The 48,888-nt window shown below is 68.4% G+C and carries 46 protein-coding genes, 2 tRNA genes and 2 pseudogenes; 38 read left to right on the top strand and 12 right to left on the bottom strand.

Features of this window, described 5'->3' with window-relative positions:
- The 11 genes from AC1DU4_RS16075 to AC1DU4_RS16025 all read left to right on the top strand — a co-directional run.
- The coding region (locus tag AC1DU4_RS16075) for an aldehyde dehydrogenase family protein (RefSeq protein WP_477841409.1) at nucleotides 1–379 on the top strand (379 nt) is incomplete at its 5' end.
- Between the two features lie 97 nt (nucleotides 380–476).
- Nucleotides 477–1,415 (top strand): VOC family protein, encoded by a 939-nt coding sequence (locus tag AC1DU4_RS16070; protein WP_477841408.1) that lies wholly within the window; start codon nucleotides 477–479, stop codon nucleotides 1,413–1,415.
- A complete protein-coding gene (locus AC1DU4_RS16065) occupies nucleotides 1,412–2,218 on the top strand; it encodes an aspartate dehydrogenase domain-containing protein (protein ID WP_477841407.1) in 807 nt (268 codons plus the stop codon). The genes AC1DU4_RS16070 and AC1DU4_RS16065 overlap by 4 nt, the downstream gene beginning before the upstream one ends.
- 5 nt (nucleotides 2,219–2,223) lie before the next feature.
- Entirely contained in the window at nucleotides 2,224–3,009 is a 786-nt protein-coding gene (locus AC1DU4_RS16060; RefSeq protein ID WP_477841406.1) for an alpha/beta fold hydrolase, read from the top strand.
- A 25-nt stretch (nucleotides 3,010–3,034) separates the two neighbouring features.
- Nucleotides 3,035–3,577, top strand: coding sequence for a cupin domain-containing protein (locus tag AC1DU4_RS16055; protein ID WP_477841405.1), 543 nt, complete (start codon nucleotides 3,035–3,037; stop codon nucleotides 3,575–3,577).
- Nucleotides 3,577–4,341, top strand: coding sequence for a 3-oxoacyl-ACP reductase family protein (locus tag AC1DU4_RS16050; protein ID WP_477841404.1), 765 nt, complete (start codon nucleotides 3,577–3,579; stop codon nucleotides 4,339–4,341). Before AC1DU4_RS16055 ends, AC1DU4_RS16050 begins: the two co-directional genes overlap by 1 nt.
- A gap of 56 nt (nucleotides 4,342–4,397) precedes the next feature.
- Nucleotides 4,398–5,180: an SDR family oxidoreductase gene (locus tag AC1DU4_RS16045; RefSeq protein WP_477841403.1), complete on the top strand. Its 783-nt coding sequence runs from the start codon at nucleotides 4,398–4,400 to the stop codon at nucleotides 5,178–5,180.
- Between the two features lie 37 nt (nucleotides 5,181–5,217).
- Complete coding sequence (locus AC1DU4_RS16040; RefSeq protein ID WP_477841402.1) at nucleotides 5,218–6,867, top strand: thiamine pyrophosphate-binding protein; 1,650 nt, start codon at nucleotides 5,218–5,220, stop codon at nucleotides 6,865–6,867.
- Nucleotides 6,868–7,041: 174 nt separating this feature from the next.
- Nucleotides 7,042–8,004 carry a PDR/VanB family oxidoreductase gene (locus AC1DU4_RS16035; protein WP_477841401.1) on the top strand — a complete coding sequence of 321 codons (963 nt, stop codon included), beginning with the start codon at nucleotides 7,042–7,044 and terminating at the stop codon, nucleotides 8,002–8,004.
- 10 nt (nucleotides 8,005–8,014) lie between these two features.
- Nucleotides 8,015–8,233 carry a recombinase-like helix-turn-helix domain-containing protein gene (locus tag AC1DU4_RS16030; RefSeq protein ID WP_477841400.1) on the top strand — a complete coding sequence of 73 codons (219 nt, stop codon included), beginning with the start codon at nucleotides 8,015–8,017 and terminating at the stop codon, nucleotides 8,231–8,233.
- Nucleotides 8,233–9,279: a Rieske 2Fe-2S domain-containing protein gene (locus AC1DU4_RS16025; protein WP_477841399.1), complete on the top strand. Its 1,047-nt coding sequence runs from the start codon at nucleotides 8,233–8,235 to the stop codon at nucleotides 9,277–9,279. The genes AC1DU4_RS16030 and AC1DU4_RS16025 overlap by 1 nt, the downstream gene beginning before the upstream one ends.
- Before the next feature lie 84 nt (nucleotides 9,280–9,363).
- Here the strand turns inward: AC1DU4_RS16025 and AC1DU4_RS16020 are convergent, their stop codons facing one another.
- Both AC1DU4_RS16020 and AC1DU4_RS16015 read right to left on the bottom strand, forming a co-directional pair.
- A complete protein-coding gene (locus tag AC1DU4_RS16020) occupies nucleotides 9,364–9,906 on the bottom strand; it encodes a MarR family winged helix-turn-helix transcriptional regulator (RefSeq protein ID WP_477841398.1) in 543 nt (180 codons plus the stop codon).
- 71 nt (nucleotides 9,907–9,977) lie between these two features.
- Nucleotides 9,978–10,343 (bottom strand): RidA family protein, encoded by a 366-nt coding sequence (locus tag AC1DU4_RS16015; RefSeq protein WP_477841397.1) that lies wholly within the window; start codon nucleotides 10,341–10,343, stop codon nucleotides 9,978–9,980.
- A 390-nt stretch (nucleotides 10,344–10,733) separates the two neighbouring features.
- On the opposite strand from AC1DU4_RS16015, the gene AC1DU4_RS16010 reads away from it, so the two are divergent.
- Nucleotides 10,734–13,100 carry an ATP-binding protein gene (locus tag AC1DU4_RS16010; protein ID WP_477841396.1) on the top strand — a complete coding sequence of 789 codons (2,367 nt, stop codon included), beginning with the start codon at nucleotides 10,734–10,736 and terminating at the stop codon, nucleotides 13,098–13,100.
- Nucleotides 13,101–14,005: 905 nt separating this feature from the next.
- Here the strand turns inward: AC1DU4_RS16010 and AC1DU4_RS16005 are convergent.
- Complete coding sequence (locus tag AC1DU4_RS16005) at nucleotides 14,006–14,251, bottom strand: hypothetical protein (protein WP_477841414.1); 246 nt, start codon at nucleotides 14,249–14,251, stop codon at nucleotides 14,006–14,008.
- Nucleotides 14,252–14,444: 193 nt separating this feature from the next.
- A pseudogene (locus tag AC1DU4_RS16000) lies at nucleotides 14,445–14,690 on the bottom strand (TetR family transcriptional regulator); the annotation flags it as partial.
- Nucleotides 14,691–14,911: 221 nt separating this feature from the next.
- On the opposite strand from AC1DU4_RS16000, the gene AC1DU4_RS15995 reads away from it, so the two are divergent.
- Together AC1DU4_RS15995 and AC1DU4_RS15990 are read left to right on the top strand one after the other, a co-directional pair.
- Nucleotides 14,912–16,621, top strand: a complete 1,710-nt coding sequence (locus AC1DU4_RS15995; RefSeq protein WP_477841395.1) for an Ig-like domain-containing protein — start codon at nucleotides 14,912–14,914, stop codon at nucleotides 16,619–16,621.
- A 94-nt stretch (nucleotides 16,622–16,715) separates the two neighbouring features.
- Nucleotides 16,716–18,437 (top strand): Ig-like domain-containing protein, encoded by a 1,722-nt coding sequence (locus AC1DU4_RS15990; RefSeq protein ID WP_477841394.1) that lies wholly within the window; start codon nucleotides 16,716–16,718, stop codon nucleotides 18,435–18,437.
- A 913-nt stretch (nucleotides 18,438–19,350) separates the two neighbouring features.
- Here AC1DU4_RS15990 and AC1DU4_RS15985 read toward each other — a convergent pair.
- Nucleotides 19,351–19,557 (bottom strand): hypothetical protein, encoded by a 207-nt coding sequence (locus AC1DU4_RS15985; RefSeq protein WP_477841393.1) that lies wholly within the window; start codon nucleotides 19,555–19,557, stop codon nucleotides 19,351–19,353.
- Nucleotides 19,558–20,032: 475 nt separating this feature from the next.
- Between AC1DU4_RS15985 and AC1DU4_RS15980 the strand changes: the two genes are divergently transcribed.
- From AC1DU4_RS15980 to AC1DU4_RS15970, 3 genes are all read left to right on the top strand, one after another.
- Entirely contained in the window at nucleotides 20,033–20,335 is a 303-nt protein-coding gene (locus AC1DU4_RS15980; protein ID WP_477841392.1) for a hypothetical protein, read from the top strand.
- Between the two features lie 112 nt (nucleotides 20,336–20,447).
- Nucleotides 20,448–20,966 carry a GtrA family protein gene (locus AC1DU4_RS15975; protein WP_477841413.1) on the top strand — a complete coding sequence of 173 codons (519 nt, stop codon included), beginning with the start codon at nucleotides 20,448–20,450 and terminating at the stop codon, nucleotides 20,964–20,966.
- Nucleotides 20,967–21,051: 85 nt separating this feature from the next.
- Nucleotides 21,052–22,458: an outer membrane protein assembly factor BamB family protein gene (locus AC1DU4_RS15970; RefSeq protein ID WP_477841391.1), complete on the top strand. Its 1,407-nt coding sequence runs from the start codon at nucleotides 21,052–21,054 to the stop codon at nucleotides 22,456–22,458.
- A 30-nt stretch (nucleotides 22,459–22,488) separates the two neighbouring features.
- On the opposite strand, the gene AC1DU4_RS15965 is transcribed toward AC1DU4_RS15970, so the two are convergent.
- Complete coding sequence (locus AC1DU4_RS15965; RefSeq protein WP_477841390.1) at nucleotides 22,489–22,791, bottom strand: hypothetical protein; 303 nt, start codon at nucleotides 22,789–22,791, stop codon at nucleotides 22,489–22,491.
- A gap of 137 nt (nucleotides 22,792–22,928) precedes the next feature.
- Here AC1DU4_RS15965 and AC1DU4_RS15960 point away from each other — a divergent pair, with 137 nt between their 5' ends.
- A complete protein-coding gene (locus AC1DU4_RS15960) occupies nucleotides 22,929–23,291 on the top strand; it encodes a PadR family transcriptional regulator (protein ID WP_477841389.1) in 363 nt (120 codons plus the stop codon).
- A complete protein-coding gene (locus AC1DU4_RS15955) occupies nucleotides 23,288–23,956 on the top strand; it encodes a hypothetical protein (protein ID WP_477841388.1) in 669 nt (222 codons plus the stop codon). Before AC1DU4_RS15960 ends, AC1DU4_RS15955 begins: the two co-directional genes overlap by 4 nt.
- A gap of 332 nt (nucleotides 23,957–24,288) precedes the next feature.
- Here AC1DU4_RS15955 and AC1DU4_RS15950 read toward each other — a convergent pair.
- Nucleotides 24,289–24,362: transfer RNA gene (locus tag AC1DU4_RS15950), tRNA-Gly, on the bottom strand.
- 154 nt (nucleotides 24,363–24,516) lie between these two features.
- Between AC1DU4_RS15950 and AC1DU4_RS15945 the strand changes: the two genes are divergently transcribed.
- The 18 genes and pseudogenes from AC1DU4_RS15945 (at nucleotide 24,517) to AC1DU4_RS15860 (ending at nucleotide 42,432) form a co-directional block, all read left to right on the top strand.
- Nucleotides 24,517–24,593: transfer RNA gene (locus tag AC1DU4_RS15945), tRNA-Pro, on the top strand.
- 79 nt (nucleotides 24,594–24,672) lie between these two features.
- Nucleotides 24,673–26,037 carry a trigger factor gene (tig, locus tag AC1DU4_RS15940; protein ID WP_169888308.1) on the top strand — a complete coding sequence of 455 codons (1,365 nt, stop codon included), beginning with the start codon at nucleotides 24,673–24,675 and terminating at the stop codon, nucleotides 26,035–26,037.
- A 147-nt stretch (nucleotides 26,038–26,184) separates the two neighbouring features.
- The gene (locus tag AC1DU4_RS15935; RefSeq protein ID WP_072844931.1) at nucleotides 26,185–26,772 is read left to right on the top strand and encodes an ATP-dependent Clp protease proteolytic subunit; all 588 of its coding nucleotides are present in this window, start codon (nucleotides 26,185–26,187) and stop codon (nucleotides 26,770–26,772) included.
- Between the two features lie 45 nt (nucleotides 26,773–26,817).
- Entirely contained in the window at nucleotides 26,818–27,480 is a 663-nt protein-coding gene (locus tag AC1DU4_RS15930) for an ATP-dependent Clp protease proteolytic subunit (RefSeq protein WP_477841387.1), read from the top strand.
- Between the two features lie 219 nt (nucleotides 27,481–27,699).
- Nucleotides 27,700–28,977, top strand: coding sequence for an ATP-dependent Clp protease ATP-binding subunit ClpX (gene clpX, locus AC1DU4_RS15925; protein ID WP_072844933.1), 1,278 nt, complete (start codon nucleotides 27,700–27,702; stop codon nucleotides 28,975–28,977).
- A 319-nt stretch (nucleotides 28,978–29,296) separates the two neighbouring features.
- Entirely contained in the window at nucleotides 29,297–30,127 is an 831-nt protein-coding gene (locus AC1DU4_RS15920; RefSeq protein WP_477841386.1) for an IclR family transcriptional regulator, read from the top strand.
- Nucleotides 30,128–30,165: 38 nt separating this feature from the next.
- Entirely contained in the window at nucleotides 30,166–30,414 is a 249-nt protein-coding gene (locus tag AC1DU4_RS15915; RefSeq protein ID WP_477841384.1) for a hypothetical protein, read from the top strand.
- An 83-nt stretch (nucleotides 30,415–30,497) separates the two neighbouring features.
- Nucleotides 30,498–31,751, top strand: a pseudogene (locus tag AC1DU4_RS15910) (cytochrome P450); the annotation flags it as partial.
- Nucleotides 31,734–32,864 carry a PEP/pyruvate-binding domain-containing protein gene (locus tag AC1DU4_RS15905; RefSeq protein WP_477841411.1) on the top strand — a complete coding sequence of 377 codons (1,131 nt, stop codon included), beginning with the start codon at nucleotides 31,734–31,736 and terminating at the stop codon, nucleotides 32,862–32,864. The pseudogene AC1DU4_RS15910 and the gene AC1DU4_RS15905, both read left to right, overlap by 18 nt.
- Nucleotides 32,865–32,900: 36 nt before the next feature.
- Nucleotides 32,901–34,715, top strand: coding sequence for a PEP-utilizing enzyme (locus AC1DU4_RS15900; protein ID WP_477841382.1), 1,815 nt, complete (start codon nucleotides 32,901–32,903; stop codon nucleotides 34,713–34,715).
- Nucleotides 34,715–35,464: an SDR family NAD(P)-dependent oxidoreductase gene (locus AC1DU4_RS15895; RefSeq protein ID WP_477841380.1), complete on the top strand. Its 750-nt coding sequence runs from the start codon at nucleotides 34,715–34,717 to the stop codon at nucleotides 35,462–35,464. Before AC1DU4_RS15900 ends, AC1DU4_RS15895 begins: the two co-directional genes overlap by 1 nt.
- 13 nt (nucleotides 35,465–35,477) lie before the next feature.
- Entirely contained in the window at nucleotides 35,478–35,798 is a 321-nt protein-coding gene (locus tag AC1DU4_RS15890) for a 2Fe-2S iron-sulfur cluster-binding protein (protein WP_477841379.1), read from the top strand.
- 2 nt (nucleotides 35,799–35,800) lie between these two features.
- Nucleotides 35,801–37,069, top strand: coding sequence for an NAD(P)/FAD-dependent oxidoreductase (locus AC1DU4_RS15885; RefSeq protein ID WP_477841377.1), 1,269 nt, complete (start codon nucleotides 35,801–35,803; stop codon nucleotides 37,067–37,069).
- A 39-nt stretch (nucleotides 37,070–37,108) separates the two neighbouring features.
- Nucleotides 37,109–37,756 (top strand): HD domain-containing protein, encoded by a 648-nt coding sequence (locus AC1DU4_RS15880; RefSeq protein WP_072844939.1) that lies wholly within the window; start codon nucleotides 37,109–37,111, stop codon nucleotides 37,754–37,756.
- A gap of 11 nt (nucleotides 37,757–37,767) precedes the next feature.
- On the top strand, nucleotides 37,768–39,231 hold the full coding sequence (locus AC1DU4_RS15875) for an aldehyde dehydrogenase family protein (RefSeq protein WP_477841375.1): 1,464 nt from the start codon (nucleotides 37,768–37,770) through the stop codon (nucleotides 39,229–39,231).
- Nucleotides 39,232–39,276: 45 nt separating this feature from the next.
- Nucleotides 39,277–40,560 (top strand): helix-turn-helix transcriptional regulator, encoded by a 1,284-nt coding sequence (locus AC1DU4_RS15870; protein WP_477841410.1) that lies wholly within the window; start codon nucleotides 39,277–39,279, stop codon nucleotides 40,558–40,560.
- Between the two features lie 154 nt (nucleotides 40,561–40,714).
- Nucleotides 40,715–41,803 carry an S-(hydroxymethyl)mycothiol dehydrogenase gene (locus tag AC1DU4_RS15865; RefSeq protein WP_477841373.1) on the top strand — a complete coding sequence of 363 codons (1,089 nt, stop codon included), beginning with the start codon at nucleotides 40,715–40,717 and terminating at the stop codon, nucleotides 41,801–41,803.
- Nucleotides 41,800–42,432, top strand: coding sequence for an MBL fold metallo-hydrolase (locus tag AC1DU4_RS15860; protein WP_477841371.1), 633 nt, complete (start codon nucleotides 41,800–41,802; stop codon nucleotides 42,430–42,432). Before AC1DU4_RS15865 ends, AC1DU4_RS15860 begins: the two co-directional genes overlap by 4 nt.
- A 5-nt stretch (nucleotides 42,433–42,437) precedes the next feature.
- Here AC1DU4_RS15860 and fdhD read toward each other — a convergent pair whose 3' ends face one another.
- Nucleotides 42,438–43,262 (bottom strand): formate dehydrogenase accessory sulfurtransferase FdhD, encoded by an 825-nt coding sequence (gene fdhD / locus AC1DU4_RS15855; RefSeq protein WP_477841369.1) that lies wholly within the window; start codon nucleotides 43,260–43,262, stop codon nucleotides 42,438–42,440.
- The gene (locus tag AC1DU4_RS15850; RefSeq protein ID WP_477841367.1) at nucleotides 43,262–45,574 is read right to left on the bottom strand and encodes an FdhF/YdeP family oxidoreductase; all 2,313 of its coding nucleotides are present in this window, start codon (nucleotides 45,572–45,574) and stop codon (nucleotides 43,262–43,264) included. Before AC1DU4_RS15850 ends, fdhD begins: the two co-directional genes overlap by 1 nt.
- Nucleotides 45,575–45,699: 125 nt before the next feature.
- On the opposite strand from AC1DU4_RS15850, the gene AC1DU4_RS15845 reads away from it, so the two are divergent.
- Nucleotides 45,700–46,707 (top strand): iron-siderophore ABC transporter substrate-binding protein, encoded by a 1,008-nt coding sequence (locus AC1DU4_RS15845; protein WP_477841365.1) that lies wholly within the window; start codon nucleotides 45,700–45,702, stop codon nucleotides 46,705–46,707.
- A 28-nt stretch (nucleotides 46,708–46,735) separates the two neighbouring features.
- On the opposite strand, the gene AC1DU4_RS15840 is transcribed toward AC1DU4_RS15845, so the two are convergent.
- The 3 genes from AC1DU4_RS15840 to AC1DU4_RS15830 form a co-directional block, all read right to left on the bottom strand.
- Entirely contained in the window at nucleotides 46,736–46,948 is a 213-nt protein-coding gene (locus tag AC1DU4_RS15840) for a hypothetical protein (RefSeq protein WP_477841363.1), read from the bottom strand.
- A complete protein-coding gene (locus tag AC1DU4_RS15835; protein WP_477841361.1) occupies nucleotides 46,945–47,946 on the bottom strand; it encodes a synaptic vesicle VAT-1 family membrane protein in 1,002 nt (333 codons plus the stop codon). The genes AC1DU4_RS15840 and AC1DU4_RS15835 overlap by 4 nt, the downstream gene beginning before the upstream one ends.
- 80 nt (nucleotides 47,947–48,026) lie before the next feature.
- Nucleotides 48,027–48,888 (bottom strand): amidase (locus AC1DU4_RS15830; RefSeq protein WP_477841359.1); only part of this gene is annotated, 862 nt, incomplete at its 5' end.

Raw genomic sequence — 48,888 nt, 5'->3', positions numbered from 1 at the left:
GTACTACCTGCCGACGGTGATCGACGGGCTGACCAACGGCTCGCGGACCTGCCAGGAGGAGATCTTCGGTCCGGTGCTGGTCGCGCTGCCGTTCGACGGCGAGGACGACCTGCTGGCGCAGGCGAACGACTCGGTGTTCGGCCTGGCGTCGGGGATCTGGACCGCGGACTACCGCAGGGCGTGGCGGCTGGCACGACGGCTGCAGGCCGGCACCGTGTGGATCAACACCTACAAGCAGTTCAGCATCTCCACGCCGTTCGGCGGCGTGAAGGAGAGCGGGCTCGGGGTGGAGAAGGGACGCGCCGGTATCGCCGCCTACTCCCGGCAGAAGAGCATCTACCTCGGGCTCGACGACCAGCCGAACCCCTGGGCCGACTGACCTGACCCGGGGTGGGGAGAAGAAAATCTCGCGACCCCTTCACACCCATATATTTAAGCGCTAAGATATTGAGACCTAAGTCACTGGAGGCAAGGCCATGAACGAACCGATCGCGCGCCTGCGGTCCCTGCGCTCGGTGGAGCTGCGGACCACGGCTTGCGCCGATTCAACGGACTTCTACTCGGAGGTCTGGGGCCTGCGTGTCGTGGAACAGGACACCGACGCGGCCTGGCTCCGCGGCACCGGCGATCAGCATCACGCTCTGCAGCTCACCGCCGCCGACCGCAACGGACTGGGCCGGATCACCTTTGCTGTCGGCACGCCCGCCGAGGTGGACGAGGCGGCCCGACGCCTCGAGTTGCGCGGCATCCCGCTCGTCTCCGGGCCCGGTCCCTCCGGCGGTGTCGGCGGGGGATACGGGCTGGCGTTCGTGGACCTCGAGGGCCGTGTCATCGAGCTTCTCGCCGACACCCTCGCGGTGCCCCGGTTCGGCCGCGAGGACGCGGTCCCGGTCGGCGTCACGCACGTGGTCCTCAACACCGTCGACATCGACGCGGCCGTGCGTTTCTACGGCGACGTCCTCGGCATGCGGGTCTCGGATTGGTCCGAACACCAGATGGCGTTCCTGCGCTGCAACTCTGACCACCACAGCATCGCCTTCAACCAGGCGCAGTGGACGTCGGTGAACCACGTCGCGTACGAGATGTCGACGGTCGACCACTTCATGCGGGGCATCGGCCGGCTGCGTCAGCACGGCGTGCTGCCGCTGTGGGGCCCGGGCAAGCACGGCCCCGGCGACAACACCTTCTCCTACTTCGCGGATCCCGCGGGCCTGGTGTGCGAGTACACCTCCGGCATCGCGCAGGTCGACGAGGACCGCTGGCTGTGCAAGGTGTGGCGTCGGGTCCCCGAGCTGTCCGACCTGTGGGGCACCGCCGGTCCGCCGTCGAAGGAGGTTCGCGACCACATGGCAGGCGTCGCCGACCCGGGCGCGTTCGAGCGGGTCGCCGCGCTGTCCGCCGAGGCGACCCGATGACCCGCCTGACCGCCGCGCCGGCGAAGATCGCTGTCGTCGGGTACGGCAGCATCGGGCGGACCGTGGTCGAGCGTCTGCTGCTCGGCGCGGTCCCCGACGCCCGGCTGGTCGCGATCGTCGACCAGGATCCGATCACGAATCCGCCTGTCCCGCAGGTGGATCTCGACGAGGCTGTCACGGTCAGCGACGTCGTCGTCGAGTGTGCCGGCCAGTCCGTGGTCGTCGACCACGGCGAGGCGATCCTCGAGGCCGGCCGCGACCTCCTGATCTCCTCGGCGGGCGCGATCACCGACCCGGACTTCGCACAGCGGCTGCGTAAGACCGGTCCGGGGCGGGTGCTGTGCACCACGGGCGCGATTGGCGGACTCGACCTGCTCGCCGCCGCCTCCGACGCCGCCGCATTCGACACCGTGACGGTCCGGACGACCAAGAAGCCCGCCGCGCTGGTGCAGCCGTGGATGGACGCCGAGCGGGCGGCCGAGATCACCTCTGCGACGCTGCCGATGCTGGTGTTCGAGGGTGACGCGACTCAGGCCGCCCGGCTGTTCCCGCGCTCGCTCAACGTCGCGGCCGCGGTGTCGTTCGCGGTGCAGGACGCGCACCTGGTCCGGGTGGAGCTCGTCGCCGACCCGGGCGCGGACCTGACCCGGCACGTGATCAGCGCGCGGGGTCCGATGGGACGCTACGAGTTCCAGATCGAGAACCTGCCCAGCCCGGACAACCCGCGCACCAGCGGGATCGTCCCGTTCGCGGTGCTGCGGTCGCTGTCCACGCTGCTCGGGCGACCCGGACTGATCGGATAGAAGCGATGGCAGACCTCCACGTCACCGACGTCGGCACCGGACCCGCGGTGCTGCTGCTGCACGGGATCGGCGGCAGCGCCGACTCGTTCGCCCCGCAGTTCGACGAGCTGGCCGGACGGCTTCGGCTGTTGGCCTGGGACGCACCGGGTTACGCCCGCTCCGCGGACCCGGACGGCCCGCTGGGCCTCGACGACTACGCCGACGCCGCCGCCGAGGTGATCCGCGACCGCTGCGGCGACCGCGGCGCGCACGTCCTCGGGATGTCCTGGGGCGGGGTGATCGCTACCCGACTGGTGCTGCGGCACCCCGAGCTGGTGCGCAGCCTGATCCTCGGCGACTCCACCGTGGGCTCCGCCGCGACCGCCGAGTCCGCGGCGGCGATGCGCGCGCGCGCCGGCCAGCTCGCCGAGCTCGGTCCGGCCGAGTTCGCCGCACAACGGGCACCCAAGCTGTTGTCCGGCACCGTATCCGACGAGCAGGTGCGGGCGGCCGTCGCGGCGATGGCCGACGCGATCCGGCTGCCCGGTTACCGCCACGCGGCCGAGTCGATGGCCGCGACCGACCACACCGCGGACCTGACCCGGATCGACACACCCACGCTGGTGCTCTGCGGCGACGCCGACACCGTCACCGGTGAGGCCTCGAGCCAGGTCCTCGCAGGCGGCATCCGCGGCAGCGTGTTCGTCACCGTGCACGGCGCCGGCCACCTCGCCAACCAGGAACGCCCCGCCGCCTTCAATGCGTGGTTCGAGTCATTCGTCCACATCACCGAGCGCCTCCACAACCACTGACGCACAACCGAAGCAAGGAGAACCCATGTCCAACCAGACCGCCGCCGCCCCCGGCACGCTCGAGTACGACTCCGCCGACCTCGCCGACCTCGCCGACTACACCGACTCGCTGATCCTCACCCGTGCCACCCGGCACGAGGATTTCGACACCCTGAGCTTCCAGGAGAAGGCGGGCCCGCAGTTCCGGCGTGCGCAGATCCGCTATGTCGGGTCCGGCGCCACCGGCAACCACGAGGGCGACACCCGCACCATCGCCTCCCGCGGCTTCACCTTCTCGAACATGCTGCTGCCGCCGGGCGGCGAGGGCCCCGAGCACACCCACCACGACGTCGAGGAGGCATTCTTCGTCCTCGAGGGCCAGGTCGAGGTCGGCATCCACCGCGACGGCAAGGTCGAGAAGCGCACCCTCGGGTACCGCGACATGATCGTGGTGCCGGCCGGGGTGCCGCGCAGCCTGAAGAACACGGGCGACGTCGACGCGCTGTTCTGCGTCATCATCGGCGCCCAGAAGCCGCAGATCCCGACATACCCGGAGACCTCGGTCATGCACGGAATCACCCGCGGCTGATGACCGCCGCCGAACCCGGCCTCGACGGTCGCACCATCGTCGTCACCGGCGCAGGCCGCGGCCTCGGCCTGGCCATCGCCCGGCGGCTCGGGGCGGACGGCGCAACGCTGTGGCTTGCCGACGTCCGGGCTGACTGGGGCGAGCCGGCCGCCGAGCAGTTGCGCGCGGACGGCGTCAAGGCCCGGTTTGTCCACGTGGACCTGCGGGCCGCGGACTCGGTGCAGGCAATGGCCGACACGGTGACCGCCGACGGGCCGCTGTACGGACTGGTGAACAACGCCGCCCTCGCGGACGGCGTGGGCGGCAAGGCTGTTCACGAGCTCGCGGTCGAGGACTGGGACCGGGTGCTGAACGTGAACCTGCGCGGCACCTTTCTGGTCAGCCGGGCGCTGGTGCCCTCGATCATCGAGCACGGCGACGGCCGGATCGTCACCATCGGCTCCGACGCCGCGTTGTACGGCTCGCCTCGGCTGGCTCATTACATCGCCTCCAAGGGCGGTGTCGCGGCGCTGAGCCGGACCATGTCCCGAGACCTCGGCCCGTACGGCATCACGGTGAACACGGTGTCGCCGGGGCTCACCGAATCCGATTCGGCGGCAATGGTTCCCGGACATCGTCACGAGCTGTACCGGCTGAACCGGGCATTGACCCGCCCCCAGCAGCCGGCGGACCTGGTGGGCGCGGTCGCCTTCCTGATGGGCCCGGAGGCCGCCTACATCACCGGCCAGCAGCTGGTGGTCAACGGCGGCTTCGTCCTCAACTGATCACACCCCCAGACCGACCCCGCACCGAATCGTCTACACCGCAGAGGAATTGCTCGATGGACCTGCAGATGAAGGACCGCACCTACCTGGTCACCGGCGGCAGCTCCGGCATCGGGCTCGCCACGGTGGAACTGCTGCTCGCCGAGGGCGCCAACGTCGTCACCTGCGCGCGGAACCTGGCTCGCCTGGACGCGGCGATCGCCCCGCTCGGCGACAGCGATCGGATCCACACCGCGGCGTGCGACGTGCGGGACACCGCCGCGGTGCAGCGCATGGTCGCCGACAGCACCGACCGGTTCGGCGGCCTCGACGGCCTGGTCAACAACGCGGGCGGATCCAGGATGAAACCCCGTGACCAGGTCACCCTCGACGACTGGCGCGACGAGCTGGACCTGAAGTTCTCCAGTGTGCTCAACACCGTCGACGCGGCGTTGCCCTACCTGACCGTGTCGCCGGTGGCGTCCATCGTCAACATCAACGCGGTGCTGGCCCGCCAGCCCGAGCCGCGCCTGGTCACCACCAGCGCGGCCAGGGCCGGACTGCTGAACCTGAGCAAGTCGCTGTCGCTCGAGCTGGCCGGTCAGGGCGTGCGGGTGAATTCCGTCGCGCTCGGCCTGGTCGACACCGGACAGTGGCGCCGCCGCTACGAGGAGTCCGGCGCCGCAGCGACCTTCGCCGAATGGGAGGCCGAGATCGCCGCCGACCGCGGTATCGGTCTCGGCCGGTTCGGCCGCGCCGACGAGGTGGCGAACATCATCGCCACCCTGCTCTCGCCGCGGGCGTCGTACGTCACCGGCACCACCGTCGACGTGGACGGGGGAGTGGCGCGCTATGTCTGAGTTCACGAAATCTGTACGCCCCGAAGGGAACACCATCATGACCTCCGAGATCACCGGCAACGGCGGGGACCTGCTCGTGCAGGTGCTCCGCGAGGCGGGCGTCGACACTGTGTTCGGCATCGTCAGCGTGCACAACCAGCCACTGGTGCAGGCCGTCAGCAAGCACCTGCGGTTCGTGCCGGTGCGGCACGAGGCCACCGCGGTCAGTGCGGCGGACGGCTACGCCCGGGCCACCGGCGGGCTCGGCTGCGCGCTCACCAGCACCGGGACCGGCGCTGGCAACGCGGCCGGCTCGCTGATCGAGTCGCTCAGCGCCGGCACCTCGGTGCTGCACGTGACCGGCAACGTGGAGAGCCGGTACCTGGGCTCGGGTCGCGGCTTCATCCACGAGACCAAGGACCAACTTGGCATGCTCGAGGCGGTGTCGAGCTACGCGGCAACCATTCTCGACGCCGAGAGTGCGGGCAAGATATTGCGCGACGGCATCGCCAGGGCGCTCGAGAAGCCCGGCGGGCCCGCAAGCATCGAGTGGCCGATCGATCTGCAGTACGCCGCGCAGACCTTCACCCCGCAGCAGCTCGCCGCGACGGCCCCGGCCCCTGCCGACCCGACCCAGGTCCGAGCGGCGGTCGAGCTGCTGCGCGGGGCGAAGCGCCCGGTGATCTGGGCGGGCGGCGGCGTCGCGCAGGCCGGCCCGCAGCTCACCGAACTGGTCGAGCGTTGGGGGGCGGCGCTGCTGACCAGCAACTCTGGTCGCGGCGCGGTGGCCGAGGACAATGCGCTGTGCATCGGCAACTACGGGAGCTCGCCGCTGGGCCGGGCGCTGCTCGCGGACGCCGACGTGCTGCTCTCGCTGGGCACCCACTTCCGGTCCAACGAGACCGGCGACTATTCGATGCCGGTGCCTGCGGTGCATGTGCAGGTCGACCTCGACGAGAAGGCGCTCGGCCGGGTGTACCCCGCGCAGGCAGGGATCGTCGCGGACACGGCGCAGTTCCTGGACGCGGTGCTGGCCTCCGGCATCGGAGCTGCCGTCGATCCGGACTGGACGCGGCGCGCCCGCGAGACCCGCGAGCAGGTGCGCGCGAAACAGCGCGCCGGCCTTGGCGACCACGCAGCGCTGTCGGACGCGGTTCGCGCGGTGCTGCCGCTCGACTCGGTCATCGCCAGGGACGTGACCATCGCGTCGAGTTCGTGGGGCAACCGGCTGCTGCCGATCCACGATCCGAAGTCCAACGTCTTCCCGCGCGGCGGCGGCATCGGGCAGGGCCTGGGCATGGCGATCGGTGCCGCGCTGGCCGACGAGACCAGGCCCACGCTGGGTCTGGTCGGCGACGGCGGGTTGGCCGTGCACTTCGGCGAGCTGCTCACGATGGCCCAGGAAAAGCCGTGGCTGGTGCTGTTGGTCTGCAACGACGGCGGCTACGGCGTGCTGCGAAACATGCAGAAGGGCGGCGGGCAGGCGACGTACGCCGTCGACCTGGTCACCCCGGACTTCGCGTTGCTGGCCCAGTCGATCGGGGTGCCGTACCAGCGGATTTCGGGTGCCTCCGAGGCGCATTCCGTGCTCGAGTCCGCGGTGGCGCTGCGCGGTCCGGTGATCGTCGAGGTCGACCTCGCCGCGTATGGCGAGATGCCGTCGCCGTTCACCCCTCCGGTGACCGTGCCGGGGACCGCGTCGCACTAGAACCCGACCCGGATGGCGCCGTGGCACCGGTGTCGCGCCGGTGCCACGCCGCCGTTCCGCGTTCAGGGCCGAAGAAAAAGATGTTCGGGCGGGCTGTGGCGCAGATTACATCTTAGCGCTAAGCTATTGAGCACTGAACAAACTGGCCTCGGTCGGTGAAGAGAGGTAGCGAGGATGAAACTCGAAACGGGAACCGTCGAGCTGGTGGTCCGGCAGATGCGGTGGGAGTCGAACGACGTCATGTCGGTCCGGCTCGAGCACGGTGACGGCGGCGCGGTCGCGGCCTGGACGCCCGGCGCGCACCTCGACCTCCACCTCGGCAAAGGCCTGGTCCGGCAGTACTCGCTGTGCGGCGATCCCGACGACAAGACCGGCTACCGCATCGCCGTGTTCCGTGATCCCGCGAGTCGGGGCGGATCCCGGCACGTGCACGATGTCCTGCGCCCCGGCCACACGGTGCCCGTCAGCAACCCGCGCAACAATTTCGAGCTGCTGGACTCGCCGAAATACGTGTTCATCGCCGGCGGCATCGGCATCACCCCGATCCTGGCGATGATCGGCGAGGCGCAGCGCCGCGGCGCGGCCTGGGAACTGCACTACGGCGGCCGTCGTCGAGAGGGCATGGCCTTCCTCGACGAGCTCCGCGAGTTCGGCGACCGCGTCCACGTGGTCAGCGAGGACCGTGAGGGGGCCCTCGACCTGGCGGCCCTGCTCGCCACCCCACACGCCGACACGCTGGTGTACACCTGCGGGCCCGAGGGCCTGCTCTGCGCGGTGGAACGGATCGGGGCGGACTGGCCGGCCGGGACCATCCAGCTCGAGCGATTCAAGCCGAAGGCGCGCGCCGGGGGCGAGGAGTCCGAAGCCGACCGCCCGATCCGCGTGGTGTGCAGCCGCTCCGGCATCAGCGTCACCGCCGCACCGGACGAGACCATCCTCGACGCGCTCGAGGGCGCCGGGATGAACCTGCCGAACTCGTGCCGTGAGGGCATGTGCGGCAGCTGCGAAACGCGCGTGCTGCAAGGGGTTCCGGATCACCGGGACTCCGTGCTGTCCAGCGCCGAACAGAATTCCGGCAAAACCGTCATGATCTGCGTCTCGCGGGCCCGCACCGACGAGCTCGTACTGGACCTGTAGGAGGAACCCGATGAGTCTTTATCTTGTTGAACACCAGTCCCGTTCGGGGGACCCCACCCCGTACGAGCTGAAGCTCGCCGGCGTCATCGAGGAGGTGTTCGGGGAGGGCGGTCACGGACTCGAGGAACTCGTCGAGGGCCTCAACCGGCGTGGCATCCACGGCCCCGACGGGCAGCCGTGGAGCAGCGAGACCTTCACCGCCGAGATCGCCCGGATGGGAGCACAGTAATGGCGAACGTACTCAACCGAGGCCCGCTGACCAGCGAGCAGATCTTCACGACCGGCATGCGCGACCAGTGGCACGCGGTGTGTCCGTCGCATTTCGTCGAGCGCGGCGGCATGCATCGCGTCACCCGGCTCGGCGAGGACTGGCTGCTCTTCCGGCGGGCCGACGGCACCGTCCGGATGCTGGCGGACCGGTGCCCGCACCGCGGCGCCCCGCTCTCCCAGGGGCAGCACCTCGGCGACCGGATCGCCTGCAAGTACCACGGCGTCCAGGTCGACGGCGACGGCACGGTCGTCTCGGTGCCCGGCATGCCCGGCTGCAACCTGGAGGGCAAGCGCCTGGTGACCAGCCTGCCCGTGCAGGAGGTCGGGGGCGCAATCCTCGCCTGGTTCGGCACCGATCCCAGCGCCGAGCCGGCTCCGCTACAGCTGCCCGATCCGCTTGTCGACGAGGGTGTTTCGGCCTTCCTCTGCTACGCCGAGTGGGAAACCCCGTGGCGCTTCACTCTCGAGAACCTGCTCGACCCGATGCACGGCGCGTTCCTGCACCGGGAGTCGCACTCGATGTCCGGTGGCGAGACCTCTGCCCGATTCCGGATCCGCGAGACCGAGCGCGGTTTCTTCTTCGAGAAGACCGACCAGCGCGGGGTGAACTTCGACTGGGTGGAGTTCTGCCGCACCGGCGCGGATTGGGTGGACCTGGAGATCCCGTACCCCGCGACGGCCGGCCCCGGCGGGCCGTTCGGCATCGTCGGCATGGGCACCCCGATCGACGCGCACACCACCGCGGTGTTCTTCTGGCGCTACCGCCGCGTCAGCGGCTGGGAGCGCGATGTGTGGCGGTTCCTGTACCGCACCACGCTCGAGGAGCGGCACTGGGTGGTGCTCGAGCAGGACAGAGTGATGCTCGAGGGCATGGCCCACGACGCCGACCAGGCCGAGAACCTCTACCAGCACGACCTCGGGGTGATCCGGCTGCGGCGGCTCTACCTCGCGCAAGCCGAGGAACAGGCGGCCACGACGGCGCCGACGGAACCGGCGCTCGTGTAGCCCAACCGAAAGTTCCCTAGTGTCACATCGGCTCACCTCGAGTGACTCAATGTGACATTAGGGAACTTCGGGCCGGTGTGCGCGCTATGCGGAATACTGCTCAGAGTCCGGGGATTCGCTTGACTCGATCGAGTGCTCGAGCTTGCGCAGCAGCCCGGCGAGTTGCTTGCGCTCCGCTGTGCTCAGGCCGGAGAGCATCCTGGCCTCGTTCGCGAAATGCTCGAGCGCCGCTTCCTGGATCACCCGCAGGCCCTCGTCGGTGAGCTGGGCGTACACCACCCGGCGATCCTCGGTGTCTCGCTCTCGGGTGACGAGGCCCGCCTTCTCCAGCCGGTCCACCCGCAGGGTCACCCCGCCAGTGGTCACCAGCGACATCTCGGCGAGCTGCCCGGAGGTCATCCGGAACGGCGGGCCCGAACGGCGCAGGGCCGCAAGGACGTCGAAGGATGCGATGTTGATGTCGTGTTTGTCGAAGACTGCGGCGAGCGAGGTCTGGTAGCGCAGATAGCTGCGATGCAGTCGGCCGAAGACGTGCAGGGCGGAGACGTCGAGGTCGGGCCACTGGCTGGCCCACTGGCTCACGATGTCGTCTACGGCGTCATGAGTGGGAACTGCATCGCGTGCCACGCGAACTCCTCGTCATCCGGGGCATACCTGACAATTGAGTGCCAAGATTTTCATCAGATTACGCGTCCGGGCTAGTTGCCCGTGCCTGCTACGCGCGCAACCGCGTCGATCTCCGCCGATGCGCCGTACGGCAGGCTGCTGACCTCGAGGAACGTCCGGGCGGGGCGGGGCTCGGCGAAGATCCGCTCGAACTGCCGGTTGGCCTCCTCACGCAGGGTCAGGTCGGTGACGTAGTAGGTCAGCTTGACGACGTCCTGCAGTTCGCCGCCGACGGTCGCGAGGCGCTCGCACATGCGGTCCACGGCGGCGTCGAGGGCAGCCATGCGACCGGGCACGGCCGCGCCCTCGGCGTCGATGGACAATGCGCCGGAGACGAACGCCAGCCCGCCTGCGACGGTCGCGGGGCTGTACGGGTGCTGAGCCGAGACCTCGGTCATTGCGTGCTCACTTTCGGTTGGGGAGGCGGGGGTGCCCGCACCCACCAATTTACCTTAGCGCTCAACAAAATGCACGAGGTCCTGTTCCGGAGCCTGCCGTTCCACTCGGCATACGTACTTCTGGGATCGGGCAACGTTCTGACCAGAATCGGTGGGCGCGTCGGAAGCCGCGTGAATCGACCTGCGGCAGACAACCGCTCGCCGGCCGAGCGCTCCGAGGGGGAGGGGATCGGCGGACTGCCAATGCGCGAACGGTGGCGAAATGGGACTCGCGACCGGCTGCCTACGAGCTGGTGGACAACTGAAGACTGCAGGGTCATGGCCACGATGGGCTTCCCAACATTTCGGGTATAGCGTCATCACAGGAAGTCGCGAACTGAGGGACGCTCGATGACGATCTCTGTCAAGGACAAGCTTGGAAATCTGCCGCTGGAGTTGACCAGTTTCATCGGTCGGCGCCGGGAGATTGCCGAGACGAGGAGGTTGCTGGCGACCACGCGGTTGGTGACGTTGGCTGGCATCGGTGGTGCCGGTAAGACCCGGTTGGCGTTGCGGGTTGCGAAGGATTCGCGGCGGGGTTTCGCCGACGGGGTGTGGTTTGTCGCGCTCGGCGATCTGCACGATTCTGCCTTGTTGGCGGAGACTGTTGCCGCTGCACTCGGGCTGCCGGATCAGTCGGGCCGCCCCGTGTCTCGTGTGCTGATCGACTACCTCTCCACCAGGCAGACGTTGGTGGTGCTGGACAATTGCGAGCACTTGGTGGGTGCTGTCGCGGAGTTGGCGCAGGCACTGCTGCGATCATGTCCGGACCTGCGAATCTTGGCCACGAGCCGCGAGCTTCTCGGGGTGGACGGGGAACGGGTGTTGAGGGTGCCCGCGCTGACGGTTCCGGGGTCGCGACCAGCCCCGTCGCTGGAGGCGATGCCCGGGTACGAGTCGGTGGCGCTGTTCGTCGAACGGGCCGCTGACCGGCAGGCGGATTTTGCGCTCACCGAGGCCAATTGCGCTGCAGTGGCGGGCATCTGCGACAGGTTGGACGGGCTGCCGTTGGCGATCGAGTTGGCGGCGGTGCGGATCCGGGCGATGTCCGCCGAGCAGATCCTGCAGCGCCTGACCGACCGATACCGGCTGTTGACCGTCGGTTCCCGGGTTGCACCGACCCGGCAACAGACGTTGCGGTCGTGTGTGGACTGGAGCTACGAGCTGTGCGAGGCCCGGGAACAGAAGCTGTGGGCCTGGTTGTCACTGTTCGTGGGCGGCTTCGAGCTGGATGCGGCCGAGGGCATCTGCCCCGAGGAGCTGGTCGCCGATGACCTTCTCGACGCGGTGGGCTCGCTCGTGGACAAGTCGGTCCTGGTCCGTGAGCAGGCCGGGGCGGTCGTGCGCTTCGGCATGGTCGAGATGATCCGCGACTACGGCCGGGAGAAGTTGCGTGAATCCGGCGACTACGACCGGGCCCAGCGGCGTCACCTCGAGTGGTACGAACGACTGGTGCTGCGTGCGCAGTCCGAGTGGATTGGCCCTCACCAGGCGAACTGGATTGCCAGACTCGATCGGGAACAGCCGAACCTGAGGGGTGCGATGGCGTTCAGTCTGACCGAGCCGATCGTCGACACCGATCCAGATGTCAACGTGCGCATCGTCAATGCAATGTTCGAGTTCTGGACGTGCCGGGGCCTGTTGTCGGAGGCCAGGCATTGGCTGGGCCGCGCCCTGGCAAGCTCCGGCACCGCGCGGGCCGAGGAACGTCTGAACTCGCTGTACGGCGACAGCGTGTTGGCGGGACTACAGGGTCAACTCGGCGAGGCTGCGGCACGGGTCGCGCTGTGCCTCGAGCTCGCAGCACAGCTGGGAGACGCGGAGTCGCTCGAGGTCGCGAACTTTGCGAGAGGGCATCTGGCCTTGTTCGGCGGAGATCTCGCTGGTGCGGTCGAGTGGTACCGGGCTGCTCTCACAAATGCAGGTCCACCGTTCACGGCCGAGTCCGGGCCGAGTCGAAGCGTGTCCCGAACTGCCCGACAGATAGGCGGTCTCCTCGGCCTCGCGCTCGCGAGCGGACTGTTGGGGGACGAGGAGACGGCCGATGCCTGCCACAAGCAGGTTCTGGCGATCACCACCCCTCGAGGTGAGTCCTACTACCGCGCGTACTCGTTGTGCGCCCTCGGGCTGACAGCCTTCCAGGCGGGAGAGGCCGATCGGGCCGCAGCCCTGATGGAACAGACGTTGCGGCTGATCGGAAAGGTCAGAGTCCCGTTCGTGGCTGGCTGGTGCCTGGAGACGTTGGCCTGGACCGCGATACGCGAACACAAGCCGACGCGTGCCGCTGTCCTGATGGGTGCTTCCGAGAGAATCTCGCAGACGCTCGGGAGCGTTTCGGTGACCCAACCGCACCTGCTCGGGAACCACGACGAATGTGAGGCCGTCACCCGGGATGCACTTGGGAATCAGGCCTACAGCGAGGCATTTCGCACCGGTGCCGCCATGAGCATCGACGATGCTGTCGCCTACGCACTGGGAAACCACCGCGCCGACAAGCCCCCGACAAGATCAGCCGCAACCGTGTTGACTCGCCGCGAAACCGAGGTGGCAAACCTCGTCGCCGCCGGCCATTCGAACAAGGTGATCGCGTCCATGTTGGTGATCTCACCGCGGACTGCCCAGGGCCACGTCGAGCACATCCTGACCAAGCTCGGGTTCACCTCGCGGACTCAGATCGCAGCCTGGGTTACCGAGCAGAAGTGGAATCGACAGCTCTGATCCGGAGTGGAGGGACCGTCTTGCTGGGACAACACGCGGGTTGTCCCAGCTATCGAGGTTCAGATGGCCATGGCGAAGTCCGCTTGGCCGTGGGCGAGCGGACCCGCTCGGACGAGGGTCGCGTGATCGCGCCGGAGGCCGTCGGTCTGCGCGGCCGTCGCGATGGCACCGACCCGCTTGTCGAACTGCCGTGACGTTCCCCAGGCTGCCGATCTTGCTGCTCGAGAATGCCGGGTCCGTGTCCAGATGGACTCACTGCTCACCCCGTGGGGATATGGTTTGCTCCGTCCAATCATGCTGTCTAACAGTTTTATTCGCGAGATTTGGGTGGGAGGGGGGTGGGTAGAGAGGGGGGTGTCCACCAATGTCGGTACGTTCTGCGCCGCATGCGGATTGGATTGGTCGACCAGTCGGTGATCACCCCTGAGGGGGCTCCAGATCACACAAATCTGGATGCGACGTTTGGGGATCCAAATGCCTCGGCAACGGACACGCGTTCGCCCTGGCTTCCGGTCCGAGGGAACCGGGAGCCAGGGCGAACCGTCGACCAGGCCTGACAGTCACGCCGTGGCGCCACTCTCCGTGAAAACGACATTTTCACTCGGCCTCGACAGAGGGTACCGGACGTTCGTCGGGCCCGCCAGTCCCGTGAGGCGACGCGAACAATCGGCCAGTAGCCGTGCAGTGCGGGACTGTCGTCGAATCCGGACGCCGTTCACCTGTCCGTGAACGGCGCCAAGCCTCGGGCGGTCAATCAAACCTGCAGGTTGGCCGGGGCGCCCATGCCGCAGAGCAGCGGGCGGGGTGCCTACACGGACATGGGACTGATCGACCGGATGGATCAAGGGCACTCGCGAGCTCGAGCGCTGATCGAACTGAAGAGTGCTCCCGAGGTGACCAGCGGTTCAATCCGTGGCCCTGAATGAGGTGGCGATGAGTGTGGCCATCTCGGTGAGCCCAGCGACCTCGTTGGGGTCGACGAGTCGCTTTTGTGCTTCTGCGCGGCAGGCGACGCCGAAGAACGAGTCGAAAATGATCTCGGCCGCGGCCTGCGCGGGTTTCGTGTCGTCCTCGCCGCGGAGATCGGCGATTGCCTGAACGAGTGGCTGCAGGAGTTGCTCGCGCATCGCTGCGAGTTCGGTGGGGAACATCGTCTCCCATCGGTACGTGTGGAGCAGGATTGCTCGATACCCGAGTAGTGGGTCCTGGGTATAGGGGGCCACGGGGGGCCACGACAGCCCGAACCCATGCGTCGACACGTTCGATCGGTGCGCTCGCCGATGACATCTGTTCGATGACGTAGCTGGTTTTCGTGGTGGTGCCATCTTGTAGGACGGCGATGATCAGCTCTTCCTTCGAGTTGAAGAGCCGGTAGAACGCGCGGGTTGCGAGACCCGCTCTCTCGAGGATTGCGGCGACAGGGCGGTCCACGTGACCGGTTTCGGCGATGAGGCTGCTGCAGGCGCGGATGAGTCGTTGTGCCTCCGTGAGGTATTCGTCGCGCTGCCGGCCCAACAGTCGATCGACGGCGGCGGTGGCGATGGGGTTGACGGCCTCTTTGTCTGCGGAAGTCACCTTGTCAGTCCTCATGGTTGTGGCGAAATTGCCGGTCCGCGGGGTCGGGCCCGTGATTCGCAAGGCTGACCACCCGGACTGCTCGGAGCTCCCGAGTGCAAATCTCATACTCGAAGTTGAAAATGTCATTGTCAAAATGGGTTCGTAACGGCTACGCTGCGGCCCAGCAATGTGATGCAGGTCATTGGCGTCACCCGCCTTGATGGTTTTGCCTGGAGGTAACTGTGTTTCTGTCCATGTCCCGTCGCCTTGCGACACCCTTCTTCGCGGCAACCGCCGCCGTGGGCCTGCTCTTCGCAGGTACCGGGACGGCTCTCGCTGATGACCCGCCGGTCTCTCAGATCTCGGGGACCGCCGCCAACCTCACCTTCAGCGCGAATGTCGTCGGTTCCAACGTCGTCCACCCGGGTGACACGGTCTCGTTCCAGTACGACATCGCGAAGCCCAGCGGCGTCGCTCGTTACATCACCACGTGGAAGAGCCTCGTCCCGCCCGGCTTCAAGTACGTCGAGGCCAGCGCGAGCGTCAACTACGGGTTCAAGATCACGAACGTCGAAGCGGACGGTGTGAGGGTCCAGTGCAACTCCGGCTGCAGTGTCCTGGGCGGCGGCTTCGTGGTCGGCAACCCGATCCGCTACACGGTGAGCTACAAGGTCCCGGCGGACTTCGCCCTTGGTCGCTACAACACCGGCGTCGGGTTCGACGTCTACTCCTACTCCGGCTCGCAAGGCGCCAGCGGCGTGCAGATCGACGTCGTCGACCCCGCCGTGGATACCACCACCGGTCTGCAGATCCCGGCGACCGCCAAGACCGGTGATTCGGTGTCGCTGACGGCGAACGTCGGCCCGGCCAACTCGGTCGGCACGGTGCAGTTCAAGGACGGTGGCACGAACATCGGGGGTCCGGTGACGGTGTCGGGTGGTGTGGCGACCCTGCCGCACACCTTCGACACGGTCGGTGCGCACAACATCTCGGCGGTATTCACCGCGGGTGCGGGCTTCCACGACTCGGTGTCGGCCGCGCAGACGGTCGACGTCACCGCGGACACCACCACCACGCTGACCGCTCCGGCCACCGCCGTGGTCGGTGAGGACGTCACCTTTACCGCGTCGGTGGATCCGTCGGCGGCGACCGGTCAGGTGCAGTTCAAGGACGGCGGAGCGAACATCGACGGCCCGATGAACGTGGTGAACGGTCAGGCGAGCGTGACCCGGAGGTTCGTCGAGGCGGGCAGTCACAGCGTCACCGCGAACTTCGTCGGCACCGGTGGCTACAACGCCTCCAATTCCGCACCCGCCGAGTTGACCGTCAAGGACGCCGACTTCGGTACCACCACCACCGTGCTCGAGCCGGTCACCGCGACCGTCGGCACGCCGGTGAACCTGTCCGCGACCGTCGGTCCGATTCCGACCGGTGGTGACGTGAAGTTCCGCGTTGACGGCGTCGAGGTCGGCTCCGTGCCGGTCGGCACCGGCGACGGAGTCGCGATCCTGCAGCACACCTTCACCGCCCCCGGCACGGCCAAGGTCGTCGCCGAGTTCACCGGTACCCAGGGCTTCACCGGATCCACCTCGACCGAGTTCGACGTGACGGTCAATGCGCCGGACACCCGCGAGGCCACCACCACCGCACTGGCGGTCTCCGGCGACGCCGTCGTCGGGCAGGCCATGACCTTCAAGGCCACCGTCGCACCTGCCGGTGCCAACGGCACCGTCCAGTTCAAGACCGGCACCACCGCCATCGGCGCCCCCGTGCCCGTCATCGACGGTGTCGCCACCCTGGCGCACACCTTCGATACGGCCGGGACCTACGGCGTCACCGCCAACTTCGTCGGTGGTGACGCGTTCAAGGACTCCGTCTCCGGCCCCACCGTGGTCAACGTGACCGCGGCCGGCACGCCTGGCGGAGTCGGAACCGGTTCACTCGCGAGCCTGTTCGCTAGCTGACCACCCCCTCACCGCGACCGGTCCCCGGGGCGTGACGAGCGCAGGCCCCGGGACCGGTCGGGCCCCAGACTTTCCCTCATTCGTAGGAGAATTCATGCAGAACAAGAGAATTCGCCGGCTAGCCACCCCGGTCACGGTCGGGGTGGTCGTCGGCGTCACCCTGCTCGGCGGCATCCCCGCCCAGGCCCAGCCCACCACAACGAGCTTCACGGCCGCCTGCCTGGCCACGCCGTCCGCCGTTGCCGGACCGACCGTAGAGGCGCAGCCCTCCTCGGTCACAGTCGATGCCCCGGGCGAGGTGAACGCCGGCGACCAGTTCGATGTTTCCATCACGCCGCCACCGATCACCTTCCCGAACTCGGTGTCGGCGGCGAGCGTGCAGAACGTCTCGCGGATCAAGATCGACGTCGCCATTCCGCAGAACGCGGAGTTCCTCGGTGCCGACATCGTGCCCGGTACGGGCTCCGGGCTCAGCGGCGTTACGCCGAATATATTGCGAGTCAACGAGAACGGGAACGTCGACCCGAACGGGACCATCATTCGTCTCTCGGGAAACAACGCCACCATCGGAAACGGTCCCAATTCCAGCAAGAACTCCGAGGGAGGCATCGTCGCGAAGGCGGTGTCCGGCACGAACACCACCTTCCAGCTGCCCCAGGTCAAGGCGCGACTGCGGGCGGGCGCGTCCGGCAACGTCGACATCAAGCTGCGCACCGCCGGCGCTGCAGGCCAGTGGGCGAACGATGCGAACTTCCTGACGTTCCTGCCGAAGGCCACGGCCCTGTTCGTCACCGCGTGGGCCCCCACCCAGTGCACCCCGCGTGACGGCGCAAGCGCGCCCCTCAACTCGGGTGCCGGCGCGCTGGCGACGACGAGGATCGTCGAGGCAGACAAGGCGACCACGACGACGATCGTCGGACCCGCAGCCGTCAAGAACGGCACCCCGGTCACGTTGACCGCCAACGTCGCTCCCGGCGCCAACGGCGGCACCGCGCAGTTCAAGGACGGCGGCACCCTGCTCGGTGACCCGGTCACCGTCGCGGGCGGCAGCGCGTCGATCTCGCCGACCTTCACCACCGACGGCGACCACTCGATCACCGCCGAGTACTCCGGCACCACCGGCTTCCTGGCGTCCACCTCGGCCGCCAAGGTCGTCACGGTGACCACGGACGCACCCCCGGACGCGACGACCACCACGACGGTGACCGCGCCGAACAACGCCAAGGTGGGCCAGGACGTCAACCTGACCGCGAAGGTCGATCCCGCGGGCAGCGGCGGCACAGTGAACTTCGTAGTCGACGACGGTGCCCCCATTCCGGGCATGGTCGGCACCGACGGCGTCGCAGTCGCGCCGTACACCTTCACCAGCGCCGGTACCCACAAGATTGTTGCGAAGTTCACCGGCACAACGGGATTCGCCCCGTCCACGTCGCTGGCCTTCCCGGTCAGCGTCACCACGCCCGCTCCGGCGGACTTGGACGCCACGACCACGTTGGCCCCGCTCGGCACGGTCGAGAAGAACGTGCCGGTGGTTCTCGAGGCGACGGTCGACCCGGCCAACGCCAAGGGCAAGGTGCAGTTCAAGATCGGTGACGCGCTGATCGGTGGACCGGTCGACGTGGTCGACGGTGTCGCGACCCTCCCGACGACGTTCGCCAACTCCGGCACCTACAACGTCACCGCGGAGTTCACCGGTGCCGCGGGGTTCACCAGCTCGTCTGCGGCGCCGCAGACGCTGATCGTGCCCGGCGCGACCAACCCCGGCAACGGCGGCGGCGGTTTCGGCAGCCTCGGTAACCTGTTCGGTTCCTCCTGACAGGCACCAGCTCGCAACGGAGTGCGCCGTTGACACAGTCGGCGGCGCACTCCGCGTTCGGGGCATCACTGCCCCGCAACGGCGGGAGTGTCAGATTTCCGGTTGATCCGGTCTCGCTCGGGGTGATCCGGCCCTCGAACGTGGTCGCGAACGCGTTCAGCCCCGGCCTCCACCTCGTTGCCCATCGTGCTCTGACTTCCCGGTCGGTCCAGTGCCAGGGGGGCGAGACAGAGACATTTCAGCGCGGCCTGATCGGTCGGAAAGCGTCCATGGGGGCCGACGGCGCACCGACACCGCACTGCGATCTGGTCACTGGGGGTAAGGCCGGCTCGTCTCAGTACCTGAAGTACGCAACCCCGGCGCAGTTCGCTGCGCACAACGTCGGTGCAGTCGCGAATGCCCATTGAACGTTCGGGTCGGTTCCGCGAGGATCCCAGGTGGCGATCGGCCCAGCGACCCCGGTCGGGAGAACCCCGAACGTTTCTGGAGGCCGCTGACCGGTGACGACGAACTTGGGGGACGGCGTCGACAACGCGTTGCGGTCGGTGACCACGCGGTAGAAGACCGTCGGATTCGAGTACCACGGCGGCTTTTGGGTTCCCGTAGCCTCGACGACCGGCATCCCGGCGTCGAATGCGGCGGTGAGCACCCCCTGCGTGAGGCCCCCAGGCAAGATCGGCAGCGTAGGCGCTGAAGACCCCGCAGACAGCGGCGGCGGCGCGGGCGGGGGATTCGCCCCTGCGGCCGGCGCCACTGCGATCTCCATTCCCAACGCCAGCGCGGACAACACAAGTACCCGTCGGCCAGCTATGGCCATTCCATTCCCCCCTGAATTGATCGATACCTAGTGATGTTTCAACGGCGGCAAGGCACCTGAGTCAGTACTCGGCTCCGCCGGCAAGGCGTACGCGAGCTAGGACAAAAGCGCGCCGAAGAAGTTCCATGCGTCCACGGCCAACTGCACGACTGGTGCCAGGACGGCGCGAAGGAAGTCGGCGACCGGCAAGGGTAGACCACCCAGCGGGTCGAACCCCGGCGGGCTCGCATTCGCCACGCCGCCGCCGAGCAACACGAGCGCACCGACAAGTCCCACCGTGATCGCAGCTCTCACCTTCGCCATGCACAGTTCATCGCGCCGTACTGGACGGTCGTTACGTGGAAGACCAGGAGGTGTTCACCAACGGTGGTTCATCATGGGCTGCAGGAGGATTGGATAGGTTGACCGGTTGGCAATCACACAATGTGCGGGCTCCTGATCACACAGATCTGGGCACGGTGACGTGCACCGAGAAGTACGCTGACGTGCAGCAAAGGGCTGGGAAGATCCAACACAGGAGGATCACGCCGTGCACCGTGGAGCAAGCCGTCGTTCGTTCGCCGCCCTGTCCGCTGCGGCCGTGACAGTTCCCCTTGCCCTCGCCCTCTGCCCATCCGCCGAAGCGACGGTGAATCCGTCGGCGGGGCCAACCGGGACGACAACGATGTTCCAGATTCCTGTGAGGTTCGTCGCGGGATGCTCTTTCAGTCTGCTCGAGTGCTGGGGCCTGTCGCCGTTGTCGACGATCATCCCGTCGGCCACGCCTGGTGCACCCGGAATGGTGACATTCACAGCGGAGCACTCAGCTCGGGTCTCGGCCGGCTCCATGGAGTGTGTCGACGTGTGGGTGAACTGGCGAAACCTGACCACCGCGACCGCCGGCACCACTGTTCTCCATCGTGTGGAGGTCGACTACACCCAGCCCTTCCCTCGGGATCCGTGGTGCCGGTACACGCCTGAAACGGCTGACACCGGTGGAGGCACGGTCGTCGCGACCGCCGACGTCGTCGCGTTCGGAACTCCCCCCGGCGGGTACCGGATCGTGGTCAACCCGGGGTTCGGCACAATCCAGGTCCCCTAGGGCGCGACCGTGTCTGCGTGACCGAGCGTGCAGCAGCCCCTTCCGTCTGTAGCCTGTCTCGGTGTTCCTCACTCGGTTTGTCACCGCGCGGATGCCGAATCGGCTGTTGGCGGTGTTCGTGCGCAACGCGGAGCTGTTGAAGTTCTTGACCGTGGGATCGATCGCGTTCGTCGTCACGTCGGTGCTGTTCTTCGGTTTGAAGTGGACGGTCCTCGATGGCAAGCCGGTAACCGCCAATGTCGTCGCGGTGCTGCTGGCCACCGTGCTGTCCTACGTGCTCAACCGCGAGTGGGCCTTCACTGCTCGCGGCGGTAGGGAGCGTCGGCACGAGGCAGCTCTGTTCTTCGTGGTCGCCGGTGTCGGTCTGGTGATCAACCAGCTGCCGTTGGTGGTGTCACGGTATGTGTTCGCTCTCCAGACACCGCACGTGTCGCTCATCGCGGAGAACCTGGCCGACTTCGTCAGTGCCACCATCGTCGGCACCCTCCTCGCGACGGTGTTCCGCTGGTGGGCTATGCGCAGGTTCGTCTTTCCGAATCCTGTGGCGCCGCAACCGGAATTCGACGAACCAACGCTGGAAGGGAAGGGGAACGCCGACGTTGCTGCCGCGAGCAGCCCCGAGGTCCACTGAGTCGACGATCGTACGGCTTTGCACGATGAGGATGACGATTGTCTCTCTTCCGAACATGTCGGGCCAGGTCGGTTAGCGTGTGGCGATGCGCGCAGGTGTGAGGGACCCCTGGAAGCTCGTCGTACTCGGATTGGTAATCGTGGTCGGGGTCGGGGCGCTCGTGACACTCCTTCGCGCGGAGCGTTCCCCGACCGGCGGTGAACCGCCCGCCGGCTCCGAGCGTTCCGTCGTCACCACCGCACTCGGCACCGCGCCGCAGCTCGCGTGGACGCTCGACGTCGGACGGCTCACCGACAACACCGGTGAGGTCCTGCTGGCGATGCCGTATCAGCTCGGCGCCTACTACGGCTACGGCGGAGTTCTCGACGGCGGCGACCTCGTCATCGCCGCCACCGCCCTGCCCCTCCCCGAAGCAGCGGGGGAGTCCGGTCGTCCGGTCGGTGCCGTCACACTCGTCGGCGTCAACCCGACAGACGGATCCCCGAAGTGGAAGACGCGGGTCGGCCACGTCACTCAGTGCAGTCCGACGGTGGAGGGACCGGTCATTGCGTGCTGGGAGGACCGTCGGATAGCCTTCGTGGACACCGCATCCGGGACCCTGCTGGCCGAACTCGGCACCGACTTCGACCTCAACGGCGCACAATTCAGCGGCGACACCGTCTACCTGTCGGGTTCGACGACCGACGGCGGAGCCACGACATCGGTGCTCACCAGCGGAACCGTCACCGACCTCACGGCGCATTTCCGGCGCACCTTCGACACCCTCGGCGACGCCGCCTGGATTTACGCGGTTCCTGACACCGGCACGATCATCGGCCAGGTGCGGGGCCCGGGGGATCCGCAGTACCACTTCACCGTCTTCGATCTCGACTCCGGGGCCGAACGGTTCACCTTCGAGGGCGACTCGCTCCAACCGGTCGGGGATGGCCTGTTTCTCGTCAGTCGCGGCTCCCGGTCGGGGACGGTCGGCACGCAGGACCTCCTCGCGGCCGACGGCTCACCTGTCCGCGCGATCCCCATCCCCGCGTCCGGCGCGCAGATGTACCCCAGTAAGACCTCGGAGTCGGCGCCGATGTTCTTGGGCGACGGCGCCTACGACCCTGTGACAGGCGAAGAACTGTGGCGGAGCCCAGCGCTGGTGCAGGACGGATGGGGGGCCGGCAGGGCCAGTGCCCTGGCCGCACTCGTCGGAAGCACCGCACTGGTCACCTCGCCGGACTCGAAAACCATCGCGGGCCTCGACGTGGCGACGGGCGAGCAGATGTGGCAAACACCGTGGGAAGACGCGTACTGGGTGCGAGGCGGAGTCACCGACGGCGAGTACTTCGTGTTCGGCGACTACACCGGCACACATGCGATCCGGGCGAGCGACGGGACGATCATGTGGTCGCTTCCGCTGCCGGACGGCGCCGATCCTCGGCAGGTTCAGGTGGCGAGCGCAGGGGGAAGCCTCATGACGTCGTGGCTCGACCACGTGACCATCTGGAGGTAGCTGCAGCGATTCGCCACAGGACGAGATCGTTCAGAGCACCAGCCGGGTCCAATTCCCTGCCCGGCAGTCGCTGTTGAGCGCAGTGATGTTGGCGGCCACCAGCGTTGGCGATCCGCCGTCACGGTGGTCTGTTGAGGAGCCGATCCTCGACCACGCCGCCACGCTCGTAGCCTCGTTCGAGTTCGCGCGTTCGTTGCCGAAGTTGACGATGCCGCGCCTGCAGTCGACATGGCTGACCCATGTGCCGGCCGATTGCGCTGTGGCGGAGAACTTCTCGGACGGCCGGTATCCGGAGCGGCGAGGGCTTCCACGGATGGACTGGAAGTGTTTCACCCAGGGCGGGAGATGCGGTGTGCCATGGGGATTGGCCGGCTTGACCGGGCGGACCAGTCCCCGCAATCCCGTACCCCTGAGGAAATGCCACCCCGAGTCTCTTGCTTAACAAGCTAGCTGTCGCTAGCTTGTTAAGCATGAGTGCTGTGGAGAGACGAAGCCTAGTACTTCGAGGCGTGCTGGACCTTTGCCTGCTGGCACTGCTGAGAGAGCGGCCGGTGTACGGCTACGAACTGACGGAGCGACTTGCCGAGCAAGACTTGCTCGTCTCTGGAGGATCGGCCTACCCGTTGCTGGCTCGCTTGGAGAAGGCCGGCCTCGTGGTTTCCGAGAAACGGCCGTCCCCGTCAGGGCCGCCGCGGAAGTACTACTCGCTCAGCGAGATCGGCGTGGATGCGCTTGCAAGCGGCACGTCGGAGTGGCTCGCAGTCTCCACCAGCGTCACCTCACTACTGCAGTCACCAGACCGAGCTACCAACAACGGAACGGGCGTCGCATGAACACCACAATCACGCAGGTCGGCAACAGTGAGCTCCAGGAATCCCTCAGGGGAGCGAACCGCCTCTGGCGACGCGCCGGCGTCCGTGGCCCGGACCGAAAGGCGCTGCTCTCCGAACTGGAAGCGGAAATCGGAGGCGCGCGCCAGGACGGCCACGACGCGACAGCGGTCCTGGGGGATGACAGCTCGCAGACCCTCCGGCAGTGGGCGGACGAGCGGGGACTGTGCGGTCGCGCTTTGCGGCTGGGGCTAGTCGTTCCCGCTGCCCTTCTCGGTATTTCGGCTGGCCTGGCGGTGATCCTGCTCGCTGTCTTCGCAGGGTTCTCGGGTCGTCCGACCATCGATCTGGGGCCATTCGTCCTGCCCTTGTATGCGTCGTCAGGCGTCTTTGCTTATCTGTGCGCCCTGCTGTTTGTGTGGATCGCGCTTCGTCACGATCCACAGGCATCGTCGACGGTTCGGTGGCTCTCCGTACTTCTTCCGGTGGGAGCAGCCCTGAGCATCGGGGCGGGTATGGCTATCGCATCGTGGAGGAACTTCAACCCGACCCCGACGGTCTTCACCGTGGTGATCGGAGTGGTGGTCGTCGTGCTCGGCGCGACTGCCGGCTTTGCCCGCCACCGAGGGGTCAGAGCGCAAAGCGGCACCCAGCCCGATGCGATCTGAATTCTTGCAAGGGGTGCCAACCGAAATTCGGCGGCGGCGTCACTTCGCCTCCGTGCGGCATGAGGAGTCCTCGGCGGCCGCCGGATCCGGCGCACAGCGATCCTGCCCCGGTAGCGAAATCCACTGGATTCCGGGGCTCGACCTCGGCAACAGCGCGGAATTGGCCGTCCGTAGCGCTTCGGGAGCGACGCTCGACTCAGTCTGAATGAGAATCAGACCGCAATCAGGTCAGAGATGCGCCGAATCGGCCCAGTCGAGGGGGAATCGGCCTTCGGAAACCGCCCGCGGGTCCAATAGGTGAACGATGCGAGCGCTGATGGGTGAACACCCTATGGAGGGGATGACGGGAATCGAACCCGCATCATCTGCTTGGAAGGCAGAGGCTTTACCACTAAGCTACATCCCCGCGCATACGACAACCTGGGATCGCCACTGATGTCGTCTGCGAGTCAGACTGTACATAACCTCGCTTTGTCATCGCCAATCGGGTGCCCGTAGGATTCGTTCCGGAGTCGTCGCCGCAGCGCAAGATCGCGGTCGCCGGAGCCTCGCGGACCTAACGGGGTGTAGCGCAGCTTGGTAGCGCATCCGCTTTGGGAGCGGAGGGTCGCAGGTTCAAATCCTGTCACCCCGACCAGGAACAACGACGCAACATGTGCGGTGCTGAAGATCAGTGCCGCATGGCAACTAGTAAGACCACACGAAGGAGCATGTCCGTGAAGAGCACCGTCGAGCAGCTGAGCCCGACACGGGTCCGTATCAACGTCGAGGTGCCCTTCGCGGAGCTCAAGCCTGACTTCGACAAGGCATACAAGGCCCTCGCGCAGCAGATCCGTCTCCCCGGCTTCCGTCCCGGCAAGGCTCCGGCCAAGCTGCTCGAGGCCCGCGTCGGCCGTGGTGCCGTGCTGGAGCAGGTCGTCAACGACGCACTGCCCTCGCGCTACTCCGAGGCTGTCGAGGCCGGCCAGGTCAAGGTCATCGGCCAGCCCGAGATCGAGATCACCAAGCTGGAGGACGGCGAGCAGCTGACCTTCACCGCCGAGGTGGACGTCCGCCCCGAGATCGAGCTGCCCGACTACAGCGCGCTCACCGTCACCGTCGACCCGGTCGAGATCACCGACGAGGCCGTCGACGAGCAGCTGCTCTCGCTGCGTCAGCGTTTCGGCACCCTCACCGGTGTCGAGCGGGGCGTGCAGGACGGCGACTTCGTCTCCATCGACCTCGCGGCGACCGTCGACGGCGAGGCCGTCCCGGAGGCCACCGCGAGCGGCCTGTCCCACGAGGTGGGTTCGGGTCAGCTGATCCAGGGCCTCGACGAGGCGCTCATCGGTCTGAAGGCCGGCGAGTCCAAGGAGTTCACCTCCACGCTGGTCGCCGGTGAGCACGCCGGCAAGGAGGCCGTCGTCACGGTCACCGTCGGCACCGTCAAGGAGCGCGAGCTGCCCGAGGCCGACGACGAGTTCGCCCAGCTGGCGAGCGAGTTCGACACCCTCGAGGAGCTCAAGGCAGACCTGACCGAGCGTGTCGGTCGCGTCCGCAAGGTCGAGCAGGCCGGTCAGATCCGCGACAAGGTCCTCGAGACCCTGCTCGAGACCGTCGAGGTCCCGCTGCCCGAGGCCATCGTCAAGGCCGAGGTCGACGCCGCACTGCACGACGCCGTGCACGGCCTGGACCACGACGAGGCCGCCCTCGACAAGCTGCTCGAGGAGCAGGGCAGCAGCCGCGAGGAGTTCAACAAGGACACCACCGACGCCGCCGAGCGCAGCGTCAAGACCCAGCTGCTGCTCGACGCGATCGCCGAGGCCGAGGGCACGCAGGTCGACCAGCAGGAGCTGACCGAGCGGATCATCTTCCAGGCGCAGCGCTACGGCATCTCGCCCGACCAGTTCATCCAGCAGGTCCAGCAGGCCGGTCAGCTCGGCGCGGTGTTCGCCGACGTCCGTCGCGGCAAGGCGCTGGCCTCGGTCGTCGAGAAGTTCACCGTGACCGACACCGCCGGCGAGACCGTCGACACCGCCGAGATGTTCGGCAACGGCAAGGCCGACGACTCGGCCGAGGCCGCGGAGTCCGACGAGAGCTAGGTTTCACGCCTACAGCGAACAGGGACGGCACCGGGACTCCGGGGCCGTCCCTGTTCGTTAGTGTCAGTGACAAGAACCAACGTTTCAGTTATGGAGAAGGCAGGTACCGTGACTTCACAGAACCCGGGGACTTTTCAGAGTCCCGCCATGACTTCGGCCACTTCGGGCCTGAACCTCAGCGACTCGGTGTTCGAGCGCCTGCTGCGCGAGCGCATCATCTTCCTCGGTACCCAGGTCGACGACGACATCGCCAACAAGCTCTGCGCCCAGATCCTGCTGCTCTCGGCGGAGGACCCGACGCGCGACATCTCCCTGTACATCAACTCGCCGGGCGGCTCGGTCACCGCCGGCATGGCCATCTTCGACACCATGCAGTTCGCGGAGTGCGACATCGCGACCTTCGGCATGGGCCTGGCCGCGTCGATGGGGCAGTTCCTGCTCTCGGCAGGCACCAAGGGCAAGCGCTACGCCCTGCCGCACGCGCGGATCATGATGCACCAGCCGTCGGCCGGAATCGGCGGCTCGGCCAGCGACATCGCGATCATGGCGGAGCAGTTCAAGCACACCAAGCGCGAGATGGCCGAGCTGATCGCCGAGCACACCGGTCAGACGCTCGAGCAGATCACCATCGACTCGGATCGTGACCGCTGGTTCACGGCGCAGGAAGCCCTCGACTACGGCTTCGTCGACCACGTCGTCTCCCGCGCACGCGAGGCCGGTGGCGCCGGCAACTGAGCCGGCCCGCCCCGTCCTGCGTCCACTTCATCCATTGGAGAACTGATGAGCAACCTCTTCGATCCCCGCGCTCTAGGCGGCCAGGCACCGGCCGCGCCGCAGTCCCGCTACATCCTGCCGTCGTTCATCGAGCACTCCAGCTACGGCGTCAAGGAGTCCAACCCGTACAACAAGCTGTTCGAGGAGCGCATCATCTTCCTCGGCGTGCAGGTTGACGACGCCTCCGCGAACGACGTGATGGCGCAGCTGCTGGTGCTCGAGTCGCTCGATCCCGACCGCGACATCACCATGTACATCAACTCGCCCGGTGGCTCGTTCACCTCGCTGATGGCGATCTACGACACGATGCAGTACGTGCGCGCCGACATCACCACCGTCTGCCTCGGCCAGGCGGCGTCCGCGGCCGCGGTGCTGCTGGCGGCCGGTACCCCCGGCAAGCGCCTGGCCCTGCCGAACGCCCGCGTGCTGATCCATCAGCCGTCGAGCGGCGGAATCCAGGGTCAGGTCTCGGATCTCGAGATCCAGGCCGCCGAGATCGAGCGCATGCGTCGCCTGATGGAGGACACCCTCGCCCGGCACACCGGCAAGGACGCCGAGGTGATCCGCAAGGACACCGACCGCGACAAGATCCTCACGGCCGCGCAGGCCAAGGAGTACGGAATCATCGACGACGTGCTCGAGTACCGGAAGCTTTCCGCACAGAAGTAGTCGTCCGCGCCGCCCGGACCCGTCACGGGTCCGGGCCGCGCGCCGCCGCGACAGGCGGCGCGAAACCCCGCCAAGAAGTGACCTGGTTCCCGGAGTGCGGGTACCGTCACATGAGGGGCATTCGCCCGCGGAGGGTCCGGGATTCGAGACCCGTCCGCTCGCGGAGTCCGGCGGGCTCCGTAGCTAGTGCAGCTGAGAAGGAAGTAGGGACCTGACGAGATGGCACGCATCGGTGACGGCGGCGACCTGCTGAAATGCTCTTTCTGTGGCAAGAGCCAGAAGCAAGTGAAGAAGCTCATCGCGGGGCCGGGTGTGTACATCTGCGACGAGTGCATCGACCTGTGCAACGAGATCATCGAGGAAGAGCTCGCCGAGTCGAGTGAGGTCAAGCTCGACGAGCTGCCCAAACCGGCCGAGATCCGGGACTTCCTCGAGAACTACGTGATCGGCCAGGACGCGGCCAAGCGGACCCTCGCGGTCGCGGTCTACAACCACTACAAGCGCATCCAGGCCGGGGACAAGGGCCGGGAGGTGCGGGGCGAGACCGTCGAGCTGGCGAAGTCGAACATCCTGATGTTGGGCCCCACCGGCTGCGGCAAGACGTACCTCGCGCAGACGCTGGCGAAGATGCTCAACGTCCCGTTCGCGATCGCCGATGCGACGGCGCTGACCGAGGCCGGCTACGTCGGCGAGGACGTCGAGAACATCCTGCTCAAGCTGATCCAGGCCGCCGACTACGACGTCAAGCGCGCCGAGACCGGCATCATCTACATCGACGAGGTCGACAAGATCGCCCGCAAGAGCGAGAACCCGTCGATCACCCGGGACGTGTCCGGCGAGGGTGTCCAGCAGGCGCTGCTGAAGATCCTCGAGGGCACTCAGGCCAGCGTGCCGCCGCAGGGCGGACGCAAGCACCCGCACCAGGAGTTCATCCAGATCGACACCACCAACGTGCTGTTCATCGTGGCGGGTGCGTTCGCGGGTCTCGAGAAGATCGTCTCGGACCGAGTGGGCAAGCGCGGCATCGGATTCGGCGCCGAGGTGCACTCGAAGGCGGAGCTCGACACCCAGGACCGCTTCGCCGAGGTGATGCCGGAGGACCTGATCAAGTTCGGCCTGATCCCCGAGTTCATCGGGCGTCTGCCGGTGCTGGCCTCGGTGACCAACCTCGACAAGGACTCGCTGGTCCAGATCCTGTCGGAGCCGAAGAACGCACTGGTCAAGCAGTACATGCGGCTGTTCGAGATGGACGGGGTGGAACTCGAGTTCTCCTCCGACGCGCTCGAGGCGATCGCCGACCAGGCGATCCTGCGCGGCACCGGTGCCCGTGGGCTGCGGGCCATCATGGAAGAGGTCCTGCTGCCGGTGATGTACGACATCCCGAGCCGCGACGACGTCGCCAAGGTGGTCGTCACAGCGGAGACGGTCAACGACAACGTGCTGCCGACGATCGTGCCGCGCAAGCCGGAACGCGAGCGTCGCGACAAGTCGGCGTAGTCGAACTGCCGCCGAAGGCCCCCACTCGACCGAGTGGGGGCCTTCGGTGTTCCTCCTTGCAGCCAGGCGCTCGAAGACGGCAGCAAGGCCCTGCCCGCCACCGATGCACATGGTCGCGAGGCCGTAGCGTGACTCGCGACGATCCATGGACCTGGTGCACGGGCTCCAGGCGGGTCGTCTGCTTACCGACGCTGGTCCACGGCTTCCGCGCGGGGCGCCTCGGCCAATCTGCCGGGGCGCCGTCGTCGGCGGGTCCCGACCCGCGACAGGATACCGACGGAACGGCTGACGGAGATCAGTCGACAGGACAGAGGTGACAATGGCCGGACAACCACGCGAGCCGGGGCGGACCACGACCTCCCGTGTGCTGGCGATCCTCGGGACCTTCGAATCCGCGCCGGGGCCGCTGCAGCTGACCGACATCGCGACTACTGCGGGACTGCCGCTGAGCACGGTGCACCGCCTCGTCGCCGAGCTCGAGCAGTGGGGTGCACTTCAGCGCGGTCCGGACGGGCGCTATCAGGTGGGCATCCGGCTGTGGGAGATCGGGCAGAATGCCGGCCGGCGGCTGCGCGACATCGTCCACTCGCCGCTCCAGGACCTGTTCGACCTGACGCACGAGACCGTCCACTTCGCGGTCCGGCGCGGCACCGAAGTCATCTACGTGGACCGGATCTACGGCAGCCGCCGGGTGCCGCGGATCGCGCGGGTCGGGGGCAGGCTGCCGCTGCACCCCACCGCGGTCGGGAAGGTCCTGCTCGCGCACGAGGACGACTGGTTCCGGCAGGCCTACCTCTCGACGGTCCTCGAACGGAGGTCCCGTTACACCATCACCGATTCGCGCAGGCTGGCGCGCGAACTCGAGTCCGTGCGCGAACTCGGCTATGCGCAGACGCACGAGGAGATCGCGCTGGGTCTGTGTTCGGTCGCGGTGCCGGTGCACGCCCCTCAGGGAGACGTCGTCGCGTCGCTCGGAATCGTGTTGCCGAGCGCGCGGTTCGCCGAGACTCCACGATTCCTTCCGTCGATGCGCGGCACGGCGACTCGCATCGAGAAGCTCTTCTGTGGCCTGCCGCAGTCTGTTGAACAGGCAATACGTAGCTTCTGGCTCGGACCTTCCGTTGAACGGAATCATTTGCTTGGTGAGTGACCCTCCTCAGGCCACAGTGGTGGTCATCACAAGGAGGCTTGCATGGAGAGAGACATCACGGCGGCGGGTCGGTCGCCGGCTTCGGACTGCCCGGCCGTGACGTGTACGCGTTCGGCGTCGCGCTCACCCCACACAGGTTCGCGACGGTGCAGCGCTGGTTCGGCCTCGGATCCGACCAGGCCCTGCGACCAACCGCTGCCCTGACCCAGGCACCGCTACGCCGAGCCGGCCCGAGCGATGGCGTGAGCCTCGCTGGGATCGCCTCGATCGACCTCTCCCCGCAGTGACGTGCCATCGAAAAGGCTGTCCTGCAATGACTTTCGGCACGTCCACCGAACGTGCCGTACCCGACCCGATTCCAGGAGTTCCCATGTCTGCCCCGACCGATCATGAGCCCGCCGTCGGTTGCCCCGTCGCTCACCACGGCTACGAGCCGTTCTCGATGACCGACCCGTTCCCCGCCTACACCCAGCTGCGCGCCGACGAACCGGTGATGTACGACGAGCGGATCGACTGCTGGGTGGTCACCCGGTACGAGGACGTCAAGGCGGTCTTCGACGACTGGGAGACCTTCAGCAGTGAGAACGCCCAGGCGCCTGTCCGAGAGCGCGGGCCGCAGGCACGAAAGATCATGGAGGACGGCGGATTCACCGCGTACTCCGGTCTGTCGGCGCGGATTCCCCCGGAGCACACCCGGATCCGCAAGGTGGTGTCGAAGGCGTTCACCCCGCGCCGGTACAAGGCCCTCGAACCGTTCATCCGCGACAACGTCGACACCCAGTTGCGGGCGATGCTCGCACGACCGGAGGGGCGCGGTGACCTGCTGCGGGACCTCGCCTACGAGGTGCCGACCGTCACCATCCTGACGCTGATCGGCGCGGACACGGGCAAGGTGGACACCTTCAAGCGGTGGTCCGACTCGCGGGCCGCGATGACGTGGGGCGACCTGACGGACGAGGAGCAGATCCCGCACGCGCACAACCTCGTCGAGTACTGGCAGGAGTGCTTGCGGCTCGTGGCGCAGGCGCACGCGGACGGCGGTGACAGCCTGGTCGCGGACCTGGTGCGTGCGCAGCAGGACGGAGATCCGATCAGCGATCACGAGATCGCGTCGGTCTGCTACAGCCTGCTGTTCGCCGGCCACGAGACCACGACGACGCTGATCTCCAACACGCTGCGCCTGCTGCTCACACACCGCGACCAGTGGGAGGCGCTCGCGGCGGACCCGAAGCGAATCCCCGCCGCCATCGACGAGGTGCTGCGGTTCAGCCCCTCCATCGTCGGGTGGCGACGGAAGGCGCTGCGGAACAGCGAGATCGGCGGGACCGCGATCCCCGAGGGCGCGAACGTGCTGCTGTTGATGGGGTCCGCGAACCGGGACGACGCCCGTTTCGAGGACCCGGAGGTCTTCGACATCTCCCGCGGCAACGCACGTGAGCACCTGGCGTTCGGCTTCGGCATCCACTACTGCCTCGGCAACATGCTCGCCAAGCTGCAGGCGCGGATCGCGGTGGAGCAGGTGCTGACGCTGGCCCCGGACCTCGAGCTTGTCGATCCCGAGGCGATCACATTCGGCGACAACCTGTCGTTCCGGGTGCCCGCCGCGGTGCCGGTTCGGTGGGACGGAGCGGACGAGCGTCCCTACATCCAGTTCTTCGACGACGACACCGCGCCGCGGCACGAGTTGCTCGGCGGCAAGTGCGCATCGCTGGTGTCGATGACTCAGGCCGGCATGCCGGTCCCACCCGGGTTCGCGGTCACCACCGCACTGTACGACGACTTCGTCGCCGAATCCGGTATCGCCGACGGTATCGCGCGACTGCTGGCGGATCTCGACCCGGACGACGTCGCGCAGGTGGACGCGGTCTCGGCCCGGATCCGCGACGCGATCACCTCGCGACCGGTCCCGGACCGTCTGCGACAGTCGACGATCGAGGCCTACGAGCGCCTGCAGTCGCATTTCGACGAGCCGGTTCCGGTGGCGGTGCGGTCCTCCGCGACGGCCGAGGACCTGCCCGACGCGAGCTTCGCCGGCCAGCAGGACACCTACCTGTGGTTGACCGACCGCGAGTCGGTGGCCGAGCACATCCGCCGGTGCTGGGCGTCGCTGTACACGAGCCGCGCGATCACCTACCGCCTGAAGAACAACATCCCGAACGAGGGCCTGTCGATGGCGGTCGCCGTGCAGAAGATGGTCAACGCCAAGGTCGCCGGTGTCGCGATGACCCTCGACCCCACCAACGGCGACCGGTCGAAGATCGTCGTCGACGCCTCCTACGGCGTGGGGGAGATGGTGGTCTCCGGTCTGGTCACCCCGGACAACATCGTCCTGGACAAGGTGATGCTCACCGTGGTGGCCGAGACGGTCGGCGCCAAGCACGCCGAACTGATCCCGGATGCCCAGTCCCACAGTCTTGTCGAGCGGGAGGTGGATCCGCCGCGCCGTGAGTGCCGGTGCATGTCCGATGCCGACCTGCGGGCGGTGGCGACGATCGCCAAGCGCGCCGAGAAGCACTACGGGTGCCCGCAGGACATCGAATGGGCCCTCGACGCGGACCTGCCCGACGGCGAGAACCTGCTGCTGCTGCAGTCCCGCCCGGAGACGGTCTGGTCGTCGAAGCCCGCCGCGTCCGCTGCGTCGACGACCCCGCCCACGGACGCTCCGGCGAAGCCGCGAACCGGCTTGGTCATGTCCGGTATCACCAAGTCGATGGCTCGCCCCCACCCTCACCGCTGACCCACGCCCTATCCCACGAACCCTGAGGAACATCCCATGTCGATGAAGTCCTTCCCCAGCCCCTTCGACCTCGAGACGCCCGAGGGCGCCCAGGGGTGGCAGGAGCTGTACCCGTACAACATGGTCTTCCAGGACAGCCTGAAGGAGGCCGAGGACAAGAAGTTCTGGTTCTGCGACAGTCAGCACTGGCCGACGGTGTTCAAGCCGTTCGAGACCATCGGTGGCGAGTTCGCCGTCAAGTGCCTGGGCCAGTACAACACTCGGCACCTGTTGATCCCGAACTCGAACGGCATCGAGTTCCGCATTCATCTGGGCTACCTGTACATGTCGCCGATCCCGGCGCCCGAGGAGGAGTTCGAGGCGCGGGTACCGCATTTCGAGGAGCGGGCGGCGTACTACTACCAGAACTGGGAGCGGCTGCTCGAGGAGTGGCACAAGAAGGTGCGCACCACCATCGACGAGATGGACGGGCTGGAGTTCGCGAAGCTGCCCGACATGGTGCCGATGGAGGACATCACGTCCGGCAAGGCGAAGGACGGCAGCGAGGTGCTGCTGGAGAACTTCGACCGGCTGATCCAGCTGTGCTACCAGAACTGGCAGTACCACTTCGAGTTCCTCAACCTCGGGTACATCGCGTATCTCGACTTCTTCGGCTTCTGCAAGGAGGTGTTCCCGAACATCCCGGATCAGGCGATCGCAATGATGGTGCAGGGCGTGGACATGGAGCTGTTCCGGCCCGACGACGAGCTGAAGACGCTGGCGACGCTGGCCGTCGAGCTCGGTCTGGACGGGTTGTTCGACGACCCGAGCGAGGTCGACGGCACCCTCGGCCGGATCGCGGCCGCGGCGGACGGCGAGAAGTGGCTCGCCGCCTACCGGGCCGCGCAGGACCCGTGGTTCAACTTCACTGTCGGCAACGGCTTCTACGGCCACGACAAGTACTGGATCGAGCACCAGGACATCCCCCTCGCCTACATCGCCGACTACATTCGTCGGCTGCTGGCCGGGCAGGACATCATGCGGCCGGTCGAGCAGCTGGCGGCGGAGCGGGTCCGAGTCGCCGCCGAGTACCGCGACCTGCTGAGCGGCGAGGACCAGGACACGTTCGACGCCAAGCTCGAATTGGCGCGCACCGCATACCCGTACGTGGAGAACCACAACTTCTACATCGAGCACTGGACGATGGGAGTGTTCTGGCGCAAGGTCCGCGAGCTGTCGCGGATGATGCACGAGGAGGGCTTCTGGGAGCAGCCGGACGACCTGCTGTACCTGAGCCGCGGTGAGGTCCGCGAGGCGCTGTTCGACCTCGCCACAGGCTGGGGCGTGGGCGCGGCCCCGATCGGTCCGAGCTACTGGCCCCGGGAGATCGAGCGCCGCCGCGGGATCGTCGACGCGCTGAAGTCGCGGCGACCCGAGCCGGCGCTGAACACGCCGCCGGAGTTCATCACCGAACCGTTCACCAGCATGCTGTACGGGATCACCACCGAGCAGGTGCAGCAGTGGCTCAGCGACGACGAGGACACCTCCGGCGGGTTGCGCGGCATGGCCGCCTCGCCCGGTGTCGTCGAAGGCGTCGCCCGCGTGGTGACCAGCGCGGACGAGCTGTCCGAGGTCCAGGAGGGCGAGATCCTCGTCGCGCCGATCACCGCCCCGTCCTGGGGGCCGATCTTCGGCAAGATCAGGGCGACGGTCACCGACATCGGAGGCATGATGAGCCACGCCGCGATCGTCTGCCGCGAGTACGGGCTGCCCGCCGTCACCGGCACCGGCTCGGCGTCGACGCAGATCGTGACCGGTCAGCTACTGCGCGTCGACGGCGGCACCGGCGTCGTCACGATCCTGGAGTCGTGATGGCGAACGACGTGAGGACCGTGTTGATCACCGGCGCAGCAGGCGGATTGGGGCGGGCGTTCGCCCTGGGCTTCGCGGAGCGGGGATACCGGGTGGCGGTCGCGGACATCGACGGCGCCGGCGCGAGGGAGACGGCCGGCCTGGTCGCCGACCGCGGCGCGGACGCCGTCGCGGTGACCGTCGACGTCACCTCGGTCGAGTCCACGGACGAGATGGCGTCGGAGGTCGCCGAGTTCGGCGGCGGCGGGATCGACGTTCTCGTCAACAACGCCGCCATCTACGCCGCGGTGACCCGCAGTCCGTTCGAGCAGATCGACCCGGCCGAATGGGACCGGGTGATGGCGGTGAACCTCAAGGGGCCGTGGATGTGTGCGCGAGCGTGCAGTCCGTACCTGCGCGAGGGCGGGGCCGTCGTCAACGTCTCGTCGGCGACCATCCTCAGCGGTTCGGAGCAGTGGATGCACTACGTCGCCTCGAAGGGCGGGGTGGTCGCGCTGACGCGGGTGATGGCCAAGGAACTCGGCCGCCGGTCGATCACCGTCAACGTCATCGCCCCCGGCTTCACCCTCACCGAGGCCAGCCACGGCCTGATCGAGGGCGCCGAGAACTACGGCGTCGACCGGGGCGCACTGAAGCGCGCGAGCCAGCCGGACGACATCGTCGGTGCCGCACTGTTTCTCGCCGGTCCCGACAGCAAGTACATCACCGGGCAGACCGTCGTCGTCGACGGCGGACGCCAGTTCATCTAGGAGTGAGACACCCATGCCCAAGGTCACCTTCACCGATCACGGCGGCGCCACCCGCGTGGTCGACGGCAACGTCGGCGAATCCGTGATGGAGCTCGCGATGAAGAACGGGATCCCGGGAATCGTCGCCGAGTGCGGTGGTTCGCTGTCCTGCGCCACCTGCCACGTCTTCGTCCGCGAGGACGACTTCGCCGGGCTCCCCGCGTTGGACGAGATGGAGGACGAGATGCTCTACGGCACCGCGATCGACCGGGAGGACTGCTCCCGCCTGTCCTGCCAGATCAAGCTCACCGCGGACTCGGATCTGCACGTGAGCACGCCGGAAACGCAAGTGTAGAAATGAACACCACCACGGAGAAGTCGAACACCGGCCTGTTGATCATCGGCGCCAGCCAGGCGGGCGTGCAGTTGGCGGGTTCACTGCGGGCCCTCGGCTACGAGCCCCCGATCACCCTGCTCGGCGAGGAGGACCACCGCCCCTACCAGCGTCCGGCGCTGTCCAAGGACTTCCTGCAGGGCACGGTGGATTCGGAGTCGCTGATCTTCCGGACCGCCGAATACTGGGAGGAACACCGGATCCGCCTCGTCAAGGGCGAGCGGATCACGGCGATCGACAGGGAGTCGGACGGTTCGGGCGTCGCCACGGCCGCATCGGGGGCGCGCTTCCCGTTCGACCGCCTGGCCCTGACGGTCGGTGCGCGCGCCCGGCACCTGGACCTCGAGGGCAGCGAGCTGTCCGGGGTCGTGTACCTGCGCAATGCCGACGACGCGCTGGCACTGAAGGCGCTCATGCCGGGCGCGACCGACGTCGTCGTGATCGGCGGTGGGTTCATCGGGCTCGAGGCGGCCGCGAGCGCACTGAAGATGGGCAAGCGGGTCACCGTTCTGGAGGCCGGACCGCGGCTGGTGGGGCGCGCCGTCGGCCCGGAGACCTCCGAGTTCTTCCTCGACGCGCACCGCCGGCGGGGCCTCGACATCGAACTGGACGCGCAGATCGCGGCCGTCGAGGGTGTCGACGGCGCCGTCACCGCGGTCCGGATGGCCGACGGCCGGGTGATCGCGGCGCAGATCGTGCTCGTGGGCATCGGGGTGATTCCCAACGTCGAGCTGGCACAGTCGCTCGGACTGCTGTGCGACGACGGAATTCGTGTCGACGAGTATGCGCTGGCCTCCGACGGCGTGACCGTCGCGGTCGGGGACTGCGCGAACATGCCGAACCCGGTGCCCGGCGCGCCGGCGGGCGACCGGATCCGCATCGAGAGCGTCAACAACGCGATCGAGCACGCCAAGGTCGCGGCCTACTCGCTCACCGGGCGGAGGTCGGAATACGTGGGGATTCCGTGGTTCTGGTCGAACCAGGCCGACCTGAAGCTGCAGATCGCCGGGCTGTCGACCGGATACGACCACACCGTGGTCCGCCGCGACGACGCCAAGGGCAAGTTCTCCGTCCTCTACTACCGGTCCGGGCAGATCATCGCCGCGGACTGCGTGAACCACCCGCTCGATTTCATGGCGGTCAAGAACGCCCTGGCCAAGCGCGGGAACATTCCCGCCGGCCTCGCCGCCGAACCCGTCACCGCTCTGAAGACCATCACGACCGCGGCCTGATCGCACCTGGCCCACCGGCCACGAGAACCGAGGAACACCATGCTCATCACCACCAACCGTCCCGTCGACACCTCGCCGATCGAGCTGTCCGCGGCGGCCGGCACCGACCTCGACCGGATCTGGAAGTCGGTGATTCCCGAGACCCGCGCGCGCGGCAACGACATTCACCTTCCGATCTCGCTCGCCTACGCAGAACGGCTCTGCGCCGCCCATCCGGAGGCGGACGCACTGCTGGTGCGGGTGTCGATCCTGCTGCACGACACCGGCTGGGGCCGGGTCGACGAATCACGCATCATCTCCGAAGGATTCAGCGGCGACTGGCGCAAGGCCGAGATCCGCTTCGAGCACGAGCGGCAGGGCTGCCTCATCGCCGAGGAGGTGCTGCCGCCACTCGGCTACGACGCCGACTTCGTCGGCCGGGTCTGTGCGATAGTCGACGGCCACGACACCCGTCCCGACGCGAAGTCGCTCGAGGACGCGCTGGTGCGGGACGCGGACCGGTTGTGGCGGTTCTGCTCCACGGGAATCGCGTTGGCGTCGTCGTGGTTCGCGCTGACCCCTGCCCGCTACTGCGATCGGCTCGAGAGCGAGATCGTTCCGGAGTTCAAGACCGAGGCCGCGGTCGCGATCGCGGCGGCGGACCTGGTCCGCTCGCGGGCACTGCTCAAGACGGAGGTACTGCGGTGAAGGGTGCTGCGGTGACGCGCGACTCGGTGGACCTGCCGTACACCCACGTCGACGACATCTTCGTCGACGGGGCGTGGGTGCGGGTCAGCGGCGGCGAGCGCATCGACGTCGTCGACCCGGCCACCGAGGAGGCGTGGGGGTCGGTGCCCGACGCCTCCGCGGAGGACGTGGACCGCGCGGTCGGCGCCGCGGACCGCGCGTTCCGCGGCGCCGGGTGGTCCGACCTCGCGCCGTCGGCGCGGGCGGAGTACCTGCGGCGTTTCGCCGACGAGGTGGTCAAGCGCGCGGAACCGTTGTCCTGGACCAATACCCGCGAGAACGGCAGCCCGATCGCGGAGACCGGCGGCGCGGCGGCGAACGCGGCGGGGATCCTGCGCTACTTCGCGTCGCTGGCGCCGTACCTCGAGGCCCCGGACGTGCGTCCGTACCCGAACCGGCCGGGCGAGACCGTCGTCCATCGTGATCCGGTCGGGGTGTGCGCGCTGATCGCGCCGTGGAACTTCCCGATCAACCTGGTCGTCGCGAAGCTGGCGCCGGCCCTGATCGCCGGCTGCACGGTCGTGATCAAGCCGGCGCAGACCACGCCGTTGTCGATCCGCTTCGTGGTGGACGCGGCGGTGGCCGCCGGGATTCCGGCCGGAGTGATCAACCTCGTCACGGGGGCAGGCCGGACCGGCGACCTGCTGGTGCGGCACCCGAAGGTGCGCAAGGTGGCGTTCACCGGCTCCACCTCGGTCGGACGTCGGATCGCGGCCGCGTGCGGTGAACTGCTGCGCCCGGTGACCCTCGAACTCGGCGGGAAGTCGTCGGCGATCGTGCTCCCCGACGCCGATCTCGAGGCGATGTCGAACGTGCTGATCCGGTCCTGCATGCGCAACACCGGCCAGACCTGCTACATCGCCACCCACATCCTCGCTCCGGCGCAGCGGTACGACGAGGTGGTGGACATGGTCACCCGCACCGTGGCGGCCGCGAAGCAGGGCGACCCGTTCGACGAGGACACCGAGTTCGGCCCGTCCGCGACCGCGGACCAGCACGAGATCGTGCTCGGATTCCTGGAGTCGGCGCGTGTGGAGGGCGCTCGGGTCACGACCGGTGGCACGAAGGCAGAGACCGAGCGCGGCTGGTTCGTCGTGCCGACCGTACTCGCCGACGTGACCCCAGACATGCGTGTGGCCCGCGAGGAGATCTTCGGGCCTGTCGTCACCGTCACGCGCTACGACACCGTGGACGAGGCGGTGGCCCTGGCCAACGACACCGAATTCGGTCTGGGCGGCATCGTGTTCGGGCGAGACACCGACGCCGCGATGGCGGTGGCGCGCCGCGTCGACACCGGGTCGATCGGCATCAACTTTTTCGCCTCCAACCACAGCGCCCCGTTCGGTGGTCGCGGGGACTCCGGACTCGGGGTCGAGTTCGGGATCGAGGGCCTGGGTGCCTACCTGACGCCGCAGTCGGTGCACCGGACAGGCTGAGAGGCGGCTGCCGATAGGGTGCAGCGCGTGAGCAGTACGACCGGGATCAACGCGACGTGGAACGCCGAGAAGCCACTCCTCGACGGGCTGCGCAGTGTCCTCGTCGGCCCGCTGCCGGAGATCGGGCGCCGGTTCTCGATGCTGCTGGCGCCACAGTTCCCGCACTCGGCGCTGGTGATCTTCACCCGCGAGTGCACCGGCCGGCCCCGCAAGGTGGCGGGTGATCCGCGGATCACCGGGCGGGTGACGGTCGCCGAGCTGGATCGGCTACGGACCGAACTCGGTCCGGCGCAGCCGGATTCGTCGCGGGCACGGCGCGGGAGCGCGGTCCTCGCCGGGCGTGAACACCCGACGCTCGCGATTCTCGACCGCACCGACACCCTCCTCGTGATCGTGCCGGGCGCCATCGCGGACACCGATACGGACACGGACACGGACCTGCTGGCGTCGCTGTTCGCGGTCGTCGCGCTCGGCATCACCCTCCAGGTCGGACACGCGAGCCCCGCCTACCTCGCCGAGTCGCGGGCGGCGTCAGCCGAGCGAGCCCGCACCATCGCCGAACTCACCGGGGCGCATGCGGCGACGCTCGAGACGATTCTTGCGACGCTGCGCTCGCCCGACCTCGACGATGCCCGGGCCCGGGTCACCGCGCGAGAGTCCGCGACGTCGGCGCTGATCGGGCTGCGTTCGGCGGTCGATCGGCATCGGGAGCTGGCGGAGGAGGCGGCGACCACCGCGTTCGCCCGGCTGCGCGGCGAACTGCGTGGGCTGGTTCCGGAGGGCGTCGACGTCGAGCTGGTCGAACCACCGGTGGGCGGCCGGGGCCTTCCCGGGGAGGTCGCCCACGCCGCCCGCGCGGTGGTGCGGGGCGCTGTGCTGGGGCTGGTGGTACAGCCCGAGCTGCGTCGGCTGCGGGTGTCGTGGGGCTGCGACGGCGCGAGCCTGCTGATCGATGTCCGCGACGACGGCCGCGGCGTCGCCGACCTCGCTGAGTTGGACAGGCAGCTGCGGCCCCGTGTCGACACCCTCGGCGGCACGTACGAGTCGGAATCGACGCCCGGGTGGGGGTCACGACTGTCGGCGGTGCTGCCGCTGGATCCGCCGGAGGCGGGGAGCCGGCACACGCTGTCGGTACTGGGGCCGCGCGAGGTGGAGGTACTCGAGCATCTCGTCGCGGGCCGGCGCAACCGGGTGATCGCGGAGCGGCTTCAGGTCAGCGAGAGCACCGTCAAGTTCCACGTCGCGGCGGTGCTCCGCAAGCTCGACGTGGGTACCCGGGGCGAGGCGGCGGCGGTCGCGGTGGAGGCCGGGGTCCGGCCGGCGCCCTGACCTGACTCGACAAACCGGACCCGTACACCCCGCAGTTCGGTCAGGCGACACCGTCCTTTCGGTCAGGTCGTCGGGGCATGCCGGCCGCGTTACGGTCGACATGCGGGTATCGCAATGTGCGCACTCGCACCGTCGACAATTGAGGAGCCAGGCCATGCCGCAGCAGGTACGGGGAGTGATCGCGCGCGCCAAGGGCGCACCGGTGGAGATCGCGGAGATCACGATTCCCGATCCAGGCCCGGGCGAGGTCGTCGTCGCCGTCGCCTCGTGCGGCGTGTGCCACACCGACCTGACCTACCGCGACGGCGGGATCAACGACGAGTACCCCTTCCTGCTCGGCCACGAGGCCGCGGGAGTCGTCGAAAGCATCGGTGAGGGAGTCGATTCCGTCGAGGTCGGCGATTTCGTCGTGCTCAACTGGCGGGCCGTGTGCGGACAGTGCCGGGCGTGCAAGCGGGGTCGCCCGCAGTACTGTTTCGACACCTTCAACGCGACGCAGAAGATGACGCTCGAGGACGGCACCGAGCTCTCGCCCGCGCTGGGGATCGGCGCCTTCGCCGACAAGACCCTCGTCCACGCGGGACAGTGCACCAAGGTCGACCCGTCCGCGGACCCGGCTGTCGTGGGACTGCTCGGCTGCGGCGTGATGGCTGGCATGGGCGCCGCGATGAACACCGGCAACGTCGGCCGCGGCGACTCGGTGGCCGTGATCGGCTGCGGCGGCGTCGGCGACGCGGCGATCATGGGCTCGCGACTGGCGGGCGCGGGCACGATCATCGCGATCGACCGTGACCCCCGCAAGCTCGAGTGGGCGACGGAACTCGGTGCCACCCACACGATCAACGCCTCCGAGGTCGACGACGTCGTCGAGGCCGTGCAGGAGCTCACCGGCGGATTCGGCGCCGACGTCGTCGTCGACGCGGTCGGCCGCCCGGAGACCTGGAAGCAGGCCTTCTACGCCCGCGACCTCGCCGGCACCGTCGTCCTGGTCGGCGTGCCCACCCCCGACATGACGCTCGAGATGCCGCTGGTCGACTTCTTCTCCCGCGGCGGCTCGCTCAAGTCGTCCTGGTACGGAGACTGCCTGCCCGAGCGCGACTTCCCGATGCTCGTCGACCTCTACCAGCAGGGTCGGCTGCCGCTGGAGAAGTTCGTCACCGAGCRGATCGCGCTCGACCAGGTGGAGCAGGCGTTCGAGTCCATGCACCGCGGCGAGGTGCTGCGTTCGGTGGTCGTGCTGTGAGTGGCGCACTGCGGGTGGACCGCGTCGTCACCTCCGGGACGTTCGAACTCGACGGCGGAACCTGGGAGGTGGACAACAACATCTGGCTGATCGGTGACGACTCGGAGGTGGTGATCGTCGACGCCGCCCACACCGCGCAGCCGATCGTCGACGCGGTCGGTGGGCGGAAGGTGGTCGCGATCGTCTGCACCCACGGCCACAACGACCACGTCACCGTGGCACCGGAACTGGCGGAGCGACTCGACGCCCCGATCCTGCTGCACCCGGCCGACGACGTGCTCTGGCGAATGACGCACCCCGAGGTCGCGCACCGGTCGCTCGAAGACGGGCAGCGGATCGCGGTGGCGGGCACCGAGATCCAGGCGATCCACACGCCCGGTCACTCGCCGGGCTCGACCTGCCTGTACCTGCCGGAGGCGGGGGAGTTGTTCTCCGGCGACACCCTGTTCTCCGGAGGACCCGGCGCCACCGGCCGCTCCTACTCGGACTTCCCGACGATCATCGGCTCGATCCGGGACCGGCTTTTCGCCCTGCCGGCCGAGACGACGGTGCGGACCGGGCACGGGGACGCCACCACCATCGGCACCGAGGCCCCGCACCTCGAGGAGTGGATCGCCGCCGGTAGCTGAACCGGTCAGGCCGTCTTGATGCGCTGATCGCCGGTGTAGATGTTCATCGTCTCGCCGCGGAGGAACCCGACCAGGGTCAGGCCGGACTCCGCGGCGAGGTCGACGGCCAGCGAGGACGGCGCAGACACCGCGGCCAGCATCGGGACCCCGGCCACGACGGCCTTCTGCACCAGCTCGAACGACGCGCGACCACTGACCACCAGCACCGCCTCGGACAGCGGGACGCCGCCCGCAGTGAGCGCCCAGCCGAGCACCTTGTCGACGGCGTTGTGCCTGCCGACGTCCTCGCGGACCGCCAGCAGCGCGCCGTCCGCGGTGAACAGGCCGGCGGCGTGAATGCCGCCGGTGCGCTCGAAGACCTGTTGCCGGGTCCGCATGGTCGGCGGCATCGATGCCAGCACCGCGGTGGCGACGGTGAGCGTCGAGGCGGTGAGGTCGAACGGCGCGCGCACCCGCACCGCCTCGAGCGAGGCCTTGCCGCACACCCCGCACGCCGAGGTGGTCAAGAAGTTCCGCTCCGCGACAACGGGTTCCGGCGTTCCCGGGGCGAGTGCCACGTCGAGCACGTTGTAGGTGTTGGCGCCGTCGGCGTCCACCCCGTCGCAGTACCGGATCACCGAGACGTCCTGCGCCGAGGCGATGATGCCCTCGCCGAGGAGGAAGCCGTGGACCAGGTCGATGTCGTGGCCCGGGGTGCGCATGGTGACGGACAGCGACCGCCCGCCGATCCGGATCTCCAGCGGCTCCTCGACGGCGAGGCTGTCCGGGCGCCGGACGGTCCCGGTGGCGCTCACGCGCAGCACCGACCGTCGCGCGGTGACGCGCCCCATCATCGGCTCCCGGCGGGTTCGAGGCGCACCAGCACAGCCTTGGACACGGGGGTGTTCGACTTGGCGGCAACGTGATCGAGCGGCACCAGGGGGTTGGTCTCCGGGTAGTAGGCGGCGGCGTTGCCCTTCGGGGTGTCGTACTCGACCACCCGGAAGTCACTGACCCGGCGCTCCTCGACGGTGCCGTCGGCCGCCGTCCACTCCGAGACGATGTCCACGGCGGCGCCGTCGGTCAGGCCCAGTTCGGCGAGGTCGGCGGCGGACACGAAGATCACCCGGCGGCCGCCCTTGACGCCGCGGTAGCGGTCGTCGAGGCCGTAGATGGTGGTGTTGTACTGGTCGTGGCTGCGCAGGGTCTGCAGGATCAGCCGGCCGGGGGGAGTGGGCACCCAGCGCAGTTCGTTGCTGGCGAAGTTCGCCTTGCCGGTGCGGGTGGGGAACTCGCGCCGGTCTCGCGGCGGGTGCGGCAACTGGAAGCCGTCCGGCCGGCGCACCCGTTCGTTGTAGTTCTCGCAGCCCGGCACCACCCGTGAGATCGAGTCGCGGATCCGGTCGTAGTCGGCGGTGAACGCGGCCCACGGGACCGGGTGGCCGGGGCCGAGCAGCTCCTGGGCGAGATCGCAGACGATCGAGACCTCGCTGCGCAGGTGCTCGCTGACCGGCGTGAGGTTGCCGCGGGACAGGTGCACCATCGACATCGAGTCCTCTACGGAGACAAGTTGTTTCCCGCCGGCCTGGATGTCCTTGTCGGTGCGTCCGAGGGTCGGCAGGATCAGCGCGGTGCGCCCGGTGACCACGTGCGAGCGATTCAGCTTGGTGGACACCTGCACCGTCAGGGCGCAGCGGCGCAGCGCGTCCTCGGTGGCCGCCGTGTCCGGGGTCGCGCGGGTGAAGTTGCCGCCCATGGCCATGAACACGCCGGCCTTGCCGTCGCGCATGCCGCGAATCGCCTCGACGGTGTCCCAACCGTGGGCCCGGGGACTGGTGATGGAGAACTCGCGGTCGAGGGCGTCGAGGAAGGCGTCGGGCATCCGCTCCCAGATGCCCATGGTGCGGTCGCCCTGGACGTTGGAGTGGCCGCGGACCGGGCAGACGCCGGCGCCGGGCTTGCCCATCATGCCGCGCATGAGCAGCAGGTTGGTGATCTCCTGGATGGTCGCCACCCCGTGGGTCTGCTGGGTCAGGCCCATCGCCCAGCAGGCGATGGTCCGTTCGGACCGGGCCAGCGCGGTCGCCGTCTCGTGCAGCTGCGCCGACGTCAGGCCGGTCGCCTCGAGCACGACGTCGAGATCGACCGCGCGGACCCGCTTCTCGTACTCGTCGAATCCGGCGCAGTGCCGCGCGACGAACTCGCGGTCGACCACGGTGCCGGGTGCTGCGTCGTCGGCCTCCAGCAGCAGCCGCCCGAGTCCCTGGAACAGCGCCATGTCGCCGCCGAGCCGGATCTGCAGGAACTCGTCGGCGATGTCGGTGCCGCGGCCGACGACGCCGCCGACCCGCTGCGGGTCCTTGAACCGGAGCAGCCCGGCCTCCCGCAGCGGGTTGATCGCGATGATCTTGGCGCCGTTGCGCTTCGCGGCCTCCAGGGTGGAGAGCATCCGTGGGTGGTTGGTGCCGGGGTTCTGGCCGGCGACGAGGATGAGGTCGGCGAACTCGAGGTCCGGCACGGTGACCGAGCCCTTGCCGATGCCGATCGACTCGGTGAGCGCGCTGCCGGAGGACTCGTGGCACATGTTCGAGCAGTCCGGCATGTTGTTGGTGCCGAAACTGCGAATCATCAGCTGGTACAGGAACGCCGCCTCGTTGCTGGTGCGTCCCGAGGTGTAGAAGACGGCGCCGTCCGGGCTGGGCAGCGCCCGCAGTTCGTCGGCGATAATCCGGTACGCGTCGTTCCAGCCGATCGGGGCGTAGTGCGTCGCGCCCTCGCGCAGCACCATCGGCTCCGCCAGCCGACCCTGCTGGCCGAGCCAGAAGTCGGTCTTGGTGGCGAGTTCGGCCACCGAGTGCTCGGCGAAGAACTCGGGCCCGACGCGGCGCAGGGTGGCCTCCTCGGCAACGGCCTTGGCGCCGTTCTCGCAGAACTCGGCGGGCCGGCGGTGGCCGGGCGTCTCGGGCCAGGCGCAGCCGGGGCAGTCGAATCCGTGTCGCTGGTTGAGCCGGGTGAGGGTCTGCGCGGTGCGCACCACACCCATCTGCTCGACGGAGCGCTGCAGCGAGACCAGCACCGCCGGCACACCGGCCGCGTGGTCCATGTGTGGGGTGATCACCAGGTCGGATTCGTCGATGTCGGCGTCGGGTCCCTTGCGCGTCATGCGTCCATAGTGGACTCGCCGGTGAACGGCCGGACACGGACCGCGACAAATGGCCCGTCATTTCGGCTAGCCTTACCTCGCTTCGGTGAGGACCGAAGGGTTTGTGGCACGACGGAGGAGAGTCGATGGCAGACGTTGGACGGTTGACGCGTCGGGGATTTCTGATCGGGACGTCCGGTGCGCTGCTCGCGTTCGCCGCCGCCTGCAGCAGCAGCGGGGACGGTGACGGCGGTTCCGCCGGCGGGTCCGGGGCGACAGTGACCGACAAGTACGGGCAGACCGAGGTCGGCGCCGACCCCCAGCGGGTGGCGAGCGTCGGCTACAACGACCAGGACGCGATCCTCGCGCTCGGCACGGTGCCCGTCGGTGTCTTCGACTGGTACGGCAACCAGCCCGACGCGGTGTGGCCGTGGGCCCACGACCTGCTCGCCGGCGCCACGCCCGCGATCGTCGGCACCGCCAGCACCGGCATCAACATCGAGAAGGTCGCGGCCACCAATCCGGACCTGATCGTCGGCACCTACTCCGGCATCACGAAGAGCGAGTACGACAAGCTCAGTGCCCTCGCGCCCACCGTCGCCCAGCCCGCGGACTACGCGGACTACGGCGTGCCGTGGCAGGACCAGACCCGGATCATCGGCAAGGCGCTGGGCCGTTCGGACAAGGCCGAGGAACTGGTCACGGGGGTGCAGGACAAGTTCACCTCCGTCGCGGCCGCGAACCCGTCGTTCAAGGGCAAGACCGTCATCGTCGGCGCGCTCAAGGGCCCCGGCCAGTTCGGTGTCTACGGCCCGGAGGACCCGAAGGTCCGCTTCTTCACCGAGCTCGGCTTCGTGAACCCGCCAGTCACCCAGCAGATCACCACCACCAACTTCGCGCCGATCAGTACCGAGCAGCTCTCATTGGCCGACGCGGACCTGCTCGTCTGGTACGCGGGCGGCGGATACGGCGACAAGCTGCGCGCCGAGCTGGCGGCGACGCCGGTCTACCAGGAACTGGAGGTCGTCAAGGACGGCCGCGCCATCATCCTCGAGGACGAGGCCGCCGAGGCGATGACCTGGAGCACGGTGCTGTCGTTGCCGTACGCGCTCGACCAGATCCCGCCGCGGATCGCGCCGCTGCTCGCCAAGTAGCGACCACGACGCTGGTGTGCCGCTGCCGTCAGGGGCGCCGGCACACCAGCATTTCGTCGGCGCCGCGCTGGAACTCGTAGTCGACCGCGGTGACGGTCGTGTCGACGGCGCGGGCGGCGAGTCGATCGCGGAGCTCGCCCAGGTGCGGGTAGCGGGCCGTGCTGCCCGTCGGCACCAGCGGGAAGACGCGGACCTGGTCGCGGGCCACCCGGAGCGTGGCGCCGATGCTCGGAATGCTCACGGCACCAGCACCACCTTGCCGACGTTGCGACGCTCGGTGAGGATGCGGTGTGCCTCGGCCGCCCGGTCGAAGGGGACCACGTCGGAGACCACCGGCGCGACGGTGCCGTCGTCGATCAGGGCCCTCAGCGGGGTGATCCACGGCTCGAGGGTGCCGCGGTCGTCCCACAGCCGCAGCATGTTCAGCCCGATCACCGCCTTGGACTCGGTCATCTGGTCCATGGCGTTGAACCCACGGATCATGTTCAGCGCCTGGGGCAGGGCCTTGAGCAGATTGCGCTTGTCGCCGGAGACCACCGAGCTGGCGCCGAACGCGACAAGTCGTCCGCCCGGCCGCAGCAGTCGGTAGCTGCGGCGCAGCGACGCGCCGCCGAGCGCGTCCATCACCACGTCCATCGGCGGAAGATTCTTCTCCCAGCCCCGCTTTCGGTAGTCCAGGGCCACCTCGACGCCGAAACCTCGGATGGCGTCGTGCTTTCCGGGTGACGAGGTGCCGTACACCTGCGCGCCGTGTCGGGCGGCGATCTGCGTGGACGCGATGCCGACGCCGCCCGCGGCCGCGTGGATCAGCACCCGCTCGCCGGCCTGCAGGTTGCCGTAGCCGATCAGGCCGGCCCACGCGGTCGCGTAGTTGACGGGGATGGCCGCGCCCTGCTCGAAGCTCAGTGCGGTCGGCAGCGGCACCGCGTCCTGCTGCCGAACGCAGACCTCCTCGGCGTAGCCGCCGAACCGGGTGCCGGCGAAGACGCGGTCGCCGACGGCGAAATCGGTGACGTCCGAGGCGATCTCGGTGACGACGCCCGACACCTCGTAACCGACGACGCTGGGCAGGGGAGGGGCGTCGGCGTACAGCCCAAGTCGGGCCATCACGTCGGCGAAGTTGACCCCGGCGGCACGGACCTCGATGCGCAGGCCGCCGGGCGCGAGCGTCGGGGACGGCCGTTGCTGGACCTGGAGGACGTCGGCCTCGCCGTGCCGGGTGATCACCACTGCGCGCATGCTGTGGAGGGTAGCCGTGCGCGGCCGTCGCGGCCGGTCATCGGCGGCACTCCCACCCGACGGCGGAACCAGGCGCGCGGCTAGACGGAGATCGACGGCCTGCGCCCGGACCACGGCACCGCCTGCTCGAACTGCGCCGCCACCTGAAGCAGCAGGTCCTCCCGGCCGTGGGCGGCCACCAGCTGCACCCCGATCGGCAGGCCCTCGCGGCTCTGCCCGAGCGGCAGGCTGACCGCCGGGTTCCCCGAGACGTTGAACGCCGCGGTGAACGGCCCCACCTCGAAGATCCGCCGGATCCAGGATCGTGCCGACTGCCCGGGGGCGTCGTCGTCGTAGTCGAGCGTGCCGTGCGGCGGCGGCAGCTGCCCGATGGTCGGCGTCACCAGCAGGTCGTAGCCGGCGAGGAACAGTCCGACGGCACGGGTCACCCGGTGCTGGGCGTCGAGCGCGGCCATCACCTCGAGCGCGGTGAACCCCTGCGTCTCGGACAGGACCCGCCGGGACGTGGCCTCGAGCAGGTTCGGGTCCGGCCGGCGCGGCGCTCGCAGGATCGCGGCCCCGGTCGAGACCACCACCAGCATCGCCGCCTCCACCACGTCCTCGGCGGCCAGGTCCGGGCTCGCCGGCGTCACCGTGTGCCCGATCCACTCGAGCACCTGCGCCGCGGCGACCGTGGCGTCCCGGACCTGCGGGTCCACCGGGACCCCGGACCAGGCGTCGGTGGTCACGGCCACCCGCAGCCGCCCGGGGTCCGCGCGGATCGACTCCGCGTACGGGCGCGCCGGCGGGGCCGCCGCGTACTTCTCGCCGACGATCGGCCCCGAGACGGCGTCGAGGAGGTGGGCGGCGTCCCGGACGGTCCGGGTGAGGCCGAACTCGGCGATCTGCCCGAACCCGGCCTCCCCGACGAGCGGGCCGGACGGGGTGCGCCCGCGCCCCGGC

The organism is Rhodococcus sp. P4_F5 (genome assembly GCF_056401315.1).
This window is presented reverse-complemented; position numbering and strand designations above follow the sequence as displayed.

Excerpts from the sequence above, each read along its gene's own strand:
- AC1DU4_RS16045 (WP_477841403.1), top strand. The coding sequence starts at position 4,398 with ATGGACCTGCAGATGAAGGACCGCACCTACCTGGTCACCGGCGGCAGC.
- AC1DU4_RS15960 (WP_477841389.1), top strand. The coding sequence starts at position 22,929 with ATGAGTGCTGTGGAGAGACGAAGCCTAGTACTTCGAGGCGTGCTGGAC.
- AC1DU4_RS15835 (WP_477841361.1), bottom strand. The coding sequence starts at position 47,946 with ATGCGCGCAGTGGTGATCACCCGGCACGGCGAGGCCGACGTCCTCCAG.
- AC1DU4_RS16025 (WP_477841399.1), top strand. The coding sequence starts at position 8,233 with ATGGCGAACGTACTCAACCGAGGCCCGCTGACCAGCGAGCAGATCTTC.
- AC1DU4_RS15955 (WP_477841388.1), top strand. The coding sequence starts at position 23,288 with ATGAACACCACAATCACGCAGGTCGGCAACAGTGAGCTCCAGGAATCC.
- AC1DU4_RS15895 (WP_477841380.1), top strand. The coding sequence starts at position 34,715 with ATGGCGAACGACGTGAGGACCGTGTTGATCACCGGCGCAGCAGGCGGA.
- AC1DU4_RS15890 (WP_477841379.1), top strand. The coding sequence starts at position 35,478 with ATGCCCAAGGTCACCTTCACCGATCACGGCGGCGCCACCCGCGTGGTC.
- AC1DU4_RS15970 (WP_477841391.1), top strand. The coding sequence starts at position 21,052 with ATGCGCGCAGGTGTGAGGGACCCCTGGAAGCTCGTCGTACTCGGATTG.
- AC1DU4_RS16055 (WP_477841405.1), top strand. The coding sequence starts at position 3,035 with ATGTCCAACCAGACCGCCGCCGCCCCCGGCACGCTCGAGTACGACTCC.
- AC1DU4_RS16005 (WP_477841414.1), bottom strand. The coding sequence starts at position 14,251 with ATGTTCCCCACCGAACTCGCAGCGATGCGCGAGCAACTCCTGCAGCCA.
- AC1DU4_RS15845 (WP_477841365.1), top strand. The coding sequence starts at position 45,700 with ATGGCAGACGTTGGACGGTTGACGCGTCGGGGATTTCTGATCGGGACG.
- clpX (WP_072844933.1), top strand. The coding sequence starts at position 27,700 with ATGGCACGCATCGGTGACGGCGGCGACCTGCTGAAATGCTCTTTCTGT.
- AC1DU4_RS15880 (WP_072844939.1), top strand. The coding sequence starts at position 37,109 with ATGCTCATCACCACCAACCGTCCCGTCGACACCTCGCCGATCGAGCTG.
- AC1DU4_RS15850 (WP_477841367.1), bottom strand. The coding sequence starts at position 45,574 with ATGACGCGCAAGGGACCCGACGCCGACATCGACGAATCCGACCTGGTG.
- AC1DU4_RS16065 (WP_477841407.1), top strand. The coding sequence starts at position 1,412 with ATGACCCGCCTGACCGCCGCGCCGGCGAAGATCGCTGTCGTCGGGTAC.
- AC1DU4_RS16030 (WP_477841400.1), top strand. The coding sequence starts at position 8,015 with ATGAGTCTTTATCTTGTTGAACACCAGTCCCGTTCGGGGGACCCCACC.
- AC1DU4_RS16040 (WP_477841402.1), top strand. The coding sequence starts at position 5,218 with ATGACCTCCGAGATCACCGGCAACGGCGGGGACCTGCTCGTGCAGGTG.
- AC1DU4_RS15980 (WP_477841392.1), top strand. The coding sequence starts at position 20,033 with ATGGTGACATTCACAGCGGAGCACTCAGCTCGGGTCTCGGCCGGCTCC.
- AC1DU4_RS15885 (WP_477841377.1), top strand. The coding sequence starts at position 35,801 with ATGAACACCACCACGGAGAAGTCGAACACCGGCCTGTTGATCATCGGC.
- AC1DU4_RS16015 (WP_477841397.1), bottom strand. The coding sequence starts at position 10,343 with ATGACCGAGGTCTCGGCTCAGCACCCGTACAGCCCCGCGACCGTCGCA.
- AC1DU4_RS16050 (WP_477841404.1), top strand. The coding sequence starts at position 3,577 with ATGACCGCCGCCGAACCCGGCCTCGACGGTCGCACCATCGTCGTCACC.
- AC1DU4_RS15930 (WP_477841387.1), top strand. The coding sequence starts at position 26,818 with ATGAGCAACCTCTTCGATCCCCGCGCTCTAGGCGGCCAGGCACCGGCC.
- AC1DU4_RS15920 (WP_477841386.1), top strand. The coding sequence starts at position 29,297 with ATGGCCGGACAACCACGCGAGCCGGGGCGGACCACGACCTCCCGTGTG.
- AC1DU4_RS15995 (WP_477841395.1), top strand. The coding sequence starts at position 14,912 with ATGTCCCGTCGCCTTGCGACACCCTTCTTCGCGGCAACCGCCGCCGTG.
- AC1DU4_RS15985 (WP_477841393.1), bottom strand. The coding sequence starts at position 19,557 with ATGGCGAAGGTGAGAGCTGCGATCACGGTGGGACTTGTCGGTGCGCTC.
- AC1DU4_RS16010 (WP_477841396.1), top strand. The coding sequence starts at position 10,734 with ATGACGATCTCTGTCAAGGACAAGCTTGGAAATCTGCCGCTGGAGTTG.
- AC1DU4_RS16060 (WP_477841406.1), top strand. The coding sequence starts at position 2,224 with ATGGCAGACCTCCACGTCACCGACGTCGGCACCGGACCCGCGGTGCTG.
- fdhD (WP_477841369.1), bottom strand. The coding sequence starts at position 43,262 with ATGGGGCGCGTCACCGCGCGACGGTCGGTGCTGCGCGTGAGCGCCACC.
- AC1DU4_RS16035 (WP_477841401.1), top strand. The coding sequence starts at position 7,042 with ATGAAACTCGAAACGGGAACCGTCGAGCTGGTGGTCCGGCAGATGCGG.
- AC1DU4_RS15900 (WP_477841382.1), top strand. The coding sequence starts at position 32,901 with ATGTCGATGAAGTCCTTCCCCAGCCCCTTCGACCTCGAGACGCCCGAG.
- AC1DU4_RS15990 (WP_477841394.1), top strand. The coding sequence starts at position 16,716 with ATGCAGAACAAGAGAATTCGCCGGCTAGCCACCCCGGTCACGGTCGGG.
- AC1DU4_RS15935 (WP_072844931.1), top strand. The coding sequence starts at position 26,185 with ATGACTTCGGCCACTTCGGGCCTGAACCTCAGCGACTCGGTGTTCGAG.
- AC1DU4_RS16070 (WP_477841408.1), top strand. The coding sequence starts at position 477 with ATGAACGAACCGATCGCGCGCCTGCGGTCCCTGCGCTCGGTGGAGCTG.